Origin of the sequence: Phocaeicola sp. RTP21198st1_B8_RTP21198_201120 (assembly GCF_040929485.1) — a bacterium.
Taxonomy (GTDB): Bacteria; Bacteroidota; Bacteroidia; order Bacteroidales; family Bacteroidaceae; genus Phocaeicola; species Phocaeicola dorei.
Genome location: NZ_JBCOCI010000009.1, coordinates 57,627 through 98,306, shown reverse-complemented (window position 1 = coordinate 98,306; position 40,680 = coordinate 57,627). Strand labels below are relative to the sequence as shown.

Sequence of the window (40,680 nt, the reverse complement as noted above, 5' to 3'; positions counted from 1 at the left end):
AACGTGGGCGGGATTGCAATGGTCATCATCCGGAGCTTCGGCATTGCCGAAACAACCTCCTTCTTCCGTATTGCAGTTCCTTCCTTTTACCGTTTGTCCCGGCAGTCCGTTGCTAACCCGTTCCCCCCCTGTCACTTGTGGCAGGGAGATAGGAATACGGTTTTGCAAGCAAAACCGTATGGTTTGTTTTACTTTCCGTACTGCCCTTTTCCTTGTTTTCTGCCTCCCCTAATGTGCTTTTTTCATAGCTCCATCTGAGATCCTTTGTTTTTGAACGGCAAATTTATTTCGGTGGATGGATACGAAAGAGTTCCGGTCTTCGCCCCTTTGTCCCGAAAAAAATAACGCCGGACGGCTTCGCTGTCCCCAACATTTTTTGTCGTCCAAAACTTTTCTTAATCCCTCCTTCCTTATTGTTGTGTGCCGTAAAAAAAAGGCTCATAAACTCAGATGGGGCATGAAAGCTCAAAAAAAAAGTCGGCAGAAAGAAAAGGCCATCCCGGAAAGGGGTTTTAAAAAAAGGTCTTTAAATCTAGCTGAAGCATAAAATTAGAAGTTTAACAAACTAAGTAGCAGAAGTATATGCAAATCATTCAATTTGTTTTTTCGGTCATCATCGCTCTTTGTGCAGTGGCTATGTTTGTCGGAGCGGTAATAACGCCAAGTCCGATAAAGGTTGTGTCGGTTACGTTGTTGGCTCTTATTTGCCTATTCTCCTTGTTTCTCGTGAAATTGGCTTATTGTGAAATGAAATCTAAAAATGATATACTATGAAAGTGTCAGAACAATTTAAAAGTACCATCAAGGCATACCTTGATAATATGGCAGCGGTGGATAGTCTGTTTGCTCCAGTCTATCAAAAACCTACAAAGAATATAGATAATTGCATTACCTATATTTTAAACCAAGTGAAGAAAAGCGGTTGCTGTGGTTTTAGTGATGATGAAATTTTTGGTATGGCGTTGCACTATTATCAGGAAGATAATATTGAGGTGGGTAGCCCATTGAAATGTAATGTAGTCGTAAATCATCATGTTGAATTGTCAGAGGAAGAAAAGAAAGCGGCTCGTGAGGCTGCTATCAAAAAATTGCAGGAGGAAGAATTGGCAAAGTTGAAGAAGCGTCAACAAGCTAAACGTGAGAACAACACCGAAGTACAAACCCAGTTAACTCTTTTTTGATATGAAACCCAAGACAAAATTACAAATGGAAATCGTGAATGGGAGCAGGAAGTTAGCTCCCGTTTCAGAGGCTCAAAAGCGTTATGCCTATAAACATTGCTTTGTGCATTATTTCAAGCGTGATGCAAAGGGGAATTGCTTTTGTTTGGATTGTGGGCATACATGGCGGGATAAGGAAGATAAGAAAAACTGTAAATGTCCTCATTGCGGTATGAACCTGAAATTGGAGAATAGCAGGAAAAGGACGGCTGTATATAAAGAATATTTTTGTGTGATTACTACATACAAGCAATATCAAGTTATCCGTTTTTTTATGGTGGACTGCCGGCTGAAAAAAGGGTCTCCGGCTAATTACTTTATAATTGAGGCGGTACAGTGTTGGATGAATAAAGAGGGCAAGACAGAAACGCTGTCTTTGCTGCGGGGCATGTCTATATTTTATTACGATGCATGGATATATGGAAGTTCTTTGGAATTGCGTAAGCGGAATGTGCATCATGACCGTATTTATGATATTTGCCCGGCAGTTATCTATCCGAGAATGAAAGTGATACCCGAACTTACGAGGAATGGATTTAAGGGTGCCTTTTATGATATTTGTCCGAGTTCCTTCTTTATGACATTATTAACTGATAATCGGATGGAGATATTATATAAGGCAGGGCAAATGAATTTGTTCTTGAGATTTTTAGAGAGAAAATACGGTATAGATAAGTATTGGACGTATGTAAAAATCTGTTTAAGACATGACTATGTGATACATGATGCGGACTTGTGGCTGGACTATGTGGATATGCTGATAGAAAATAAATTGGATGCGAGAAATCCTCATTATTTGTGTCCGTTGAATGTAGAAGAAGCGCATGATTGGGTGATGGGGAAATGTAAGAAAAAATATTCTGAAAAGGATGAAAAAGACTATATTGCTGCCAAATCACGTTTCTTTAATCTTTCGTTTGCGGATGGAAATATTATGGTTCGGGTATTGGAAAGCCTTTCGGACTTTTACAAAGAGGGAAAGTTGCTGCATCATTGTGTATTCAGCAACGCCTATTATAAGAGAGAAGATTCGTTGATAATGTCGGCAACGGTGGATGGAAGGCGCATGGAAACGGTGGAGTTTTCACTTAGCAGGATGGAGGTGTGCCAGTGTCGTGGAAAGTCTAACCAATTATCAGCCTATCATGACCGGATTCTGAATTTGGTACGGGATAATATACCGTTGATAAGGGAAAGGATGGTAGTGTAATGAATAGCCCACACATCTAAATGTGTGGGAGTTCTTTTTTGGAAGACGCCCAAAAAAGAACCCCAAAAAACGTTGTCGCTACACATCGTTACGCTCGGATTATTTGCTTGTCGGCTTTAGTTTGCCGATACATTTTTCCATGTCGGGGGACAATAGGAAAGAAGCCGTCTTTTTCTGCTGCACCCCTGAGTGTGGCTGGACGATGGCATACCTGCATTTTAATATCTTGCCGATAACTTCCGTACTGTCACGGTGCAGGTACATGGCTTTCATGGCATCCGTTGCTTTCAGGCTTTTTTCGGCTTCCATATAGGCGGAAAAGGACGGTTTGAATAAGGCACGGGGACTTTCCGCTTTCTGTATGACAGCGGATAATTGTGCGCTTTTGTTGTTCAGGTAGCACAGGCTGTCCGATACGGTGACGTCTTCTGTTTCCAACACTTCCAGTAGTTCGAACTTTAAATCCGTCCAGGTGCCGTGAGAATCTGTCTGAACCCATTCCGCAATGGCCTTCTCATAGCCGGGTTTGCTGCATGAGGAAAAGGCAATGAGCAGCATACAAAAAAATAAATGCTTGATATTCATATTGATCTGATTTTATAGGTTGTCGTATTATGTGATGGAGCAAATCTATGAGGTTACTGGCCGTCCTCCGTGGAGGAACAGATGCCACACGAGATTTTCAGATCATCGTTCCAATCCTTGTTTTCCGAAAGTTCGACGTTCTTCAGTTTCCGTACCTTGTTGCGGAGTTCATCGTTACTCAGGCTCTCGACATCAGTCGTATCGCCATGAAAGTAACGATGCAGCCATAGAGTGTACTTGTGCCCTTGTTTGTCGTTGTCAAAGATGCTCCGGAGCTCCTTTACCTGGTTCTTGTCAAGAATCAGGCGTAATAGCCTCATTTGTCCTTCCGTGAATGTCCCTTCCGTAGATACATATACAAGATTGAGGTCGTTTCCGGAATGGCGTAATTGATAGTGGGAGATACAGTCTATAAATGACTCCCCAATGTAGAGAATGTCTATCGGGCGGCTTTTGTCATGGTTGCTGGTCGCCAGACAGTCGAACTTGCCACCGATAATCCCTTTGAATGTTTCATTTCGTTGAGAAATGGCTTGCACACCGTTTTCATTGTACATCTTGATGCACACGTTGCGGTAAACACTCCCTTTGTTCTTTACCTCACGGATAAAGAAAGTGTCTTTGAAGAACCGGCTTTCAATGCTTTCTTTCAGGATACCTCTTTTCTGGAGATAATTGCCCTTGTAGGGTTGTAGCTGGCTCAAGTAGAATTGAAGTTCGTCCGCTCTCATGCTTGTGTTACCTACTTCATACCGGCTTTTTTCGGGTGTCGTGATGCGGTTGGTGTTGATGTAGTTCTGAAGGATCTCCCCCACCTCGCGCAAGGACGGCATTTTTCCGGTTGTTTCAAATAGATGTTCCTGCATCAGATCCATGATACTGCGGCCACGCACGCTGTCACTATGCACGTCCCAATAGGTGTATTGGTTCTGCGAGTTCCGCTTGATGACGATGGTATGCGTTCCGTTGCTCATTTTGGGACAGGAGTTGGAAGAGCCTTCCACGATTTTCCATCCTAGTTCCAGCAGGAAATCGGGCAGAGAAATGGTTGTTTTTATCTGATTGAAATCGACTTTCATAACGTTGACTGGATTAGTTGAATCTCATTTTATCTGAGCTTAGATTATAAATGAGAAAGATTATCTTTCATAAAGATAAGAAATATCATCTAAATATGGAAGAGAAAGTATATGTTTTTTGATTCGTCTGCATTTTTATTTCAAGGTACTGTAAACCAAATCAACAGTAGTGTCTATACCGGGAACGGCCTCCAACTGTTTGCTCTGGTTGAATACGCTTTCCCCGTCTTTTTTTATCTGCATGGTGATGATAGCACTCTCTTTTGAATAGAGAATGCCTTGCACGGTAATTTGGCTGACAGGCTTTTCCGTGCTGTATTCCGCTTTATCGGTGAAACTCTCATCTACGGAAGCTGCGGAGGTACCGGTGCGTTCGTTCCTGAATCTCACGCCGTCAAGATTATATATATGCACACTGCCTTTGGGTGAGGAACCGGTTACGGCTACGGTGATGTGATACATGCCGGCTTTGTCTGTTTCCGATTGGATTTCCTCTTTGTTGCATGAAGCGGCCAATAAGCAGGCTGCCGCTAATAATGAATGAATTTTTCTCATGGTAGGATTCTTTTGTTGAATGTTATCGGATGATTTTTTGTTCTGTCTTGTGTGTCCCGGTTGGCGGAACTGCTGACTTTTCTTTTAATTTGTCCTCTATCTTTTTGAGGATGGCGTTGACATCTTCAATGATTTTGATGTAGTTCTGCTGGATAATCTCTTCCAGGATTTCCAGTTCCATCTCTTCTTTGCCGTTGCCCAGTTTGACCGGTAAGGAGAAACGGGGTATCTCCTTCTCTTCAAAACGGCACATATCCATCTGCACGCTGAAGAATGGCGGCTTGCCTCCGGCAATCTTGCCAATGAAGTGTCCGGCTGCTTGTCCGGCAATGTCCCTTGCCTTTAAGACTTTTTCTTTTTGCAGGCTCTCCGTGACACTGTTATTGCCACCGGCTTGGTGTGAATAAGATTCTTGCGCTTCTTTCTTCTCCCCAAGCAAGTTCTCGATGTCTTTGGCGGTCTTCTCATTTCCGGTCATACCGTAAGCCTGCGTTCCGCAGGAGGCTTTCAGGATGTTGGCACTTTTCTCTCCATAGTCCCTGACCGCTTGGTTGAAGTCCTGAACGGCGAGAATGGTAGCGACATTGTGCTTCCGGGCGGTTCCGATGAAAGTGTCAATGCCTTGCAACAGGATGGTCGGAAATTCATCTACCATGAATATGCTGGTCGCTTTGCCGGGATTGTTCATCTGTGACATCAAGACGCTGCCGATGCAGGAAATAGCAGGGGAAACGGCTTCCTTGATGGTGGGCGCATTGCCTACGCATAACAGCGTTGGGTGTTCCTTGTTGGTTATATCCAAAGAGAACTCTTCTTCGGGAAGTGGCGACAACACCCAGAAGATGTATTTGTTGTTCAGGAGTACCAACGGAGTCTGTGCGGATGATACGGCTCCGGCTGTCTGCTGTTGTGCACCCAGTTTCCAGGCGGTCAGCATGGAGGACATGTTCAATGCGATTTCAGGATCTTCCGACAGCCAGTGGAATACTAGGTTGCTGTCAGAAAGGGCAAGGGCTATCACATGGGGCAGCGTACAGATACCAAGCTTCCTTTCCTTGAAACATTTATAGGCGATTGAATAGACGTAGTTGATGGCATTGTTGGCCCAAAAGTCGGTCTTTTCCTTCCAGCTTGCTTCCAGATTCTTCATCAGTGTCATGATGATATTGCGGATGAATAGCGATTCGTTTCCCTTTGACATGTATTGCGGAGAAAGTACGTTCACCCTGACCGTGCGTGACATATCCACAAAGTTGATATAGGCGAAACGGGGTGTTTCCATCCCCTTGTTCCGGAAATGTTCGATGCTTCCGTATGCGATACGTGAGAGGATGGGTGACTTGTCCTTGGTGGGATCACCCTCCCAATCGTACACGAATCCGGCATAGTTGCGCTCGGCGCACTGGTAGATGATTCCCTTGATCCAGCTCTCTGATTTACCGCTTCCCGGACCGCCGTCGATATAGACATTCTGCTGCGGCTTATGGATGACCAGCGGCCCGGAGGCGGTTTCAAAGCGGAAGTAGAAAGCCGATTCTTCCCGGCTTAACCCGAAAATGCTATCATCGGATTGGGCATGACGCCGGATGAAATAAGGCAGAGTCTTGATGACAAGCAGCGTGTACGCTACGAATAGAATGGGAAATACAAATAGGTTATACCACGCTGATAACCGGCTGAATCCGACAACCAGCATGGATGCCGTAACCAGTGTCATACTGGTGTAAACCCATTTCTTGTTTTCGTCTTTCACTTTGCCAACCGGAAAGAGAAAAGCGAGGCCTCCGATCAGGATAACGTAGAGAAACCGGAATAGGATATCCTTCTCCATCAGCCTTTCCCACATGGCCGGATTACGTAGTGGAGCGTATAATCCCGTAACGATAGCCCACTGAAACAGTACGGCTGTCCCGATGAGCGTGGATAGCAGGATCAGGATGAATGACAGGTCTTTCTTCTCTCTTTCCATGGCCGTTGCTGTTATTGGGGTTGTCCGGATGCCGTTCCGTCACCGCTCTCTTTTTTCTCTGCCTTTCCCAGTAACTCAATGCGTGAGACGGTCAGGCTGACGGATGGGATGTGGCTACCGTCATCCTTCTGGAATACATCGGCATACACATCGCCGCAGACATATACCTGTGTCCCTTTTTTCAGATACTCAAAGACTTTACTCTCGTAATTCACGAAACAGCATACCCATAGGGTCTGTTCCTCGTTGTTCACGTTCTTGTACTTGGTGGATACATGGAAGTTGAATCCTTTTCCGTTCTTGTTCTGCCGGGCATCCGCACCGACATAACCGATAATTTGTCCTGTAAACATAATGATGGTTTTTAAAAGTTTATAATCCGAGCTGTGGCTCATTCATATTTTTCATGGCTGGCTCCGCTTCCATGGAAGGCAGCGAAATGCCGAAAGTGCTGTGTAGCGTTTCAAGGTTGTCGGCTGTAGGATGGTTTGCCGCAACACTTTCCAATAACCGTGATGAAGGGGTAAAACCTTCGTTTTTCATCTGCTCCAATACCGGACGGTTGTCTTGCAGGACGGCCTGCGTGAACCGTTCCTCCGGTGTGAGGTACTGTTCCATCCGTGCGGTATGTTCCTGAATCATATTGCTGGCTTTTCCTACATCGGCAAGGATGTTGTAGATGAATTTGGGATCTTCTTTCAAGGCTCCCAGCCAGTTTTTTAGATACATGGCATTTTCTTCCCGGATATGGGTGGATATTCCCAGGCTTTGCCCGACGGTAGCGGAGGTGAGTTCGGCAACCAGTTCCTCTTTGGCATATTGCTTGTCTCCGAAAATCACGCCTTTTTCCCGGTTCAGATGCTCAGGTTCTCCAGTCGAGTGCGCCATCTCATGCAGTAGTGTGGAGTAGAAATTCTCTCCGTCCTTAAACTGCCCCTTCAGGGGTACGACGATATGGTTATCTTCTCCCCTTGCATGGTAAGCACTATTTCCTTCCTTGGAATAAATGGGGCAGATCCATTGCTGTTCCCGTACCATCGCATCAATCAGAGGCACGGTGAGCATCCCTTGCTCGTCCTTGATGGCCGGTATCTTGAATTGCTCCTTCAATGCTTCCCATTTCTCCGGTTTCGTTTCCTGAAGATTGGTCTGCTGTACGTTGAACACATTGTATGTCTTCAGAAACGGCGTGACCTTATATTCCTGCTGCTCGTTTTTATCCAGGTTCTTATATACGTCGAAAGGTATTTTCTTTCCGTTCTTGTCTCTTACTGAGAAATTCCAGTAAATGACTGGGAATGACTTTTCTCCTTTCAGTATGTTAAGGCCGTTGTCTTTGGCTTGCATGAAGGTCATATAGACCGGCAGGCTGTACTGCTCTTTTTCCGAAAGTAGAAACAACATGAAGGAATTTACTCCGTTGTAGGTTCTTCCCTCGATATTTTGCGGAAGTCCCCCACCCTTTATCCCGAACCAAGGCTTTTGCCAGTTGTCTTCCACCTGCTTTATCTTTTCGATCATCAGTTCGGCGAAACGCTGTAATGCTTTATCACTTGCTGTATCCATGATTTATTGGTATAGATTTCTGTTCTCGTAATCAAGCAGCCATTCTCTGGCCGTTTGGTTGTTTGTCTCTTGCTGCTTGGCAGCCATCTCTTCTTGATAGGCTTGTGCAAGCTCTTCCTGTGCAAGTAGAAACTCTAAGTCACTGATTTCTCCTGCAATGTTTTTCTGTACTAATTCATCGTAATCCATAATTCCTGATTTTTTAGGTTATAAGTCATTGAAAGCCCGGTTGATGGTGCTGGCTATCGGACGGGCCATTTCCTTGCTGTTGTCGGGTTTGGGTGTGCTGGCCAGTTTGACATCTCCCAGTGTCTTTGTGCTGCCTTCCATCCCGAAAATCTTTTGTACGGCTATCAGTGTGTTGGCTTGCACACCCGTTTCACGCATCCGGGTAAGGTCTTCTTGAGTGAGCCGGTACCCTTCTTTCTGTATCTCTTGGATGACATGAAAGTTGTCGGTCTGTGCGGCATCCAACAGACGTGCGGCCTGCCTTTCATGTTCGCCCTGTTCTTCCGGCTTGGTGCCGAACAGCTGGATGACTTCATGGGTTTGCCTTTCATCCAGACCGTGTTCCTTACCGATTCCTTTGATAAACTCTTCACTGGGTTTATATCCTTCCTCTTTGAGCTTCCCGATTTTTTCAAAGTCATGTTTGCCCACCGCTTCCTTAAACTCGGCTTCCATATTGCGCCCCTCTTCGTGTTTTTGCTCTTTTGCAGCTTCTATGTTGGCCGCATGGGCTTCCAGTTTGGGGGTCATGGCCTTGATCAGCTCTTGTGCCTTGCCGGGAGTGATACTCTGTATGTTCTGTATCATGACTCCTTTCCTGTCATCCGTCAGTTGGATGTCGGCAATGAAGTAGCCTTCCGGACTGTGCAGCAGCTTGTTCTCCAGTGCATGGCCGTTGGCGAGCAGGTATTTGTCGGCTTTGGTTAACTTGTAGCCGCCATATTCGCTGGTCTGCCCGATGATGTCGGGAATCTTGATTTCCTGGTTGGTGCGCAGGATGACGGAGTTCAGATCCCGGTCAACTTGCAGCAGGATGTCCTTCTTATTTACGGTGATGGGTACGATGTCACCGGCAAGCAGCTGTTCTTTCTCTTTCTTGCCCAACTTCTTTCCCAGCACCTTGTCCGGGATAACCAACGCCTCTTTGCGGTAGAATACGGAGATTCCGTCATCGTTGAAACGGAGCTTCCCCGGTTTGCCGTGTATCTCCATCAAATCAGACATGACACCCTTTTCCAGCTTGGTGCCTTTCCCGTCGAGGATGTTCCCTTGCTTGTAGGCGTATTCATAGAGCGACTGTCCGGTGTAGCATACCTTCAGGCGATGGTCGATGACGGTAAAGCCGTCCTTGTCATGTCCCTTCAGGTTCTCCCACCGCTTGATGCTGATGCCATCCTTCTCCAGCTCGGCGACATATTTAGGATCATTGGCACGTTCCTTGTCAAAAAGGGCGGATACACGTTCTTTTGATTGGTCACGAAGGCTTTCATCGTACTTTGCTCCGGCTTTTTCCCTGATTTCGCTTACGCTCATGCTCAGCTCTTCCCCGTCTTTGCGGAACCGGAAATATCCGTCCCGGTATTCGGTCTGATAGCCCAGTGATTCGGCGATGCCGCCGAACTGTCCCACGTTGTCGAACATATAGGTGTCTAATGCTTCTCTCAGTTTCATGGCTGTGGCTTGTATAAGGGTTCTGCGGAAAGGATGTATTCGTTCAACACGGCCAGCTTGATGTGCCGCCCGCCGTTTCGCTCGTAAATCTCGATCTCGAATACCTTATCATCGGGTATCGTGAATTTGTCGAAACCAAGTATCAGCCGGTTCCGGCTCTTGCCCTTGATTTTCGTATCAAAATCTTTCTGATAGATAGGTTCGATGGTCGTTTCTTGCTGGATGGCGTTCTTGCTCTTCTTTTGGTCACGCTGGAAACATTTGACAAACTCGATGTCGTAGTCGATGTATGATTTGTTTTTCAGGTCAAAGATGAAAAACATGAAGTCCTCATGCACATACAGATTGGCCATTGACAACTCAAACTTGTTCTCGATGACCCCCAGGCTGTAGATGTTGCGCTTCTTGGTGCGCAGCTCTTGGATGCATCTTTCCATTTCCTCGCTGTTCACATCCACATGGGCGGTATATTTGCGCTGGTCATCAAAATTGTAGGTGAATACGGAGGTATTGCCCCGTTTGATGGTGATGTGGTAAGTGTTCATGGCCTTATCCACCACAAACAGGTTGGAATATGCCACGGCATCTTTGGCGGTTGATACTTTCAACTGGTTGTTGTAGGCGGCCAGAGTGAAGGACACCTCGTTGCCGGGCGTTCCGTAAGCGATGTCCTCCGGAAAGAAGAACTCGGCCAGATGGAGGTCGCTGACTTCTGCCTGATAGTCATGGTGCTGCCATTTCCCGTTGTCCTCGTAAATGTTCGGGTACGAATCCGTGCCGCCTTCGGGAAGGTAGCGGATGTGATAGGTGTAAACGCTTCCGTCGATGCAGACTACGGTCAGGTTGGTCTCTTCGGTGAATCCTTCCGCTTGCGCCGAGAGCCTGACGATATGGGGCGCCTCTTCTACCCGGCTGGCCATGACAAGCTCCTGTTCGCCGATGGCGATATCAGATACTTGCACAGGAAATACCAGGTGTTTCACACAGTCGAAAGAGATAAAGATGTCTTTTTGGCTGATGGCTTGTTTCCGGGGAGTGCCGTTTTCCTGAGCGAAGAGCGGCAGACTGCACACAAAGCAGTAAAACAGTAGATAAATATATTTCTTCATGTTGTCGATATGTTAAACGGTTCTTGAAAAAAAGGCGGTGAATACGGTAATGCCCCATAGAAGAAGCAGGGTAATGCCGAAAGAAACGGTCAGCGGACGGATTTCTTTAAAGGCTCGTCCGTTCCGGCGTGATACGTAGATCCGATAGCCGAAAAAGACCGCTGACAGCGCAAGCAGGTAATTGAGAATGTCTATCATAATTTGTCTATCAATGTTTGAAGGGGATGATTTTTCTTGTTCGTTTTCTCTTGTTCCATTTGCTCATAGAGCTTCTGTAACTCCGCTTGCACGGCTTGCCTACGCAACTTCGATTCCTGACTCTCTTCTTGGATATACATTTCGTAGTTGGACTTGAGATGTACCTTCACTTGTGAGAGGCTCATGTTCAAGATTTGCTTGGCTACCTGGGTGGTGGCGTTGACTACGCTGGTCACTTCGCTGGCCATCGTGCCGATGGAAGAGAGCGGCATGTCAATGTTCTGTACAAGACCTTGTTCCATACGCTTGGCTGCACTGGCTTTCAGGTTATTGGGCAGGTTCAAACCTTCCATGGCATCATTGTCGAAGACAACCACCGATACGGGATTGAGGTTGTCTCCTACCTTCAGGTTGCTGACTACCACATCGAGGCGGTTGGCTCCCAAAGTGGCGATACCGTAAAACAGCGTGTTGGCCGGTATCTTCATGCCGGATAGGGTTACGTCCTGAAGCAACCGCATCCGTACCGTACTGCCCGTGACTACGGTCTGGTCGCCGTGGATGCAAGCCCTGAAGAGGTTGCTGTTTCCCGGTGCGGAGGTCGGTTGGCGGCGTACCCGCTTGCCGTTTTCGGCATGGTAGATCGGGCCTTTTTGCATCAGGCTGTCGGCGGATGGATGGCCGGAAGGGTTGGCAGCGGCTTTCTCCGTTTTTCCCTCTTGGTCATAATTGACAATCCGTTCATACATGCGCTTGCGGTATTTGTCGGATTCTTCCAGTTCCTTGCGGATGCGTGAGTTCTTCTTGGCTTCCCGGATAATCTCGTTGAGCGCCTGCTCGTCCTCCAGTCCGTCCAGTTGGCTTTCCAGCTGATGAGAGAAGCGTCCGTTCCGGCCACCTCCGTATTCTGCCATGACTTCGCTGTACGGATCGTTCTGCATACGGCGGATGCGCTCCAGTGTGGCACGGTCATACCGCTCCTGCTGGTTTTGCAGCTCGAAGTAAAAATCAGATCCTTTGACCTGAGACTCTTTCAGGATGCGTGCCTTCTCCTGCTCTTCCAGTTTGTCCTGCTTATAGGCTTCCATCTTGTCGTTCACCTTGTCGGCCATTTCCGACTGTGGTTCCAAAAAGGCTTGCGAGGCGGCCTGTCTGTCACTCCCTGACGGCACGTTCCCGTCCTCACGGATGAAGAATACATAAAGGAAGAGGATGCCCAGGATTACCGGGATGGCCATCAACAGCTTGTTCTTGTCTTTGATAAGTTTATTCGGTTCCATGGTCGGTTGGTTTAGAGGTTTCTGACTGGTTTTCATTCTTGCCCGGAGAAGCTGCCTGCGATGTGTTGGTGCCGTTGCTTTCCACGGGTTCGGAATAGCGGACAATCCAATCTTCTATCTTGGCTCCGTGCGCATTTTCCTCGCTGCGGGACAGCATATCATAGATGGTGAACTCCGCTTCGATATTACGTGAGATGCTTCCCCGTGCCCGGTACCCGGTCTGCGTGAAGATTATCTTTCCGGAAACGGGTATCGTTTGTGTGTTAATCTCTACATCCTTGATGCGTACCCCGTAACGGATATTCTTTTGTATGAGTGAGTTCAGCATATTCACATCGTTGTACTCGTTCAACAGCTCCTTCCCCTTGTTGCCTATGAGGTTGAGCGCAAGCGAAATGTTCTTCTCGTAGCTGCTCTCGTCAAAGGCATACCAGTGGGTTACGAAGGTCTTTACATGGTTCATGTATTCGTATTGCCGCATATCGCTGGCAGACAGGCTGCTTGCCTCATAGACTTCTCCCTGCCTGTCGATGACGAGAGCCTGGCCGTATGCTTTTTCTATTTTGTTGATAAGGAAGATGATACTGCTGGCAAAAGCGATAGTCAGAATGATGCAGTACCCGGCTGAAAGCCGGATAGTCAGCTTGACCGCATCATCTGCTCCTTTGAATTTCATCAGATTCATAGTTCTATTTTTTATTGTTGTCGTTTATGAAACTTGCCCCGATAGAGGCGGCACCGCCTACGTTGGTCAGCTTGCCGCCTGCCGCTGCGCCTCCCATCAGGGCGATGGTGGCCGCCGTGGTGACGATTGACACGGTTTTCGAAATGATTTTCCCGGCATCGCTGTGTCCTACGATTTTGGAGGATAGCCAGAAACAGCTGCAATAAGCACCAATCAGGGCGAGATCCATTCCTAAATATTGTATCTGCTGCGTAGCTGCGTCCACCATGTCGGCACTTTCCGTATAGATGGCCTTGAAGGTCTGCCATATGATTTGGTTCAGAATATTGATGACGGTGAATACCATACAGGCGGAGCAGAGCGTACCGAACCAGATACTCAACTGTTTCTGAAAGACCGGCAACATGCTTACGGCAAAGACAAACGGGCCGAGAATGACCAGTAGCTTGACAATGACCACGCCGATACCCAAGATGACTACTTGTATGATTCCTACCAATAGGGCGGAAATGCCATGAAGCACAAGGGTGGCGAGGTTGGCGGGGTTGAGCAGCTGCACAATCTTCTCCACGCTGGAGCGTACACCGGTCATTTCGTCCTCTTCCATCTTTTTATCCAGTTCGTGCTGCATGGCGCCGGTGCTGTCTTCTCCGGCTGCTACCTCCGACTGGAGGCTGTGTTTGTCGTATTCGGCAATCATCTCTCCTTGTTCGATGGCTGATTGTGCCATGAACTGGGCAAATTCCTGCGCACGCTCGGAGGTCAGCGAGGTGGCTTCGTTGATTACTTCCATCGTGCCTACGATGGTTTGGGCGATGGGGGTGTATATGCTTAGGCAGAAGAACAGTACCAGGCAACGGGCGATTTCCATCATGTCGGGAAATTTGTCCTCATTCGGGCTTAACAGCTGGCTGGCTCCGTGATAGAGATAGTTGTATGCTAGGTTGCAGATAAAGCAGATGACACCAACACCGAAGGCGATGACTGTCATTTGCGAAACGAGTTCCATCGTCAGACCGTCCGTGATCTGAAGTCCCCAGAGAAAATTATCTTGATTCATAACGCTTTAATTGGTGTGTCGTGTGAAAGCGGCCAACCGTCCCTGGTAATAGGTCTTCCGGTTATGCCCCTTCATGGATTTGTAAATGACCGTGGAACGCACGGATTCGTTAAACTCACGCATCTCTTCGGCGGCTTTTTCCACCGATTCCTTCACCTGCTCGATAAAGGACATGCGCCCTTCCGAGTTCATCGAGAAGTAACTGGTCACGGTGGCCACCTTGAACAGCAGGTCGGTACTCAGGCTCAGATTGACGGTCACACGCTGAAAGTTGAGAAATTTCAGGCAGTGGTAATTCGATCCTACGTTCAGGTAAAAGCTGTAGTCGCTGCTCAGGCAGGCTACGTCGTCCAGCAGGTCGGCAAGCTCTTTCAATGATTTGAGTTCCTTCAACTGGTCGATCTTTTGCAGGCCGAGCCGCAGTTCCTGGGCATCGATCATTTCATTGATTTGTGTAACCCATTTCTTGACATTGGCGATCCATTCCGTTGAGTTCAGCAGGGTGTGGCCGGGATCATGCACGACGAACTGGGCATGAACACTGCCGGTTCCCATCAGCCCTATCGAGGCGGCAAGTCCGAGTATGAGAATGATTCTTTTCATGACGGTTATTTGTTGGTGATGAATAATAGGGTGAATATGACACATACCAGCCAGGCTGTCAGATAGCTCTTGGCATTTTCCTTTTTCGTGGCGAGTGCCCATACCACGAAAATGAGCGCAACGCCCAAAAGTGTGGCGGCAATGCTTCCGGCAAGATTGTATGCGCTGCCGTTGAAGTCGGTTGACCAGCCTAGAAGGGCGGTCAGCCCTTGGGTGGCGTCATCCATACTTTTTCCTCCTTTCCTCCAGATAGCGGTTGATGGCCGTATAGGTCGAGCCGCTTTCGTTGAACAACTGCTTCAGTCGTACTACTGTCGCCTGGCGCGAATCGAAGGCTACGGCGGCGAAGTCGGACACCTCGTTGCGGAAGATGAAGGCATCGTTCGACATCTTGATGAAAAACTCTCTCCAGCGTTCCGTGCGCTGCAACGACTCGATCATATAGGCCTCTTCGTCCGTGATGGAAAGCACGGCTTTCACTTCCGGCAGGTTCTGCCGGTGTTCTGAATGGTCGAGGATAATCTTGGTCGCGCAGTTGATGATGATGGAGTCCTTGATACTGGACGGCATGTTTTTCAAAAACAGGATGTTCTGTGCGGCCAGCGTGATGCTTCCCTCCTTTTTACGGAAGGTTCGGTACAGGTAGGCGATGAAGTCTCCGAATTTCTCGTCTTGCAGGAAGTCGAGTGCTTCGTCGATGATTAGCTCTTTGGCAAACCCCTGGCGTTTCTTGATTTTATCCACGATCATTTGCAGGGTGATGATGGCAACGAGTGGAAAGTACTCTTTCTTAGAGGCATCTTCCATATCGAAGGCTATCAGCCGGTCATGCACGATATCCACGTTCTCGGTAGCGTTCAGCAGGAATGACAGCTCTCCGTCCGTATAGGGTTCCAGTAAAAGCAACAGCTCCTCTATCTCGAATTTCTGTTTCTCAAACTCGGTCATCCGTTTGCTGAACACTTCCTTCAGATAAGCCCGGTAAGTTATCAGCGTCGGGAAGATACGCTCATGCTTCTCTCCTATTGAAGAATTGTTCACATAGTCGTAAAATCCGATGACGGATTTCCTGAGAATGGCGTTTTCGGCAGGCAGCATGGGTTCACGTACCTTCCAAATGTAGCTGATAATGGCGACGATGGTCTTTATCTGGTCATCGGCAGACTCGGCATCCGTGGTGTCGATGTACAGGTATTTGCCGTTCTTGTCACGGTCACACAAGAAGGGGTTGAACGCAAATTTCTTCTGCTCGGTAGAGTCGAAGTATTTGCCCCGGTTCAAGGCTATCATCGAGCGGTAAGAGCCGCCGATGTCAATGATCATCACATCCCGGCCCAGCTCATAGCTTTGCAGGATGTAATTGTTCAGCCAGAAAGATTTACCGGAACCGGACGGGCCGATAACGATGCGGTTCTTGTTGTTCAGCGCCGGATAATCCCAGAGGTTTATCTTGGCGGGAGTACCGAAACGGTCATGGTAGATATGCCCTTTCTCGTCCGAAAGGTACATCCCCTCTTTTTGCAGATAGCAGATGGCCTGCTTGGTCGTGTTGACGAAGCCCCGGTAATTGGCCCTGGCATTGCCGGGTATGTTGCAGAAGAACAGGTTGCACAGCTCGGCGTTCTCCACATAGCACGAACTTTGGTTCATAAAGCTGAAGCCTTGCTGTACCAGTGCGGTTTTCCGCATGAGCGAGGTGCGGTCTGTATCGTTCAGCACGACATTGAAGGCGGTATAGGCGGTCTGGTAGTCGAACTGGGTAATCTCATCGCAGAAGGCTGCCTGCTCGCGTTGCTTCTCTGCCGCCGGAGGGTAGAAGTTGGTGATGTAGTTCAGCGCGTCTTTCTCCGCACCGATGGCCGTTACGGTGGCATCTGGATCGGTTATCTCTATCACGATGTTTACGATGTGGTTGAACGGCAGGCCAAGTCCTACGGGGTACAGCATCGAGCATTTGCTCCGTATGCTGTCCGGTATCTCTATGTTTCCCCCGTATGCCTTCGACTTGCCGGTGTGCGGCACGGCCAGTTCCTGAAGATGCTCGCCTTCGTTGGTCAGCGAAAGGATGGAAACGTGCTGCTGCCCTATTTTCATGCTTCCGCTTTCACTGACAGCCATAGGGTTGACGCTCTTCTGCGTGGCATCGTTTTCCGGTGTCTCGTAAGAGAGGTTGACGTAGTCGTAGATGGCGTTGTTCAGTTCCGTATCATCCATCTTGCGTATCTCAAACTGCTGGATGGACGACAAACCGTTCTCAAAGTTCATCAGAAAGGCTTCCATTTCTGTCAGCCGTTGCTGATATTCCTTATAAGGTTGCTTGAACGGGTAGTGCAGCTTTCGCATCAGCGAGGTGCCCGATGCGCTTTTGCGTATCTTACCGTTTCGGCTGCCGTTCGTGAACGTCACATACAGGTTGGTGTAACTGTTCAGTATCTCCTTGCCGTTGAAATGACGGTTGTTCTCCGCTATCAGGGCATTGGAAGAGTATTCTGCATGATGGTATCGCCCCGTATAGTAGAAATTCTGCTGATGGATGACCGTGCCTGCCGGAAGCAGCTTCAAAAGAGCCTCCAACCGCTCATGGATGTATTGCGCCTCGCTTTCCGACAAGGTGAACACTTCGGGCAGAAGCAGCCGGTAGCCGACGGTGATGTCACCGTTCCCGTTGATGACGGCGTTCTCCGTGATGGTCTGGATAGGCAAGACACTTTCCAGATCCACGGATTTGTCCTTCACCTCTATCTCTGTCTGCCGGATATACAGCAGAGCAATCAGCAGGCACAGCGCACAGATTAGCAGGGATATGAGTATGATGATTCCTATCATGGTTGCTGTTTTAGGATGAATTTGAAAATCTGCCGTTTGTCCGTTATCTGCCGGGGGGTGGCGTTCTTGATCCGGAGGCCGGTCAGGTAGTCCGGGTTACCGGCCTTGTGTTCCTTTTTCAAGGTTTGGAACAGCAGACCGGATAGAAACAGAATGGCGGAAATGATTCCGATGATGAGTATCGGGTGCAGCTGCTTGAATATGCTCACGATGATGATGATGGCCGTCAGCAGCATGAAGATGGCGAACTGTCCCGATGACAGACCGAAGAACTTGATCGGCTTGTTGATTTTACGCATGGTTCTCATGGCTCTTCGTTTTTAGATAATCAGGAAGGCTACCATGATGACTACCACGGCGATGATCCAGCCGAGCAGGTATTCCTTGGCATGGGGATTGTTCGTGGCAAGCGAATAGATGACAAAGACCAGAGCGATGCCGAGTACCGCCGCCAAAATGTATTTGGCTACGTCCAGAATGGTGTCCGCACCCTCTTTGGCTTTGTCTGTCACTTCGGATAGGCTGTTAATCTTCAGGCCGCTTTGTGCCTCCGCCACTTGTGCCGTTCCCAACAGCGTGAAGAATATGAGAAAGGTGAAGATAACCTTTCCATAGCGGTTAATGACTTGGTTCGCTTTTTCTCTTACATTTTCGATTGCTTTCATTTTGTTCCTATTTTTTAATTAAACATGAATCGTTTTCAGTCTCTCCCATTGCACATCCTTATACTTGATGGATATGGGCTCTTCTTTCGGCTGTTCCGGCAGTGGTTTGCCTGAGTAGTAGTAGGCTCTTCCATGCAGGTACATATCGGCTATCTCGGCAGCCAATTCCTCTTCTTCCAGCTCAGGCTGAAATACCACGCAGATGACCGGACAGGCTCTCTCCTGCCCTTCCTTGCGCACCGCCTCCCTTATCGGCTTCTCTTTCTCCTTTCCGGAAGAAAGTGCTTTCTTCTTTTTCCGAAAGTAAAAGTGAAGCGTGACACAGGCGAGTATGGCAACCAGTATCAAATCCACTACGTTCATAAGAGTTGCCAGATAATGAGCCAAGTGACCAATGCCGTGATATAGGTGATGATGGCCTCTTTGGTGCGCTCGTGGTTGCTTATCAGCTTTTTAAGTACCGCTAGTCCGGCACATAGAAAGCCTACCCCTATCAGCATGGCGCCTATTTCACGGTATAAGGAGATCAGGCCGGATACATTTGTATCGGCTAACAATATGATAATAAGCATGGTGATATGATTTGTCGGTTAGTAGAGCAGTATCTTTATTCCTACGTTCCAGACAGTGTTCCACTTGTCAATGGATAGGGGATTCCAATGTTGTTGTATGCGGGCAAGCAATGCCGTTCGGGGCAGGATGAATACTTCCAGTTCCGTTTCCAGTTTCGGGCCGATGATGAAGTTGTATTCCTTATCGGGGTGGCGGACGTATTCTGTACCGATGAATCCTCCCAGGCCGATGCCCCAGTAAACGGATTTCAGGTTGCAGGCCAGGGTTCTGTAATAACCGCCGTCCACAAAAAAGTCCTTACCCTTGTCATGTATCGTTTCGGGAATCGTTTCTTCCGGGTTCAAGGTAGAGACTTGCGGTAGGTTGGCTGTATATTCGTAAGGTTTCTCAAAATAGCTAAACCCGGCTTTCCAATAGCTTGTCCGGTTGATGTATCTGGAAAAGGACAGGTTGTAATAGTTGCCTGCATTGCCGAACAGGTTAGTGCCGTAGTTCAATTCAAGTGCCGGGATGTTCTCATAATGGCGTTGCGCAAAAGCGCTTACGGTGCATAACAGCAGGCTAAGGCTGATAGCAGTCAGTCTGATGTGTTCCATGGGAATTACTCTTTAGGTTATTAATGTTATATATTTTTCTATTTGTCTCATACGGTGTTTCCAATTTACGCGGATTCCTGTCGGCAGAACCGAATCAAGGTGCTTATCGCGTTGTTTTCGCTCCAAACATATAGATTATATACGGGAGGACAAATTTTATGAAGGGCTTTTAAAGGGCCTTTCGTGTTTATTTAATGTGCATTAAAAAATACATGTGCCGTAAACCGGCAGGTGTGGAATAATTCTACAGAAAAAAGCCGGATAGGATTAGTTGTGTAAAACTGTCCTGCCCGGCTTATAGGGTTTGGTTTATATGCGCTTTCGGATGTTGCTCAATGCTTGTGGCGTGATGCCGATATAACTTGCTATGTCTTTTAAGGGTATTGAACGTAACAGCCATTTTTCATTGGCCAAAAGCGCTTTGTAACGCGCTTCGGCATCCAGTGTGTAAAACTCCTCTTCCCTTATTATTTTGCGGTTGATGGATCTTACCAAATGTATTCTGGCCAGCTTGTTGAAATTGATGGATAACTCATATAGCTGATGAAGATCTTTTTTGGGCAATCTCCAGATCTTGCATGGCTCCAATGCCTTGATATTGTAGTGGGCATGGTGTTCTTCATGTGAAAGGAAAAAATTGATGAACTCTTTGGCTTGGATAAACCGTGCTGAAATCTCTCTATTCTCTTTGTCCGGAAACCATAACCGGACGATGCCGGATTCCAGATAATAGAGGTAGCATACTTCCTCGCCCCTGGTGACGAGGTGTTCTCCCTTTTTGATATGGATAAGCTCGAAATGAGCATCAAGATACGCCTTTTCTTCGTCTGTCATCCGCACGTGAAGATGGGCGCCCATTACCATGAGCGTCTCATCTATCAGGGTGGCAATTGTTTGAACCATTGAATTTGTTTTATGTTTATATAAGGGTACGGAAACGTACCCTCTAACATGGACGTGGCGTTCCAACAACAAAGGCACGCCCCGTACCAGTTTCATACTGGTACAGGCATGCGCCTGTTGTTGTTAATTCCTTAACGATAGATGCCACTCTTTTGTTAGACAGACGGACGTATGTAAAAAGCGGGCTGCCAATTTTCTGACAATCCGCTGCAAAGATACTATTTTATGGTTTTTGTTCCAACTTTTAGGGATTTAAGTTGACGGCAAGGTCTTCTGGACGAATGCCTACTACCTTTATATAGATATCCCGGTAGATGTTCTCCTTAATCTCCTTGTCCTCTTCAGAATAAAGCCATGCGGTAAATTCATGATAATATTCGCCGGTTCCCAATTTAAAGAAATCCTTATATTGATAATGTCTGCTCACGGGAATGCCTTTCTTGTTTAACAAGAAGCATGATTTAAGCGCATCGTGATATTGCGAGGTCAGTATCGCCTTTATCTTTTCGTCGAAATATTCCAATGTTTCCTGGTCAAAGAAAAACTGTACGGTGTAGGGCCACTTCTCCCCTTTTCCTTTGATGTACTGGTATTGGAATTTGGTTCTCTCCAGCTTTTTGTTGATACCGTTTAAGATGCTGGTCACCTTCTTCTTCCGGTCATGGTTGTCCTTTACCGTTACATCAAATTCCTTGGCAAGTTGGTCAACCGTAACGGTGAAATAAGGTGCTTGTCCTTGGTCAATCTTATACTTGATCAGGTAAATCATTTTCGCCAGGTTCAGATAAAACTTGCGGTAGCCTTTGCGGTTGGGCAGGTTACGGTAGTCTTTCAGTTCCAGCAGATTGTATTCGGTAAGCAAAGTATTCATCAGATCTTTGCTCAGATGCACGTTGTAATTCCGCTTGGTGCGCTTTTTCGTGCCGAAGTTATCCTTTATCTCAAAGCGGTCCAGTATTTGAATGAACTTATATTGCGTCTTGCCGTTCATGGCGTATGCTACACTGAGGTTGGATGTCCCTAAACGGTATAACGCCGCTTCAAAGGTGTTCTCTATCGGATGCTCTATCTTTTGGCCGTTCTGTTCGGTGATATATACCGGACGTTGGTTGCTGAACAGGAAATCAAGCTGCTTCTCGGTCAGTTTTCGTTGCAACTTGGTTCGTTCATACCCCATGACCTCACAAAAATCGTTGATGGAGAACCAGCAGTCGCCGAACAGATCTTTCATTTGTGAAGATGCCACGTAAATGATAATGTCAGACATGACAGTGCCGCCTGCATCAAATAGAACTTCCAATACTTTCGTGTTGGAAGACTCGCTGAGAGTCCTGGGGACTCTGCTCAACTCTTTTTGTGTATTACTTTCCTTCATAGGCGGACACTTGTTGTTTACTGATGCAAAGATACGTTTTTTTACGGAGATAGTGAATCTAACTCCCTATAAATGAAGATTCCAAAGCATTTTTTTCGTGCTGTTTCTTGATTTAGTTGTGTAAAAGTGTCCCGACTACGGCTGTTTCCGATCCCCCAGTTGTGTAAAAGTGTCCCGAATGGCCGGTTTAGTTGTGCAGAAGTGTCCCGGATTCCTGATTTAGTTGTGTAAAAGTGTCCCGAATGCAGATTCTAGTTGTGTAAAAGTATCCCGACTTTCCTGTTCAGTTGTGCAGAAGTGTCCCGAATAGTCGGTTAGTTGTGCAGAAGTGTCCCGGTTACGAGAAGATGCCAGTAAGTGCTAACTTGCAATAATATAGTTGATTATACGGAAAACCTCCCTTATTAGTTGTGTAAAAGTGTCCCACAAATACTTAAATCCCTAAAAACCTAAATAAAACGAAGAAATGATTTTGTTACCGTATTCTTACTTTCGGAAAAAATTTTGAGGTGGAAACAAGTAGAGGTTTGAATTCTTTAACATATTGTCCAGGATAATAGGCAAAGGGATTTTTCCGCAGTTGTGTAAAAGTGTCCCGGTTCAATGCCGGCCTTCACTAAAACGGTGTGCAAAAATAACGCCTGCCCGACGGATGCAGTCGAACAGGCGTATATATTTTTCCGAAAGTAGAATCAGATGCTCATATACTTCTTCAGTATCGCTTGAATCTCCTTGTTATGGCTGGTCAATATGTCTTCAAGAATGTTGTTTGCGATGTTGTGCATTCCTAATCCAGTGGCCATAGCAATCTGCTTCAGCTTTCTGTGGGTTTCGCTGGATATCCGGATTACTTCGGTGTTCTTTAATTTTCGCTCTTCCAGATATTCCGAGAATTTTTTTCCGCAGACTTTGCTTTCTTCTGTTTTTGGAGAAGACTGCACGGAAGGTTTGGATTCCGGCTTTTCCATTTGTTCCGGCTGAGGTTCTTGGACGGTTTCTTTGACTGGAGCCGATTCTTTCACCTCTTCATGGATGGGGTGCTCAATCGCAGGTTGGGGGATAGTGCTTTCCGCAACACTTCCGATCTGCTGGATTTCCTGCTCTTTCTTACTGGCGCTTTGCAGCAAGAGTTTTCTCATGGCGGCTGATGATGTCCTTTCTTTGTTGGTTGCCATAGCTTTATTCTCCTATATGGTTACAGATTAATTCCAATACCTCTTCACAGAAAGCATCACAGGGATGATGGTACGCTTTACTCAGCGTACTTAAATTGCGTTGATAGTCAACCCTTGAATCCTTGATGTAGTTTTGCATCAACTCGAAAGGCAAGGTTTTTTTATTTTTCAAAATTTCTTTGAACTCCAGCACATTCGGAAGAACACGGTTCATAACACCACGCACGGTAGTCTTTTTACCAATCTTTCGACGGCTTTCGATAATCCCTTCATAGATGTTATAGTAAAAGGTCAATGTAGGTCTTAAATCGGTCTGGTTCGGTTCGAAGGGAATGATGATCACGTCAACGAAGTGCAGCGTTTCAACTACACCGTTTTGTTTCAGGTTACCCGGAAAATCGACAAGTATAATGTCGTAATTGTCCTGAAGGAAATCCAGTTGGTTGATGAACTCTGAGGAAGAGATATTGATAACCTCATATTCTTCTTCCTTTTTCATGATTCCGTCCTCGGCTTCGTCCTCACGTAATTTTCCGATAGTGTTCTGCATGTCGTCGATATCCACCACGGCAATGGATAAGCCCCCCTCTTCGTTTGACTGCGAATGAATATAACCTGCAAACAAAGCTGTCAGCGTAGACTTCCCTACCCCGCCCTTGGGATTCTCAAAAGCTACGACTACTCCTGGTAATATTTGTCCCATAATGTACGTTTTTAAGTATGTGCGCAAATATATAAATAATAAATTAAATAATTGCATACTTTTATAATTAATTTATTATACACTTTTTTACTTAATTGTATAAGTAATTACATATATAAATATAAATATAAATATGTACATACTTAATCTTATAATTAAGTATGTATGTTCATACTTTGTAATAATATAATTAGTAATTATGTATTTTGTAACTAATGGCTTTCCGTTCGCCTGTTACAATGTGCGTAGTTACTTTGTAACAAAGTGAGCGGTTAATCTGGATTAAGAAATCAAGACTTTTGTCTGGTTTTGTTTCACAGCTGAGTATTATTGTATATCTTTGCTAATGCAAGGTATGTTTTTGTGGGTACAAAAAACCTTGCGACAGCCGAGCTGCCGACCAATGTTCGTTACACTCACATACTCTGTATATATGAAAGAGAATCGAGATATAAGTATAAAGATCCGCTTGACGGAAGCCGAGAAAGAACAGCTTCTTCAACGTTCAAAGGAAGAGGGAAAATCCCTTTCTTCCTTTATCAGAGAGTCTGCCTTGAAAGGCAGAAGCATATCGAAAACCGATGTGCAAATGATATATGAACTTCGTAAAATAGGAGCCAATATCAACCAGCTTGCCAAACATATCAATACGCTTCCGTCCGATGAAAATATATTGTATTCATTGGATCGGATTAACCAATACCTTTCGGATGTAGAAACCATTAACCGGAAATTGTTATGATAGCCGAGATACAACCTTCTTTCTCATCCCACCTGTCCATGAGCCGGAAAATTGAATACCAGCTTTCCAAGGTCAAGGAAGGAAACGGAAAAGTGCTTTACACCTCCACTGGTGACGAACTGGCCGCCATGCCAGCCTACATGAAACTTATCTCCCAGTTGAATGACCGGGTGAAACTACCTTATGCGGAATTTATTCTGAGCCTCTATCCGGGAGAAAGCCTTTCCGATGAACAGTGGCTTTCTCTTGCCGGGGAATATATCGAGAGGATGGGGTACGGAAAGTCCTGTTATGCCGTTGTCCTAAATACCGACAAGGCACACAGCCATGTGCATGTGCTGCTGACCACAATTGATGAAGAAGGCAAAAGCATTCCTTCCGGAAATAATTACAGCCGTTCCGAAAAGATCTCAAGGGAACTGGAGCAGAAGTACGGTCTGTTGCCTTTGGAAAGGGAAGGAGGCAAGAGAACCACGTTGGGAGAGGCGCAATACCGTAACTATTATTTCGATGCGGCCTTGAAGAAAGCCATGCGTAGTTATAATTACAAGGATAAGGTATCGGCTGTCCTGGAACAATCCGATACATACCGGTCTTTGAATAAACCCTTGCAAGAAATAAAATTGGCCAATGAAGAATGGCGTGTCCTATTGGGGGATGAAAGCTATGACAACCTTTTCGCATTGCTGGAAAAAGGAGGTTTTTTCAACCCCTTGTTCAAGGATGAACTGTTACAACAGCTTGACCGCATCTACTCTTTTTCCGAAAGTACATCCGATTTCCGAAGGAACCTGGAACAAGAAGGATTGTATATGCGTCTGGTCACCAAGAAGGACAAATCCTATTATGTCTATGGCATCAAGGATTCAGGCTTTTACCTGAAGGACGTTTCACTTCCTCAGAAATATCGTTTTGGTAATATTCGTTTTGATGGCCGGGGCATGAGCGCCGATGAACAGAAGCATTATCTCTATGACCATGTGTTTAAGGCATTGAACGCTTCTTTAGGCTATGAGGATTTTAAGAAAAGGTTGGCGGAAGAATCGATCCGTGTGACGGAACATGTAAACAGCAAAGGCGCATACGGGATTTCCTTTTATATGGAAAACGTGGAAAATGCTCATGTCTTTAAAGGTGCGGATCTTTCCCGTAAGCTCACTTATCAGAATATCCAGAAGCATTTCGATGGTGTGGCTGTCGGTCTCTCGCCACATATCGATAGGGTAGGGGAGTTCCGTGAGCGGGTGGATCGTGAGGCTTTCTATATGCAGGGTGGGGGAGTTATGGCCATTCCGGAACTTGACATTACCGGCAGCGGGAAGAAGTCGCAAGAGGATGATCTCATACCGTCCAAAAAGAAACGGAAACGCAAGAGTGGTCCCGATTTCTCATTATGATGAATACTAACTTAATATATTTGCTTTATGAATTATCAGACCGTTTTACAGAATTATCATCCCACTGAACAGGGGGATTTCATGTTGAGATATGAGATAGGTGGCCGGGGATATGTCGTTTACTCACCGGAGAAGGATGCGTTGTCTTGTATTGAATTACATGGCTTTTCCGAGCTTACTCCTTGGCAATTGGCTTTTGTTCTTTCCTTGGATATGCAGCAGATGAAAGAACAGGACGAGCTTTCTCTCTTCGTATGTTGTAAGCGAGAAAAGCTCTTGTCTTATCTTTTCGATGTGGAGGAAAGCGAAACCGTCTTGAAGACAAAGCACGTGTCCGGTTGGCAGGGCTATCTGATGATGGATATCCATAAGCCGGACAGGGTACGGAACGTGTTCCAGTTCCATCCGGAAACGAAAGAAGCCCGTTTGGTCTTTGATAACCGTTTATGTGTCGCTTCCCTTCGTGAGAAAGAAAAAGGAAAGCTCATCCATCTCTGTTGGAGTCCTTCTGTCTTTGCTGCCATCGATAAGGGAGGAGAGCGTACCGCACCGGCTTATCTGTTGGCTTCTGATGCTGCCTTGTTGCATGGGTATGCCATGAAACAGATTGCGGAATGCTTTGCCGGTACACCGGTTGAAGAACGGGTTATCGGTATTCATGTAGGGGATAATGTCTATGAGGCCTTGTCTTTTGTGTGCTATTACGTCCGTAACGTGCAGGATGAATATTTGGTTATTCCTGAGCGGAAAGATGGGATGGTGATTCTTGAAACCCCGAAATGGAATCCGATACGCCAGGCTAACTTCGTGGCTTCACTGAACAAGATGGCGGTTGACCAGGCGAAGAAACGCTATCCGGAAATGGAGGTTCCGAATGAACGGCCATTCACGTGCCTCTCTTTTGCCCGGAAGTCTTTCGTCTATTTCCCGGATCTGAAGGTGTATCAGGAGGTGTTCTTGAAGATGTATTTGGGGTTGGTGAGGTTACAGGAGGTGCATTTGCTGGGGTAAGGAACAATTGCAGTGCTGCTTATAAAATAGTGGCACTACTATTGTTAGAGTACTTCTATCATTCCTTTGGTTACGGCATCGGCCAGTAGTCTTTTTACAATCCTGCCACTGGGAGGATTGGTTATCCCAAGCGTTATCTCAACCCTGTTTGATAGAGGATGATAGTGCAGGTATTGGAGGATTTCATCTTCAATAGTCATGTTATAATTCTTTTATCGGGACAATTTTGCCTGATATTTATGCTTTTGTTTATTGTTCTGTCCCGATAGAGATTATTTTGGATGGACAAAGAAACGCTATCCAGAAATGGAGGTTCCGAATGAACGGCCATTCATGTGCCTTTCTTTTGCTGGAAGTCTTTCGTCTATTTCCCGAGTCTGAAGGTGTATCTGGAGATGTTTTTGAAGATGTATTGGGAATTGGTGAGGTTACAAGAGGCGCATTTGTTGGAATAAGGAAAAGGGTGCATCTAATGCCCAATTTGAAAGGATCACCTGCTACAGATAACTGTAACAGGGATATTATCCTTAAAAAAGTGAGTTAGATACACCATTTTAAAGTGCTTCTGTTATTTCTTTGTTTACGGTGTTGGGGAATAATCTTTTTATTACTCAGTTATAGGGAAAATAGGTCTGATATTTATGTTTGGATTATATACTTTGAGGATAAGTGAAGAAAGATATCTGAAGGTGGATTCTTTTATTTAGAGTTCCTTTTAGAATAAGATTTCGCCAAACAGAAATATATTTAGAATTGTTTCTCATAAACCTCAATGCTGCAACATTGAAGTCCAATCTGTAAGCTTGATATCTTATACATTTATTCTTATTTCCAACTTTTCATATAGCACAACTGCCTTTATCAGAGGCAGATTCTCCTTGCAGAACCATGGAAAATCGATACATCTGAAATCGACATGGCTCTCCTCCAGCAGATTGAGAAAACGGATGTCGTCTATCATCCCTTTTAAGGAAACGAACAGGAGAGGTATCTTTTTTCTTTGGCAAAAAAATAGCGCCTTCTGTAGTTCCGCATATGCGATGGCTTGTTCATCCTTGCTAGTGGAATCATTTCTCTTGTCAAAAAAAGACAACTGGACTTTTAATGAATTATGTTGTTGGAGGTATTCCGCCAGCTGTTGCTGTGCTTCAGGAGAGCTGGCATCTCCATACAGTATTATATCACTATATTGCTTCATATCGGGTATTTGTTCCGGTTGTACGCTCCTTTTTTCCAAAGGCACCCCTGCATATTCTTTCAATAGATGCTGCTTCGTGATCTTTCGGGGTTTCTCAACGGAGTAGAATGCATATCTGAATATAAACTGAGTCCCTTTCTTCTGTACGGATTCCTGTTCCAGGAAAAAAGAATTCAGGCGTATCTTGTTTTCTTGAAGGATATGTTTGGGAATATCTTCCTGATAGATATCGGTCATGTATTGAAGGATGGTCTTTTTCATTAGAAAAATCAATGAAAAGGTTCATTACCAGTATTTATAATAAGTTTTTCCAACCCATTAATTTTTGCGTAATGCTGTTTCTGCGGTTTAGAATCTGAAAACGAAGCTACTTTCGCAAGATCCTGTGTCCGGTATATATACTTACTTACATATGGATAGTGATATTTTATCATTTTACCGGCAAATACATTCCGAATGTTTTCCACATTGAGTACAATCTTGATCTTGTTGATAATAATCAATGCTATAGATTATCATTTCTTTTTCAATATGGATATCAGGTTGCCTAATTGAGGTTCGATAACTTTCTTGTAAACCAACTTCATTCTTTTGTCAGAGGTTTTAACGAAGGATTTTACCATTTATAGTCAAATTGTTCAATGTCTTCTTCTGCAAGTAGATTTCCGGACTGCACCTCGATGAACGTCAATTCAGAGATAGCCCTGACTGCATGTTTAACACCTTTCTTGATTGTAATCGTATCGCCTCTGCTGATAACCGACCTGATATCATCGAGTACCAGTTCTCCCTCGCCGTCGATAAACGTCCAGACTTCATCGCGATGGCGGTGTACCTGATAGCTGATACTCTTACCGGATTTGATTTTCAGTTGCTTGGTAAGTGATTTGTAACCGTCGGAAAACTCGGCGGTATCGACAACTTTGTATTCACCCCAGCGACGTTCTTCGAACATTGGCCGATGTTGTAGGCAGTCAGCGTAAGTTTTGATGTTCTCGCTTTTATCTTTGTCCGAAATTAGGATTCCATCATTTGATGCTGCGATAACTAGATTCCGTGTGCCAATGCACATGATTGGCAGTCCAAGTTCGTTGATGACGTGGGTATTTTCGGATTCTTCATCCATGACAACATTGCCCATGGTGTGTTCCGATAGTTCATCAGTCAACGTATTCCATGTACCAAGGTCTTTCCACTCTCCGGCAAAAGGTACGACGGCTACCGACTGCGCTTTTTCAGCGACTTCGTAGTCAAAACTGATTTTCGGAAATTCCCCATAGCGAGAACGAATTTCTGAAAAAGTGTCGGTTTTGATGTGTCGGGTTACAATATCTGTCATATACCCCAACCGAAAAGCGAATACGCCTCCGTTCCAGAAAGCACCCTCTGAAATAAGTTTCTCGGCAGTTATCATATCTGGCTTTTCCGTAAAGCGTGATACTTGAAATATTCCTTTGTTCTGTACATCATTGACTGGCACTACATATCCGTATTTTGCTGACGGATATGTGGGGTTAATTCCCATCAATACTAGTTCGGCTACATTGTTTTTCACTGCATCCGCTATCCTGCGAATCGTTTCAAAATAACCTGTTTCGGTATAAGGGTCGCAAGGCATGACGATTATAATCTCATCGGTGGAACATTTTCGTTTGTAGGCCAAATACGAGCTTGCGAGAGCGATAGCCGGGAATGTATCGCGACGCTCCGGTTCCGTAACTACAGGAATCTCTTCTCCAAGCTGGTTGATGATGATATCCCGTTGTGACTGGCTTGTTGCCACAGTAATCGAATCACAGATGCCGGTTTCTCGTAATTGCCGTACCACCCGCTGCACCATCGACTCTTTCGAGCCATCGGGCGCAGTCAACAGTTTGATAAATTGTTTTGACCGTGTATTATTGGAAAGCGGCCATAGGCGTTTACCAGAACCGCCGGATAACAGTATGATTTGCATAGATGTTATTTAATTCGATTTTTAATTTGCCGATAGTATTCTTCAAGCATCAATTTCCAAAATTTATTGCGTTCGTAACGTGATGTAATCATTGCCCTTGCATTCTTTGCCATTCTTTTTACCTCATTAGGATTATCCAAAAAATATTTCATGGCTTTATACAATGCGTGTTCGTCTTGTGGTGGAACAATTATTCCATTTTTGTTTTGAACAATTATTTCATTACAACCATTGATATCTGTAACGATTTGTGGTAATTCCAAGGCCCCAGCTTGCATGACAACATTAGGGAAACCTTCACGATAGGAGGGAAAAACAAAAGCCTCACACCCCATTAGATAGGGACGAACATCTTGTTGAAAGCCGACAAACTCAATGTGAGAATTTGTGCTAATCTCTTGTTTTACCCAATCATCAACCGGATAAAGGTTTTCTTCCATAAAGCCGATTAAACGTAATCCTATGTTAGGATAATCTTTCTGTAATCGAATAAAAGAAGCTACTAATTCATTGATTCCTTTCTCATAAAATATACGACCTACAAAACCAAACGTGAAATCGAAAGTTGAAATCTTAATATCTTGTGTAGCATTTCGCGAATAGAATGCCGTATCAATTCCATTTGAACCACCATTACCGATAACAAGCATTTTTTTAGGATTGCCGATCCCCATTGAACAAATAATATCACACATCTTTTGTGAATTGGGATATACATTTGTGGCACAAGCGTAAGTTAACCGTTCCGTAAAACGAAGAATTTGTTTTTTTATGCCCGTAGCCGTCGTCAATGGGAAGCCTGTTACCGTGTGCATACGGATCGGCACACGTGCTATCCATGCTGCTAACATACCCAAAAGACCAGCTTTGGGGGTGTGCGAGTGAACAATAGTCGGCTTCTCTTTGATAAAAAGTTTTACCAATTGGAAAAGAGTTATTAAATCGAAAATCGGATTTATGGCTCTTGACATTTTTACCGGAATACAACGTGCCTGTTGCTTCTGTAATTCCTCCCAACCTTCTCCTTTAGGGGCAACGGCAATGACATCGAAATATGCGGAAAAATAATTCAATTGACCTTGAAGTTGCCGGACTTGAAAATAAGCTGAATTTGTTATTTTGAATAATTTCTTTTTTTTCATTGAAAAGATTTTATTTTTTTTGCAGGAACTCCCCCATAAATAGAGAATGAGTCAACACTTTTATTAACCAAACTATTTGCGCCTATTATACATCTTGTATCAATGTGAACTCCACATAAAATCCTCACTCCACAACCAATCCATACATCATCATGGATAACTACCGTTTTTTTTAGGATTTCATTATATTTAATAGGTAAATTAAAATCAGAATAAGTGTGAGTACTTGTTAGTATTGAACTTGAATGGGCAATAGACACATTATTTCCGATCATCAATCCTCCGCTACATTCAAAATAACACATCGGATGAATACTGATATTATCTCCCAGTTCTAGTTTCTCTATGTTAGATATATATACATTTTCTTTAATTACAACATTATCACCGCATTTTTTTGCTAGATTTTTCACCAATATGTATCTAATCACAATACCAACTTTTCCTCCAATACCTCTTAAACTTACAAATAAAAAATTATTAAGTTTCCTAGGAAGATATGAATCTACTATAACGAATACCTTAATTAATGGTTTAATCCGTTTAAATAAAGTTCTACCGCTTAGATCCGACATGTCTAATATCTATATAATTGTTTTTTTTATCTTTCATATGAAACAAATAGCCAATAGGCATAAAAATAATATAACTAGAAATTCCTATTTGTTTTATTTTATTTTTCATTTTCAATTTAGAGCAAGGAGCAAAACGCCAGTAATTTATATGAGCTTTTATTTTTTTTAAATATGGAATATCTAGTGATGCCATTTCTGAATAAATTCTCATGGCATAATTAGGTGAATTCATTCTGTTTTTGATTGATGAAACAGATAAACCGTCTGATAAATACTCTGCGATGTATATTTTTTCATTAAAAAATAACATAAGGTAATTTTTTCCAATACGGTTTAGAACCAAACTTTCTGCACAAAATTTTTCTCCGGGTATATCGTCAAATAAATAATTTCTCAGGACTGATGTTTTAAAAACAAACGCAACATCCCCTTTTATATTTTTTATAATCCAATAGTTAATCCAAGAATCTTTTAAAATTTTCCATGTAACCTCTTTCCCTATACGAGAACCATCTGGAAAGCATTTCATACCACAAACTCCAGCAAATTTATCATTATTCTTTATATATTGATAATGAAAAACTATTCGTTCTATAGAGTCTTTTGTTAAATAGTCATCACTATCTACAATATAAAATAATTCTCCTTTTGCATGTAATACGCCATTGTTGATTGCTCTATGTTTTCCACCATTCTCTTGTTTGATGAAACGAATTAATATACGATCTTCATTTTGATAAGATTTTATAATTTCATCAATATCATCAGTGCTCCCATCGTCAACAATAATCCATTCAAAATTTTTATAGGTTTGAGACAACAAACTCTGATATAGATTTCCAATTAAATTCTTCCTATTATATACCGGTGTAAATACAGTAACTAAATCTTTCATAAAAATCTTTTTCTATTGTTTTGTATTTTATTTTATCCACATTACATAAGTGAACATATAATAACATAGAATAATCCATTTTATTCGTTCTCCCTGGTTATTTATTAAGTTATCTTTTAGCAAGGGATATATCAATACTATAGGATAAAGAAACCAAGATAGATAAGCAAATCTGTTATTATACGGTACATGAATGGTCAATAGCCAGAACGCATTACTTGCTATATAAGTATTAAATAAACGGATAAACAATTTGTCTTCGTAGCAATATGTATAGATATATTTCACTCCTGCGATAATGGGTATCAAACTATAAATAATGAAGTCCCAGCGAAATCCAATATTAGAGAACATTTGCTCCATGCCTTTATAAGACATATTCAAATATTCAGACATCCTTTTATCCTGTTCAAACCAAGGAATGTTTGTCAACAAAGTGGAGAAAGAATCACGTGCAACAAGCATAAGCAGGAAAAACGTTCCCCATAAGTATAAGTAGTGTTTGGGATTATTTGAAAGTCGGGTCAGCAAGAAACAGCCAATTGGCAACATGACGGATTGATGGAAAAGACATGCTATAATCCAAACAGGAATTCGTTTAATATCGTTGTTTGGAACAAGAAAAGAGAAGATAACTAACGATGTAGCTATTCCGTTACGCAGTCCATTTACTCCGTATCCCCAAAAACTCAAAGAACAAACGAACAACACTAGTGCTACAGCATATTGTTGTTTGAATCGTTTCTTTAAAGCAAAGAAAACAGGCAATATATATAATGAGCAAAGAACAAACCAATACCCTTTTAAATTGACGAGTTGTGAAAGCCAATAGGTAAGATACTCAAAACCAATATCTCTATCTCTTATAGCAACCGTACCATAGAAGGCTTTCTTTTGGAAAGCCATGGCATAAGCTGAAGTATCTCCAAAGTAGTGATAATCGGTCGGTCGGAAAGTTACATGAACATATACAATCAAGAGTAAAGCAAGGCTAAATATCTGGTTGTTGATATAAGGCTGTCTTACTGTTTCTGCCCTGACCGGTTGAATAGCGATGTAAACAACTAATAGCAGCAACAAGTTGTAATATAAGGCTATATATAGACTAATACTCATAAAATGACATCACAAATTTGGTCCACATAATGTTCCCACGTAATTTTAGCTTCTATGCGCCGACGTGCATTACGACCTTCATTTATAGCAAGAGATTTATCGTCGATTAACTTAATGAGTAAATTCTCCAATTCTTCGTGGGCGTCCTGATGTATCAACCAACCGCCATTATTCTCCTCGACAGCATCGGGAATGCCACCTGTACGAGTACCTATAACGGCGGTTCCACAAGCTTGCGCTTCGGCAAAAACAAGCCCGTATCCTTCTACATTCCTATTATCCGCTTCTTCACGTGTACAGAGAATGAATATATGCGAGGCTGAATAGAAATCGCAAAGTTTATTATCATCAATGAAACCTTCAAATGATACAATATCTGACAATCCTAAATCGGTAACCATCCGCTCAAGTGCACTCTTATATTTTCCTTTACCTCCGAGATGCAATCGCACTTGTTGCTTATACTTTGCCGGTAAAGAAGCTATCGTCCGGATAATAAAATCATGTCCTTTAAATTTTTCCAATCGAGAAATAGAACAGAGGTGTAGCAAGCCATCCTTATATTTTTCACAAGTAGGGCGAAAATGAATTGCATCAACCGCTAACGGAATAGCGATTGTTTTAGCATTTGGAGAACAATGTTTTACTAATGTCTCTGTATAATGACTGTTAGCAATCACGCAAGAGGCGTTTCTTAGTATAAAACGTCGATAAGTAGGCCAAATACAGCGTCGGAAAAAACTCTTTCCGGCAAGATATTCGGCTCCATGTGCCAATATATAGGTTTCTCTGTTTGACAATAGAGACAGCATTCCCTCTGGATGATAATTCCCGGTAATTACAATATCACCGGGAACAGTTTTTTTGCGTAAATACTTCAATGTACGCAACTCCAATATTCCTCTTCTTCCATGCAATCTCACCACATTATTATCCTCCTCTGCATCGGTAGAAGTACTTTGGGGACAAATGACTGTAACATTCAGTCCTTTTTTCTCTAAATATTTTTTCAGTTCAAAACAAAGCCTTGCAATACCACCATTACTTGGTGGATAATCATAGGTTACAATAAAAATGTGTTTGTTAGATGTTTGCATAATGAGTATATTTAGGAGTTAGTTTTCCTTTTTTATAACCTTCTTTATAAGTTTTTGCAAAAAGTCTAAACAGTCCGGGATTGCGGTAAGTAAAAGCGTATGATGCAACAAGACGCAACAAATAGATGTAAGCAGTCGGCCTATGATACCATTTGAGATGACGGCTAATCAATAAAGCCCGGTTATGTACTAATGAAGCAATATAGCGATTGATATCCAGAACCCTGCAACCGCCTGTATCAGCAGCCAAGTGCCATACATGAGCATCATAATTAAAAAAAACTTTGTATCCAAGTTCCTTTACTCGTAAACATATTTCGGTTTCTTCATATAGAGCAGCTCCATAATTCAAATATTCATCAACACCACCAACTTCTAAAAATATGTCTTTTTTTATGCTATAATTTCCACCTCCGCCATGATCTACATATTCTTTATGATTAATGTGGAATCCCCGTTCTGGAGTTGCCGTATAGAAATGGAACTTGCCTACATTTTTCGATTTGGGATTATTCTTATATTTTTCTGTAATTCCCCCTGCCACTACTGCGATATCAGGTTGTGACAAGAACTTGTAATGCTCTTTGAGCAGGTTGCAGTCACACTCGATATCATCATCTAGAAATAGGATGTAGGCGTATTGTGTGTGTTGCACACCGAAATTACGAGCTTCAGGTAGCCCTCTAAATTCAGTCACATGATAGTACTTAATCAATGTATCACTATCTTTTGCACGACTATACATAGTACTGTCAATGGCTGCCGATTGGTCTACAATAATTATTTCATACGGCTCCCCAAAATCTTGCTCTATTAAGCAATCAACTGTACTTGCCAGATAATCAGCCCGATTAAGTGTGGGCAAAATAATGCTTATCCCTTTTTGCATAAGGCGTTTATGAATAATATGAATCAAGAGTTAAGAAATTAATCACTTCGTTTAGGAATTATACTCTATCAGAAATTTCACTATAATGAAGCATTTCTATATTTTACGTAGTTGTACTGAAATGTTTGACTTTCTTCAAGATGGCAATACAAAAAAAGCCTTAACTCCCCTTCGTATGAATATGTGATTTTATAAATAAAAAGTCCGTTTAAATTTTCTAATAAAGCAGTTGAGTTAGGATTCTTCTACATGATGTTTGGAGCTATCTCTTATAACTCGATTGTAAAATTCGATGTTTTGTGCCACTATCTCGTTGGTGTTGAATCTAGCAGTTGCATTTAGATAAGCCCTGTCGGCTTGTTCACACCTATAAATGGGATTCGAGATTAGCCGTTGCAAAGCCTCTGCAAATTCATCGATACGTTTCACCCTGCATTTGCAAACACAGTTACTGTCTCCTATAATCTCTTGAAAACAATCGATATCGGAACAAACAATTGCCTTCCGCAGTAACATTGCCTCCAGTAAGACCAAACCGAAAGTTTCTGCATGGCTTGGAAATATGCAAATATCGGCACTGTTAGCGTATGACATAGTCTTGTCATAAGGTAAGCGACCTAAATACGATACACAACCGATCGATTGCTTTGAAAAGAGAGATTTGCATTTTTCCCATGTCGAAGAACCATTCACTACTGCATCCTGTCCGATGAGAATGAGTTTGACATTGTCGTTTTGCTCGCATATCCTGTTGAAAATAAGAGGCAAATCAAGTACCCCCTTTTTCTCAACAATTGTCCCCCAATAAAGTATCGTTATTGTATTTTTGTTCATGTCACTAGATGAAAGAGGGGGCATGTTTATATCCACAGGATTATATATTACACATTTTCTCTTATTCGAAGACAGACTGAATAATTTATCCGTCAGGTCGAGAGCCTGTCGGCTAACTCCTATATAGGCATCAGAATTACGCAAAGCATTATATTCCATAAGCCGTACGTTCCATGGAGTTTTGTTTCCAGACAAATGATCGAAATACACATTTGAACCATGTAATCTTGTAACTACTGGTACAGATAAACTACAAAAAGCCAAAGGTCCCTCCCAGTCGATAGATTCAACGAGGTCGATGCCAATCTTTGCCACTAATAGATTTAACTTTTTATTTAGATACCTTCTATTGATAAAAGAAGAAAATGGAGACTTATGAGGCTGGTTTATAGGTATCACAGATATACCATCGTCCCACACAGTTTCTGTAAACTTATTGCCCCAATACACAACTGATACCTTCACACCAGTCTCACTCTTAACGATAAGATGAGACAAATGTTTGATAAAAATTCCGATTCCGCCACATTTCATACCCAATATCGGATATTCTGTAGTTAAAAACGCTATATGCATCTCTATTGTATTTTTTGGAAAATATCAATGAAAGATTTTGTTTGTTGCGATGCCAAGTAACGGCGGCAATATTCTTTGTTTGCCGTCATTGGAAATTTTTCGCTAAATACTTGTTTGATGACAGTAACACCTTGCTGAGGAGTATCTATAAAAATACCTATGCCTGCTTTTATCAATTCGGTTCGTGCTTCGCTAGTCATGGGCACCATTGCTAATACAGGCACTTGTAATGCGATATAATCGACCATTTTTGCGAAATTAGTCCACCATAAAGCCGTGTGTCCGGGAATAAGTACTGCTGCTTTTGCATTAACTATCAATTCATACAATTTACGCTGCGGTACATGATTGATATATTCCACGTTGTTACAGATTCCCAAATCATTGACAAATTCTTCCGTTTGTTTTTGATTGATATTCTTATTACCCACAATTTTAAGGGTGCAACCCTTGCCTTTTAATTCCTTAGAATTGACAGCTTCGGCAAATATTTTCAAGAAATTATCTTTATATTCATGGAGGTATTCACCCACGAATATTATATAATTCTCTTTTTCTCTATTTTGAAAAGAAGGCAAATAATCATCATCTACTCCAGTTGGAATAAAATATGATTTATTTGAGTATCGTCCCTCATATAAATCATTAAATATATTCAGGTATGCTCCCGACAGACCAGTAATAGCATCAGCGTATTTAAAAGTATCTTGTTCAATTTTCTTTTGCTTGGCAAAAACAGGAAAATAATCAGAATACATTCGCTTAGCGTATGTGGTAGGATCCCTGAAATCAGCAACCCATTTTACTCCGGTTAGATGTTTAAGTCGCATACCGATTCTATTTGAGGTAAAAGGCAGGCAAGTGGTATATATGATAGATATATCATGTTCTTTAATTATTTTTCGTCCCATCCTCACGGCACTTCTTTCCCAGAATCTAAAGCGGTCGGGAACTTGAATCCATCGGTCTAGTATATATTTATAAAACTTACCGAATAAAGATTGCTTGTTAGAGGTGACTGTATCCGTGCTTTTTGACTGTGCACCAATAGTTTTTGCTTTGGCTGTAATGGCTTTGAGTGAAGTATCTTCTCCTCCAAGCAACATTCTAAGGCCGCGCAATGTCGGTTCTATATAATTGGCTTGATAAATAGGCACGTCTTGGACTTCGTCCAACAAATCAGGATCTTCTAAATATAGATAATTACGATTAACCGTCAGTACTATCGGATTCCAACCTGTACGTTTAAGATATTTTACAAGTTTAAATGCCCTAAATACCGCAGCATGAGTCTGTGGCGGAAAAAAAGGAGTAATTATAAGTATGTTTTTATTCATCGTTTTAATTTGTTTAAAATCAATGCTTTTACTTTTTTCTTATTTTCTTTGTCTAATAGCACATAATAGGACAGAACAACCAATATTATTGAAGAACTAAGAGCCACGATAATCACTCTTGTAAAGGACTCAACCAAGATATGTTGTATGAGTAGGATTGCGGTAAAAGAAGGAATACTTATGAAAAGATTCACTACCATCGTTGTGAAGAAAAAACGTATCGGTTTGAAATCTTCAACATAATGATGGAGTGTATATGAGCAAACGATATAAATCAATAATGTGCTCACTATAGGCAATCCAAAAGCCCAAGTCAAGCCGATACCTTTACTAAACAATAACCAAAGTATCGGAATGACTGATAATGATACTGTCCCCGCCATAAATGAATAAAATTTCAAACGTCCGACAGCTTGTATTCCAATATATATAATATTATTATTCAATGATATGAAGCTTGAGACTATCAATAAAATACAGAATTCAATTGTATATGGAGGAACTTCCACGAGCCATAAATTCATTACATAATGTATTTCAGAGATAAAAGGAATAGCAACCAACAGATATAACACATTTGCCAAACAAGTAGTTTGCTTTAGTAATTGTATCATGGCATTGAAATCGGTCAATGCGTATTGCTTTATAATTTGCGGCCTCGAAGCCATTACCAAATTGGTTGATACTTGTTCAATCATCAGTTGCACAGTTGTTGCCAATCCGGCTGCGGCATTAACAGCTGTACTGCCAAATATATTAAGCAACATATTTGTTCCCTGTTGACGAGTAGTAAAGCAAATATTGGAATAAAGATTCCATCCTGAAAAGCTAAACAGAGAACGGCCGATAACCTTATTCCATTCCCAATTAATCCGGCATTCGTCATAATGCCTAATGCAATAAATGCGATATGTCATTGCAATCAAGAATGAAGATAAGAGCATAAGTCCTCCATATAAAATGAGCTTATCACATACTGTAATAAGTAGAAGTGTAGCGATCAGCAACTTCAACAGTGATCCAACAATTTCCACAATAGCATACACGTCCATTTTTTCGTGCGAAATAAGAGTCGCATTGTATGGAACTTGAGTGATGCTGACCATTGAGGAAATTATTGAAAATTGATACACCCAAACAGCTGCACTCATTCTCTCATCTGGAATGTTCAATTTTTCGAATAACAGCCAAAGTCCGACCGTTTCAGCCAAAAACAAGACTATAATTGCAATTCCTATATGTAATATAAAGGCTGTATTGAATGTTTGTTGGAGTTGTCGAGGGTCATTTTTGGCAAGTTCGACTGTAAGAAAGCGTGAAGTCGCTCCACTCATCGTTACATTCAAAAAGCTAAATAGGACAACAATACCGCCGACAAGTCCATAAATGCCATAATCATCTACACCAAGTGCATTTAACACGATCCGTGATGTATATAGTGATACAATCATGGACAGCAACATACGTGCATAAAGTGCCACTGTATTCTTGAATATTTTTTTATTATTTACGGACGATGTCTTATTCATAGCAAGCTTATGATCTTCCTAATACAGACGGAATGTATCTTTTTATTAAGGTTGTCGCAAAATAGCATATTGCAACAATGAGTGCAAATTCCAATATGGTCCAACTGTAGTTTACAAGATGTAACTTATTGCGCACGATCCAGAATGTATCTACAAATAATATATGTAGCCCCAATAATGCCAAACTGTTAATTCCACACCAAATCAATATTTTATCCAATGGAATAAGTTTCAGCTTTCTCGAATTAAAATATGAATTGATAAACCAATAAAAATTCATAATAAAAACCATTGAAAGCAACAATAGATGCAATGGAAAATTGTTTGATTTTAAGTCAACGTAAGAGGGAAATAGAACGATGAAAACAATGGCGATAATAAGCAAGAATAATGAGTATATCGGTGAAACCTTCATGCCGTACCATTTGTTCCGCATGAAGCAAAAACCAAGATGGTAATAAATCAAGGTAGACATTGTTGTGTCAATAAAATATGGCAAATCAATGTTATTAGCATTTAACCAATATCCTACTCCATATAATAATATACATAATGCGCTGATTGTTAATGCTTTATTGTAGGGGTGATTTTATGTATCAATAAATAAACGAATGAAACCTCGAACAAACAAATTAAAAACCAAATTACATGAAATAAAATAAAAGAGTTTTCATCACCGAGAAAACCATCAAACATACTCGTTACAGGGAGCGAGATCGCTTTTGCCCAATTATGAGTTTCGTTAAGTTTCAAAACGAACAAATATGCGA

Annotated in this window: 42 protein-coding genes and 1 pseudogene; 5 read left to right on the top strand and 38 right to left on the bottom strand. The window is 43.0% G+C overall.

Annotated elements, in window-relative coordinates; translation table 11 throughout:
* Positions 1 to 770: 770 nt before the first annotated feature.
* Positions 771 to 1,181, top strand: a complete 411-nt coding sequence (locus AB5935_RS06855) for a PcfK-like family protein (protein WP_005868911.1) — start codon at positions 771 to 773, stop codon at positions 1,179 to 1,181.
* Between the two features lies 1 nt (position 1,182).
* Positions 1,183 to 2,430, top strand: coding sequence for a PcfJ domain-containing protein (locus tag AB5935_RS06850; protein WP_005868910.1), 1,248 nt, complete (start codon positions 1,183 to 1,185; stop codon positions 2,428 to 2,430).
* A 99-nt stretch (positions 2,431 to 2,529) separates the two neighbouring features.
* Here AB5935_RS06850 and AB5935_RS06845 read toward each other — a convergent pair whose 3' ends face one another.
* The 25 genes from AB5935_RS06845 to AB5935_RS06725 all read right to left on the bottom strand — a co-directional run bounded on the left by AB5935_RS06845 (position 2,530) and on the right by AB5935_RS06725 (position 23,615).
* Positions 2,530 to 3,015, bottom strand: coding sequence for a hypothetical protein (locus AB5935_RS06845; RefSeq protein WP_005868909.1), 486 nt, complete (start codon positions 3,013 to 3,015; stop codon positions 2,530 to 2,532).
* A 53-nt stretch (positions 3,016 to 3,068) separates the two neighbouring features.
* Entirely contained in the window at positions 3,069 to 4,094 is a 1,026-nt protein-coding gene (locus AB5935_RS06840) for a toprim domain-containing protein (protein ID WP_005868908.1), read from the bottom strand.
* 135 nt (positions 4,095 to 4,229) lie between these two features.
* Positions 4,230 to 4,649 carry a hypothetical protein gene (locus AB5935_RS06835; protein WP_005868906.1) on the bottom strand — a complete coding sequence of 140 codons (420 nt, stop codon included), beginning with the start codon at positions 4,647 to 4,649 and terminating at the stop codon, positions 4,230 to 4,232.
* A 22-nt stretch (positions 4,650 to 4,671) separates the two neighbouring features.
* Entirely contained in the window at positions 4,672 to 6,618 is a 1,947-nt protein-coding gene (locus AB5935_RS06830; protein WP_005868904.1) for a type IV secretory system conjugative DNA transfer family protein, read from the bottom strand.
* 11 nt (positions 6,619 to 6,629) lie between these two features.
* On the bottom strand, positions 6,630 to 7,013 hold the full coding sequence (locus AB5935_RS06825) for a single-stranded DNA-binding protein (protein WP_007564694.1): 384 nt from the start codon (positions 7,011 to 7,013) through the stop codon (positions 6,630 to 6,632).
* On the bottom strand, positions 6,991 to 8,184 hold the full coding sequence (locus AB5935_RS06820; RefSeq protein ID WP_005868899.1) for an ArdC family protein: 1,194 nt from the start codon (positions 8,182 to 8,184) through the stop codon (positions 6,991 to 6,993). The genes AB5935_RS06825 and AB5935_RS06820 overlap by 23 nt, the downstream gene beginning before the upstream one ends.
* Positions 8,185 to 8,187: 3 nt before the next feature.
* Positions 8,188 to 8,373 carry a hypothetical protein gene (locus AB5935_RS06815; RefSeq protein ID WP_005868897.1) on the bottom strand — a complete coding sequence of 62 codons (186 nt, stop codon included), beginning with the start codon at positions 8,371 to 8,373 and terminating at the stop codon, positions 8,188 to 8,190.
* A gap of 18 nt (positions 8,374 to 8,391) precedes the next feature.
* Positions 8,392 to 9,864 carry a DUF3945 domain-containing protein gene (locus tag AB5935_RS06810; RefSeq protein WP_005868895.1) on the bottom strand — a complete coding sequence of 491 codons (1,473 nt, stop codon included), beginning with the start codon at positions 9,862 to 9,864 and terminating at the stop codon, positions 8,392 to 8,394.
* Positions 9,861 to 10,973, bottom strand: a complete 1,113-nt coding sequence (locus AB5935_RS06805) for a DUF4138 domain-containing protein (RefSeq protein WP_005868893.1) — start codon at positions 10,971 to 10,973, stop codon at positions 9,861 to 9,863. Before AB5935_RS06805 ends, AB5935_RS06810 begins: the two co-directional genes overlap by 4 nt.
* 12 nt (positions 10,974 to 10,985) lie before the next feature.
* A complete protein-coding gene (locus AB5935_RS06800) occupies positions 10,986 to 11,171 on the bottom strand; it encodes a hypothetical protein (RefSeq protein ID WP_007564699.1) in 186 nt (61 codons plus the stop codon).
* Positions 11,168 to 12,451, bottom strand: a complete 1,284-nt coding sequence (traM, locus tag AB5935_RS06795; RefSeq protein WP_005868892.1) for a conjugative transposon protein TraM — start codon at positions 12,449 to 12,451, stop codon at positions 11,168 to 11,170. The genes AB5935_RS06800 and traM overlap by 4 nt, the downstream gene beginning before the upstream one ends.
* A complete protein-coding gene (locus AB5935_RS06790) occupies positions 12,438 to 13,136 on the bottom strand; it encodes a hypothetical protein (RefSeq protein ID WP_005868891.1) in 699 nt (232 codons plus the stop codon). The genes traM and AB5935_RS06790 overlap by 14 nt, the downstream gene beginning before the upstream one ends.
* 4 nt (positions 13,137 to 13,140) lie before the next feature.
* Entirely contained in the window at positions 13,141 to 14,196 is a 1,056-nt protein-coding gene (locus AB5935_RS06785) for a hypothetical protein (RefSeq protein ID WP_005868890.1), read from the bottom strand.
* 6 nt (positions 14,197 to 14,202) lie between these two features.
* Entirely contained in the window at positions 14,203 to 14,799 is a 597-nt protein-coding gene (locus AB5935_RS06780) for a hypothetical protein (protein WP_005868889.1), read from the bottom strand.
* Between the two features lie 5 nt (positions 14,800 to 14,804).
* Positions 14,805 to 15,026, bottom strand: a complete 222-nt coding sequence (locus AB5935_RS06775; RefSeq protein ID WP_368327370.1) for a hypothetical protein — start codon at positions 15,024 to 15,026, stop codon at positions 14,805 to 14,807.
* Entirely contained in the window at positions 15,019 to 17,625 is a 2,607-nt protein-coding gene (locus tag AB5935_RS06770) for a TraG family conjugative transposon ATPase (protein ID WP_005868887.1), read from the bottom strand. The genes AB5935_RS06775 and AB5935_RS06770 overlap by 8 nt, the downstream gene beginning before the upstream one ends.
* Complete coding sequence (locus AB5935_RS06765; protein WP_005868885.1) at positions 17,622 to 17,933, bottom strand: hypothetical protein; 312 nt, start codon at positions 17,931 to 17,933, stop codon at positions 17,622 to 17,624. Before AB5935_RS06765 ends, AB5935_RS06770 begins: the two co-directional genes overlap by 4 nt.
* Before the next feature lie 12 nt (positions 17,934 to 17,945).
* Entirely contained in the window at positions 17,946 to 18,290 is a 345-nt protein-coding gene (locus AB5935_RS06760) for a hypothetical protein (RefSeq protein ID WP_005868883.1), read from the bottom strand.
* A gap of 18 nt (positions 18,291 to 18,308) precedes the next feature.
* Positions 18,309 to 18,653, bottom strand: a complete 345-nt coding sequence (locus tag AB5935_RS06755; protein ID WP_005868881.1) for a hypothetical protein — start codon at positions 18,651 to 18,653, stop codon at positions 18,309 to 18,311.
* Positions 18,650 to 18,862 carry a hypothetical protein gene (locus AB5935_RS06750; protein WP_005868879.1) on the bottom strand — a complete coding sequence of 71 codons (213 nt, stop codon included), beginning with the start codon at positions 18,860 to 18,862 and terminating at the stop codon, positions 18,650 to 18,652. Before AB5935_RS06750 ends, AB5935_RS06755 begins: the two co-directional genes overlap by 4 nt.
* Before the next feature lie 18 nt (positions 18,863 to 18,880).
* Positions 18,881 to 19,459, bottom strand: a complete 579-nt coding sequence (locus AB5935_RS06745) for a conjugal transfer protein TraO (protein WP_005868877.1) — start codon at positions 19,457 to 19,459, stop codon at positions 18,881 to 18,883.
* Between the two features lie 309 nt (positions 19,460 to 19,768).
* Positions 19,769 to 20,362: a Crp/Fnr family transcriptional regulator gene (locus AB5935_RS06740; protein WP_005868875.1), complete on the bottom strand. Its 594-nt coding sequence runs from the start codon at positions 20,360 to 20,362 to the stop codon at positions 19,769 to 19,771.
* Positions 20,363 to 20,606: 244 nt separating this feature from the next.
* Positions 20,607 to 21,737: a hypothetical protein gene (locus tag AB5935_RS06735; protein WP_005868874.1), complete on the bottom strand. Its 1,131-nt coding sequence runs from the start codon at positions 21,735 to 21,737 to the stop codon at positions 20,607 to 20,609.
* A 692-nt stretch (positions 21,738 to 22,429) separates the two neighbouring features.
* Positions 22,430 to 22,912, bottom strand: a complete 483-nt coding sequence (locus AB5935_RS06730) for a DUF3408 domain-containing protein (protein ID WP_005868873.1) — start codon at positions 22,910 to 22,912, stop codon at positions 22,430 to 22,432.
* 4 nt (positions 22,913 to 22,916) lie between these two features.
* On the bottom strand, positions 22,917 to 23,615 hold the full coding sequence (locus tag AB5935_RS06725; protein ID WP_005868872.1) for a ParA family protein: 699 nt from the start codon (positions 23,613 to 23,615) through the stop codon (positions 22,917 to 22,919).
* A 403-nt stretch (positions 23,616 to 24,018) separates the two neighbouring features.
* On the opposite strand from AB5935_RS06725, the gene AB5935_RS06720 reads away from it, so the two are divergent.
* From AB5935_RS06720 to AB5935_RS06710, 3 genes are read left to right on the top strand one after another with little or no spacing between them, the layout of a single operon-like run.
* Positions 24,019 to 24,357 (top strand): plasmid mobilization protein, encoded by a 339-nt coding sequence (locus tag AB5935_RS06720; RefSeq protein WP_008770294.1) that lies wholly within the window; start codon positions 24,019 to 24,021, stop codon positions 24,355 to 24,357.
* Complete coding sequence (locus AB5935_RS06715; RefSeq protein WP_005868870.1) at positions 24,354 to 25,754, top strand: relaxase/mobilization nuclease domain-containing protein; 1,401 nt, start codon at positions 24,354 to 24,356, stop codon at positions 25,752 to 25,754. Before AB5935_RS06720 ends, AB5935_RS06715 begins: the two co-directional genes overlap by 4 nt.
* Before the next feature lie 27 nt (positions 25,755 to 25,781).
* Positions 25,782 to 26,765: a hypothetical protein gene (locus tag AB5935_RS06710; protein WP_005868869.1), complete on the top strand. Its 984-nt coding sequence runs from the start codon at positions 25,782 to 25,784 to the stop codon at positions 26,763 to 26,765.
* Between the two features lie 44 nt (positions 26,766 to 26,809).
* Here AB5935_RS06710 and AB5935_RS06705 read toward each other — a convergent pair whose 3' ends face one another.
* The 13 genes and pseudogenes from AB5935_RS06705 to AB5935_RS06645 all read right to left on the bottom strand — a co-directional run.
* The gene (locus tag AB5935_RS06705; protein WP_005868867.1) at positions 26,810 to 26,965 is read right to left on the bottom strand and encodes a hypothetical protein; all 156 of its coding nucleotides are present in this window, start codon (positions 26,963 to 26,965) and stop codon (positions 26,810 to 26,812) included.
* Between the two features lie 611 nt (positions 26,966 to 27,576).
* Positions 27,577 to 28,224, bottom strand: a complete 648-nt coding sequence (locus tag AB5935_RS06700; RefSeq protein WP_005868866.1) for a hypothetical protein — start codon at positions 28,222 to 28,224, stop codon at positions 27,577 to 27,579.
* A gap of 355 nt (positions 28,225 to 28,579) precedes the next feature.
* Positions 28,580 to 29,920 carry a sugar phosphate nucleotidyltransferase gene (locus AB5935_RS06695; protein ID WP_005868865.1) on the bottom strand — a complete coding sequence of 447 codons (1,341 nt, stop codon included), beginning with the start codon at positions 29,918 to 29,920 and terminating at the stop codon, positions 28,580 to 28,582.
* A gap of 5 nt (positions 29,921 to 29,925) precedes the next feature.
* Entirely contained in the window at positions 29,926 to 31,062 is a 1,137-nt protein-coding gene (locus tag AB5935_RS06690) for a glycosyltransferase family 4 protein (RefSeq protein WP_005868864.1), read from the bottom strand.
* Entirely contained in the window at positions 31,059 to 31,637 is a 579-nt protein-coding gene (locus AB5935_RS06685; protein WP_005868863.1) for an acyltransferase, read from the bottom strand. Before AB5935_RS06685 ends, AB5935_RS06690 begins: the two co-directional genes overlap by 4 nt.
* Positions 31,618 to 32,532 (bottom strand): glycosyltransferase family 2 protein, encoded by a 915-nt coding sequence (locus AB5935_RS06680; protein WP_005868862.1) that lies wholly within the window; start codon positions 32,530 to 32,532, stop codon positions 31,618 to 31,620. The genes AB5935_RS06685 and AB5935_RS06680 overlap by 20 nt, the downstream gene beginning before the upstream one ends.
* A gap of 27 nt (positions 32,533 to 32,559) precedes the next feature.
* On the bottom strand, positions 32,560 to 33,648 hold the full coding sequence (locus tag AB5935_RS06675; RefSeq protein ID WP_005868861.1) for an EpsG family protein: 1,089 nt from the start codon (positions 33,646 to 33,648) through the stop codon (positions 32,560 to 32,562).
* Positions 33,645 to 34,745, bottom strand: coding sequence for a glycosyltransferase family 4 protein (locus AB5935_RS06670; protein WP_005868860.1), 1,101 nt, complete (start codon positions 34,743 to 34,745; stop codon positions 33,645 to 33,647). Before AB5935_RS06670 ends, AB5935_RS06675 begins: the two co-directional genes overlap by 4 nt.
* Complete coding sequence (locus AB5935_RS06665) at positions 34,732 to 35,634, bottom strand: glycosyltransferase family 2 protein (RefSeq protein WP_005868858.1); 903 nt, start codon at positions 35,632 to 35,634, stop codon at positions 34,732 to 34,734. The genes AB5935_RS06670 and AB5935_RS06665 overlap by 14 nt, the downstream gene beginning before the upstream one ends.
* Before the next feature lie 234 nt (positions 35,635 to 35,868).
* Positions 35,869 to 37,044 carry a glycosyltransferase family 4 protein gene (locus tag AB5935_RS06660; RefSeq protein ID WP_005868857.1) on the bottom strand — a complete coding sequence of 392 codons (1,176 nt, stop codon included), beginning with the start codon at positions 37,042 to 37,044 and terminating at the stop codon, positions 35,869 to 35,871.
* Positions 37,045 to 37,046: 2 nt separating this feature from the next.
* Complete coding sequence (locus tag AB5935_RS06655; RefSeq protein ID WP_005868855.1) at positions 37,047 to 38,381, bottom strand: glycosyltransferase; 1,335 nt, start codon at positions 38,379 to 38,381, stop codon at positions 37,047 to 37,049.
* A complete protein-coding gene (locus tag AB5935_RS06650) occupies positions 38,378 to 39,910 on the bottom strand; it encodes a lipopolysaccharide biosynthesis protein (protein WP_005868853.1) in 1,533 nt (510 codons plus the stop codon). Before AB5935_RS06650 ends, AB5935_RS06655 begins: the two co-directional genes overlap by 4 nt.
* A gap of 564 nt (positions 39,911 to 40,474) precedes the next feature.
* Positions 40,475 to 40,680 (bottom strand): annotated as a pseudogene (locus tag AB5935_RS06645) (hypothetical protein); the annotation flags it as partial.

Excerpts from the sequence above, each read along its gene's own strand:
- AB5935_RS06855 (WP_005868911.1), top strand. The coding sequence starts at position 771 with ATGAAAGTGTCAGAACAATTTAAAAGTACCATCAAGGCATACCTTGAT.
- AB5935_RS06850 (WP_005868910.1), top strand. The coding sequence starts at position 1,183 with ATGAAACCCAAGACAAAATTACAAATGGAAATCGTGAATGGGAGCAGG.
- AB5935_RS06845 (WP_005868909.1), bottom strand. The coding sequence starts at position 3,015 with ATGAATATCAAGCATTTATTTTTTTGTATGCTGCTCATTGCCTTTTCC.
- AB5935_RS06840 (WP_005868908.1), bottom strand. The coding sequence starts at position 4,094 with ATGAAAGTCGATTTCAATCAGATAAAAACAACCATTTCTCTGCCCGAT.
- AB5935_RS06835 (WP_005868906.1), bottom strand. The coding sequence starts at position 4,649 with ATGAGAAAAATTCATTCATTATTAGCGGCAGCCTGCTTATTGGCCGCT.
- AB5935_RS06830 (WP_005868904.1), bottom strand. The coding sequence starts at position 6,618 with ATGGAAAGAGAGAAGAAAGACCTGTCATTCATCCTGATCCTGCTATCC.
- AB5935_RS06825 (WP_007564694.1), bottom strand. The coding sequence starts at position 7,013 with ATGAGCCACAGCTCGGATTATAAACTTTTAAAAACCATCATTATGTTT.
- AB5935_RS06820 (WP_005868899.1), bottom strand. The coding sequence starts at position 8,184 with ATGGATACAGCAAGTGATAAAGCATTACAGCGTTTCGCCGAACTGATG.
- AB5935_RS06815 (WP_005868897.1), bottom strand. The coding sequence starts at position 8,373 with ATGGATTACGATGAATTAGTACAGAAAAACATTGCAGGAGAAATCAGT.
- AB5935_RS06810 (WP_005868895.1), bottom strand. The coding sequence starts at position 9,864 with ATGAAACTGAGAGAAGCATTAGACACCTATATGTTCGACAACGTGGGA.
- AB5935_RS06805 (WP_005868893.1), bottom strand. The coding sequence starts at position 10,973 with ATGAAGAAATATATTTATCTACTGTTTTACTGCTTTGTGTGCAGTCTG.
- AB5935_RS06800 (WP_007564699.1), bottom strand. The coding sequence starts at position 11,171 with ATGATAGACATTCTCAATTACCTGCTTGCGCTGTCAGCGGTCTTTTTC.
- traM (WP_005868892.1), bottom strand. The coding sequence starts at position 12,451 with ATGGAACCGAATAAACTTATCAAAGACAAGAACAAGCTGTTGATGGCC.
- AB5935_RS06790 (WP_005868891.1), bottom strand. The coding sequence starts at position 13,136 with ATGAATCTGATGAAATTCAAAGGAGCAGATGATGCGGTCAAGCTGACT.
- AB5935_RS06785 (WP_005868890.1), bottom strand. The coding sequence starts at position 14,196 with ATGAATCAAGATAATTTTCTCTGGGGACTTCAGATCACGGACGGTCTG.
- AB5935_RS06780 (WP_005868889.1), bottom strand. The coding sequence starts at position 14,799 with ATGAAAAGAATCATTCTCATACTCGGACTTGCCGCCTCGATAGGGCTG.
- AB5935_RS06775 (WP_368327370.1), bottom strand. The coding sequence starts at position 15,026 with ATGGATGACGCCACCCAAGGGCTGACCGCCCTTCTAGGCTGGTCAACC.
- AB5935_RS06770 (WP_005868887.1), bottom strand. The coding sequence starts at position 17,625 with ATGATAGGAATCATCATACTCATATCCCTGCTAATCTGTGCGCTGTGC.
- AB5935_RS06765 (WP_005868885.1), bottom strand. The coding sequence starts at position 17,933 with ATGAGAACCATGCGTAAAATCAACAAGCCGATCAAGTTCTTCGGTCTG.
- AB5935_RS06760 (WP_005868883.1), bottom strand. The coding sequence starts at position 18,290 with ATGAAAGCAATCGAAAATGTAAGAGAAAAAGCGAACCAAGTCATTAAC.
- AB5935_RS06755 (WP_005868881.1), bottom strand. The coding sequence starts at position 18,653 with ATGAACGTAGTGGATTTGATACTGGTTGCCATACTCGCCTGTGTCACG.
- AB5935_RS06750 (WP_005868879.1), bottom strand. The coding sequence starts at position 18,862 with ATGCTTATTATCATATTGTTAGCCGATACAAATGTATCCGGCCTGATC.
- AB5935_RS06745 (WP_005868877.1), bottom strand. The coding sequence starts at position 19,459 with ATGGAACACATCAGACTGACTGCTATCAGCCTTAGCCTGCTGTTATGC.
- AB5935_RS06740 (WP_005868875.1), bottom strand. The coding sequence starts at position 20,362 with ATGGTTCAAACAATTGCCACCCTGATAGATGAGACGCTCATGGTAATG.
- AB5935_RS06735 (WP_005868874.1), bottom strand. The coding sequence starts at position 21,737 with ATGAAGGAAAGTAATACACAAAAAGAGTTGAGCAGAGTCCCCAGGACT.
- AB5935_RS06730 (WP_005868873.1), bottom strand. The coding sequence starts at position 22,912 with ATGGCAACCAACAAAGAAAGGACATCATCAGCCGCCATGAGAAAACTC.
- AB5935_RS06725 (WP_005868872.1), bottom strand. The coding sequence starts at position 23,615 with ATGGGACAAATATTACCAGGAGTAGTCGTAGCTTTTGAGAATCCCAAG.
- AB5935_RS06720 (WP_008770294.1), top strand. The coding sequence starts at position 24,019 with ATGTTCGTTACACTCACATACTCTGTATATATGAAAGAGAATCGAGAT.
- AB5935_RS06715 (WP_005868870.1), top strand. The coding sequence starts at position 24,354 with ATGATAGCCGAGATACAACCTTCTTTCTCATCCCACCTGTCCATGAGC.
- AB5935_RS06710 (WP_005868869.1), top strand. The coding sequence starts at position 25,782 with ATGAATTATCAGACCGTTTTACAGAATTATCATCCCACTGAACAGGGG.
- AB5935_RS06705 (WP_005868867.1), bottom strand. The coding sequence starts at position 26,965 with ATGACTATTGAAGATGAAATCCTCCAATACCTGCACTATCATCCTCTA.
- AB5935_RS06700 (WP_005868866.1), bottom strand. The coding sequence starts at position 28,224 with ATGAAAAAGACCATCCTTCAATACATGACCGATATCTATCAGGAAGAT.
- AB5935_RS06695 (WP_005868865.1), bottom strand. The coding sequence starts at position 29,920 with ATGCAAATCATACTGTTATCCGGCGGTTCTGGTAAACGCCTATGGCCG.
- AB5935_RS06690 (WP_005868864.1), bottom strand. The coding sequence starts at position 31,062 with ATGAAAAAAAAGAAATTATTCAAAATAACAAATTCAGCTTATTTTCAA.
- AB5935_RS06685 (WP_005868863.1), bottom strand. The coding sequence starts at position 31,637 with ATGTCGGATCTAAGCGGTAGAACTTTATTTAAACGGATTAAACCATTA.
- AB5935_RS06680 (WP_005868862.1), bottom strand. The coding sequence starts at position 32,532 with ATGAAAGATTTAGTTACTGTATTTACACCGGTATATAATAGGAAGAAT.
- AB5935_RS06675 (WP_005868861.1), bottom strand. The coding sequence starts at position 33,648 with ATGAGTATTAGTCTATATATAGCCTTATATTACAACTTGTTGCTGCTA.
- AB5935_RS06670 (WP_005868860.1), bottom strand. The coding sequence starts at position 34,745 with ATGCAAACATCTAACAAACACATTTTTATTGTAACCTATGATTATCCA.
- AB5935_RS06665 (WP_005868858.1), bottom strand. The coding sequence starts at position 35,634 with ATGCAAAAAGGGATAAGCATTATTTTGCCCACACTTAATCGGGCTGAT.
- AB5935_RS06660 (WP_005868857.1), bottom strand. The coding sequence starts at position 37,044 with ATGCATATAGCGTTTTTAACTACAGAATATCCGATATTGGGTATGAAA.
- AB5935_RS06655 (WP_005868855.1), bottom strand. The coding sequence starts at position 38,381 with ATGAATAAAAACATACTTATAATTACTCCTTTTTTTCCGCCACAGACT.
- AB5935_RS06650 (WP_005868853.1), bottom strand. The coding sequence starts at position 39,910 with ATGAATAAGACATCGTCCGTAAATAATAAAAAAATATTCAAGAATACA.